Source organism: Berryella intestinalis, assembly GCF_000814825.1.
Taxonomy (GTDB): Bacteria; Actinomycetota; Coriobacteriia; order Coriobacteriales; family Eggerthellaceae; genus Berryella; species Berryella intestinalis.
Genome location: NZ_CP009302.1, coordinates 1897211 through 1954881, shown reverse-complemented (window position 1 = coordinate 1954881; position 57671 = coordinate 1897211). Strand labels below are relative to the sequence as shown.

Sequence of the window (57671 nt, the reverse complement as noted above, 5' to 3'; positions counted from 1 at the left end):
GCGGCCATGAACGGACGCTAGTCTATGTCGACGCCGCCGAAGCACGTTCGTGCTGCCCATATCAAGCGAAATACAGAGGGAACTTCCAACGAGATATCGTTCGACGTGCTGGACGCAGCGCGGCAGTCTCTGGATGGGAAGAAGCCCGGAGCGAAGCAGAAGCTCCTTCGCCTTTCGGGGGGAGTCCCGCAGATTTCGCTCTCCTTTGGCGGCCGAGGGGATGTTTCACGTGAAACATCCCGAACCAAGGCCGAGCAGAAATCGGAGCCCTTCGAGCCGGCCGGTCGAAACTCCGAGCCCGCCCGTTCCGCAAAGCCCTCCCGCAAGCTTCGGAAGGACCGCAGCACCCTTCGGGCGAAGCGCGTCGCGGCACCGTCGGAAACGAAGGCCCCTTCTCCTGCTGCAAGCGCGCAGGACTTCCAGGGTCAGGCGGTTCTGGAAGTGGAGCGCAGGAAACGTCGCCGCACCATGAAGCGTGCCGCTCGGGCTGCGTTGGCCGTTCTCGCCGTCGCGGCCATCGCTGCCGGCGGATACGTGGGGTACACCTATGTGAAAGAGGACAAAAGCAGCGAAGCGATGTTTTCGCAGGTATTGGAAAAGATAGGGGAGACCGACGCGACGCTTGCAGCCCTCGACCCGTTCACGGAAGATCCGGTGAAGGCGGTCGAGAAAGGAACGTGGTCTGCAGCGCAATCCGATATATCGGAGGCGAGAGAATCCCTCGACGAGGCCGCCGCGCTGCTTCGCCAGCTCTCTTCTCGGCGGCTGCCGAAAGAGGTGTCCGCTTCGATGGACGCCGCTCAGCGCAACGTCGATGCCCGCACGGGGATGATCGGCGCGGCAGAGCGGGTCATGGAGAAGGCCGCCGCCGCGCAGGATCCTTTGAAGCGCCTGCGCTCTGCCTGGTCGAACCTGCAGGAAGGAGACACCCTCGCGCGCGAGGCGGCTGCCCTGTCCTCGAAAGCCGCGTCGGTCGACGAGATAAAGGACGTGCGCGAGAGGGGAGAGCGCGCAACGGAGCGCTTCAACGACGCGCTCGACGGTTTTTCCTCGGTCGCCGCCGCCGTTCCCGGGATCAAGCTCGATCCCTATATCGATTACGTCAAAGCCCGTTTGGAGGCCCTGGGCTATGCCGACGCCGCCGACGCCGCCCTCATCGAGCGGAACAAGGATGAAGCCGTCGAGCAGAACGATCTGTACACCGAGGCCGACGAGAAGGCATCGCGCCTCGCAAAGAATCTGCCTTCGTCAGTTGACCAGGTGATTCTTGATTTCGTGAAAACCCAGTCCCTCAGCGAGATCGAAGGCTACCAAGCCGCTCGTGCAGAAGCTACGCAATCGGACGCAGACCTTCGCGATTATTTGGGCGCGCAATCCAAATAGTTTATACTTTCATGCGAGTATGCGCGTCGAACAGCGCATATGAGATGAAAGGCATACTGATGGCTCAACTTTTGGATAACGTGCAGTACCTCTCTCAGGAGGTTGGACCTCGACCGGCGGGTACTGAGGAAGAGCAGCAGGCCGCTCTCTACATTGCCGATCAGATGCAGAAGGAGTCGGGTTTCGCCGCAGTGATCGACGATTTCTCGACTTCCATCGAATCGAGTTTCGTTCGCGGCGTGTGCGCCGCCCTCATCATCGTGGCGACCATCCTGGGCATCGCCCTGCCCGCGCTGTCTATCGGCGTGCTGATCGTCACGATCATCGCGGCCGCGGTGTTCGCGCTGGAGAGCCTTGATCGTCCGTACCTGTCCAGTCAGCTGGGCAAAGGGGTATCGCAGAACGTCGTGGCCAAGTATGCTCCCGACCAGCAGGAGGGGCTGCCGCGCCGCAGTCGCAAGATCATCCTGGTCGCGCACTACGATTCGGGGCGCGTCCGTCCGGCCTACCTGCGCTTCGTCGAGAACATCCCCGCTCCGATGCCGCAGATCTGCTCTGGTGCCGTCGTCGCCGTCCCGGTTCTGACGCTGCTGCGCCAGCTTATCGCCCCCCAGGGGCCGGGCGCCGTGTTCTTCAACCTCCTTCTCGTCGTGGCCCTCGTCGGCTGCGTCGTTCTCGTCGCGCGAACGGTGATCGCCCGCATGGCGCCTTTCAGCGAAGGTGCGAACGACAACGCCAGTGGTGTCGCGGCCCTGCTCGAAGTCGCCCGCCGCGTGGGCGGAGGCGGCTCCAACGGTTCGGATGCCCGCATCCAGGGGTACGACGCCGCTCGCGAGCAGGGTCTGATCGACGATGAGACCGAAGTCGTCTACGAAGCCCCCGTTTCCGATTCGGCACAGGTCGCGGGTGTTGCAGACGAGCCCGCACGCCGATCCGCACCTTCCGCTTCCGTTTCGGCAGGCGCTTCCGACGACAGTCCCTTGAGCGCCGCGAAGGCCGCCCTCGCCGCTTTCACGGGCGCCCCCGGCGCGGTGTGGACCCCGCAGGACGAGCGCGCCGCCTCGAGCGCTCCGTCTCCGGAACCTTCCGCCGAAGCCGCTCCGGTCGCGATCACCGATGAGTGCGCCTCGGTCGAGGAGCCGTCAGTGTCGGAGGTCGCTCCCGTCGATGGGGAAGCGGCCGTTGTCGCTGCAGAGCCCCCGGTCGTTTCCGCAGAACCCGCGACCGATGCGTCGGTCCCCGCCTGGTTCGTCGCGGCGCAACAGAAAGCCCGCAAGTCCGATTCCGAGGTGGACGAGTCCCTCCGCTCTCGCTATGCGGATGCCGGGGAGGAGGCTTTGGCCCAACGGGAGGCCCAGGCCGCGCTTGACGCTTCAGCCGCATCCGAGGGTGCCGCCTCCGAAGGATCCGCCCTCGAGGCGAGCTCCACCGAAAGCGCTTGGCACACCATCGAAGCCGACGAGGTGGCCGGCGACGAGCCCGGTTCCGATGCGCAGCCTGCTGAATCGGTCATGATGGCGCAAGGGGAGCAGCCCGCATCTGTCGAAGAGGCCCGATCCGTCTCCGATTCCGCCGAGGCTCTGGACGCGCTGTACTCGTCTGGGGAAGCCGCGGCTCCGGAGGGCGGAAACGCAGTGGTAGAGGATGTTCCGGCCGAGGTCATCAGCACCGAGAGCTATTTCTCGCCCAAGCTGCTGGGCGAGGAGGCCCCCGTCGATCGCGAGGCCCTGTCCGCGGAGTTCGCCAGCCTCATCGAGCAGAAGAAGGCGTCGGAACCCATCCTTCCTCCCGACGAGAACCTCACCGAAGGAGCCTTCGAAAGCAACGTCCCCGAACCGGGGTTCATGAAGAACTGGCCCGAAGGCAGCGCCGAGCTTACCGGCAGGATCGATGTGACCGATCTGGATATCCCCGCATCCGAGTCGCTTGTGGACGCGAAGCCGGTTATCACGCCTGTTTCGCCCGCTATCGAGCTTCCCCAGGTAGCGACGCCGGCCGCCGATGCGGTCGAGCCCAGCAAGCAGCCCGCCCCCCTCGCCGACCAGCCTCCCGCCTCGGCGGTCGCGCGCGGTCTGGACCGAGTGCCCGTGATCGACCCCGCCGCCATCGCAGCGGAGCATCCCTCCAAATCGGGTGTGATTCGCGGGATGCGCACGGTTCTCCCGTCCGTCTCCGGCACCATCACGCGCGTGAACACCGATGAAGCCTCGCCGGTTTCCACGGTCGGGTCGTTCGTCGCGGGCGCGACGGGATCCATCACGCCGGTAGGGGAAGAGCTGCTCGAGGGCGCGTCCCCGGAGGAGATCTACGTTGACGACGCCGACGACTCGGGCATCGAGGAGAACTTCACCGATTCGGGAGCTCCCGCCGGACCGGGTTACGTCGAGATGCCCAAGAGCCGCTTCCAGCGCTTTATGGATCGCCTGGGCTTCTCGAGCAAGAAAGAGGATCTGAAGGAGACTCCCCAGGAATGGCTCGACGTCGAAGAGGATTTCGATGCCCGCGAGACCGGCCGTGCGCGCGGAGGATGGGAGAGCTTCCGCAACGAGTCGGAAGGCTACGATTCGAAGCCTCGTGCCCGCAAGGCCGACGCCGACGATCCTTCGGTTCCTGCCGCTAAGAAGCCTACCCAGGTCAGCAATGGAGTGGCGTCTGCACCCGAGGCGTACACCGAGGATGGCGGCTATCTGCTCGTGGACGATTCCGCGCTCGAGCCCGACGCCCCTTACAGCGAGATCGAACCGAATAGGTCCTGGAATACGAGGAAGTGGAACGGCGGCGCGTTCTCGCGCGTGCAGCTTGGCCGGGTCGATACGAAATCCAAGGTCGAGGATGCAGCGGAGGACGAGGCCGTCAAAGAGCCGGTGTCGGCGCCGCTTCCCGAGGTGGCTGCCGAGCTGAACGAAGAGATCAGCCAGATCTACCACTTCAACAACCCTGATTTCACGACCGAGATCTGGTTCGTCGCCTTGGGCTCCGAGATCGGGCGGCGCGACGGTATGCGCGCGTTTCTAGACAAGTACGCTTCGGAGCTGCGCGGGTCCATCATCATCGACATCGACTCGATCGCGGCGGGCAAGCTGGCGCTCGTCCAGGAAGAGGGGACCATCCGCAAGGTGAAGCCCTCTTCGCGCATGAAGCGCTACATCCAGAAGGCTTCGCGGGTCACGGGCAAGAAGATAGACTCGGTTTCGCTGCCTTGGAACGAGTCGGCGGTAACCGTGGCCTCCCGCCGAGGCCTGCAGGGAATGCACCTGGTGGGCGTCGAGGCGGAGGAAGTCGCGCTGTCGGCTACCAGCGAAGACGTGATCGAGAACGTGTCTGAGGACGTGTTGTCGGAGAACACCGACTTCATCGTGGAGCTGGTCAAGAGCATCTAGCCCTCTTCCGCGAACGTAACCGCCGTGTTCCGATCGTTCGCGGCGAGATGACGAGAAGCACACCGAAGGGTCCGGTTCCGTTGGAATCGGACCCTTCTTATTGTGTGGGCGGAGTTATTTCCCCAAGGATTGCAGCTCCTCGACGATGCCGCGGCCGAGCGGGCCTTTCAGAAAGTCGGGCACGGCTGGAACGAACCTATCGTACGGCACGCTGCCAAGCACGGCCGTCACGCCCGATGCTACGAATCGCAGTGCTATGAGGTCGTTCTCGGCGAGCTCGAGCCGCCCTCCTTCGGTATCAGCTGCTTCAAAGTATGTATTGGATGAAGATCTTCATGACAACAGGACAAGTCTTATAATTATCGGGACATGTCCCGATAATGTCCTATATTGGGACATTACCATCCTCTCATCGGAGGGCGTTTATGGCCGGCCTGCGCGAAATTCCCCAAAAAGAAGACCTCAGCTGCGAATTCAAGAGCGATCTGAGGAGATTGCCGGACGGCGAGCTCATTGACGCCGTGGTCGCTCTTAGCAACACCGACGGAGGCGTCGTGTACCTCGGCGTCGAGGACGACGGCACGCCTACCGGAATCCATGAAACACATGCTGATGCCACGGGGCTTTCGGCCCTCATATCAAACAAGACGATGCCTCCCGTCCCCGCGCGGGTCACCATGCTACGGCTTTCCGAGGATGGATCGCCGAACGAGGAGGGTGTGCAGGTCATGGCCCTCGAGGTGCCGAAGTCCACGGCAATCGTTGCCTCGAAGGACGGGAAGATTCTACGGAGGCTAATCAAAGCAGACGGGTCCCCGGAAAGCGTCCCGATGTACCCGTACGAGATAATCACGCGCCTTTCGACCATCGGGCAGCTCGATTACTCGTCGCTTCCCTTACCGGACGCGGACATGGATGACTTTAGCAGAGAGGAACTGGCTCGTTTGAGGGACATTCTCTCGCGAAGCCGGAACAACGGAGACCAGGCTCTCCTCGAACTGCCTGATGACGAGATGCTGAGCGCGCTTCGCATGGTGACGATGGTGGACGGCAGGAAGGTCCCTACGGTCACCGGAATCCTTCTCGCGGGGAAGTGCGAGGCCATTGCCCGCTGCGTGCCCACCTCGGGAGCTGCGTTCCAGGTTCTCGAGGGGACGGAGGTGCGGGTCAATCAGGACTTCGACCAGCCTCTGCTCTACACGATCGAAAAGATGAGAGCAATGCTTGAGCCGTGGAATCCCGAGCGGGAATACGAGGAGGGTCTGTTCAGGCAACCTGTGCCCGAATTCGACCACAGGGCGTTCAGAGAGGCTCTTGTGAACGCCTTCGGCCACAGGGATTATGCCTCCTTGGGTAGGGTGCGCGTCCTTGTTGACGACGAGGGGCTCACGATATCGAACCCTGGAGGATTTGTGGAGGGCGTCACCATCGACAACCTGCTGACCGTCGAACCTCATGGACGGAACGAGTGCCTGATGGGAGCCTTGAAGAGGATCGGACTCGCGGAGAAAACGGGGCGTGGCGTTGACAGGATTTACGAAGGATCGCTCTATTGCGGGCGGCCGCTTCCGGATTATTCCGCTTCGACATCTGCCAACGTCACGGTGTTCATCGCAAGAAGCGCCCCCGATAAGCTGTTCATGCGGATGATCAACGAAGAGCGTGAGAGAACGGGGAGGCCGCTTTCCCTTAGATCGCTCCTTGTCCTGGATGCCCTGAAACGGCAGAGGAGGCTAATGCTCACCGATCTGTGCTCCCAAATCCATGCAACCGACTCCGTGACGCGCTCCACTGTCGAGAACCTTGTCGAGGCGGGTCTCGTCGAAGGAGTAGGGAACGCCAGCGGTCGCGCCTATATGCTCAGCGGCAGGGTATACTCGCGGTCCGGCAAGGACGCCGACTTCGTGCGCCAATCCGACATCGACAAAATCAGATACCCGGAACTCATAATGAAGCTTGCGCACCAGCAGGGCGGGACAATCAAGAGGCGCGATGTCGAGCAGCTTTTGCATCTGCATACGAAACAGGCGTACCGCGAGCTTTCGAAGCTCGTCGATGCCGGAGAGCTCGTATCTGTCGGGCGTGGCCCCGGAGCTCATTACGAGGTCGCCTGGTAGATCAATTTCCGCGACACTATCAGGACATATCCTGATAGTGTCGCGATTTATCCCTTCTAGTCGACAATGCGGTGGATTCGGAATGCCCGCTTTGAAGCCGCAATACCGACAGACCCATCTCGAAAGCGATGCAGCCAAGGATGGCCTTAGGGAGGATTTTCGGTGACAAGGCTGTGCGATGCGCTATACTGTCACTCGCTTAGTTGCGGGCGTGATTCAATGGTAGAATTTCAGCTTCCCAAGCTGACCACGCGGGTTCGATTCCCGTCGCCCGCTCCACGAATTCTAGCCGATCCTCCCAGGGTCGGCTTTTTCATTACGGGCAAGGAGCCGCTTCATGGAGCGCAGCAATCTTAAGGGGTTCGTCTTCGATCTGGATGGAACGCTGCTCGATACGCTTCCCGACCTGGTCGTCCTTACCAACGAAACGCTTTCCCGACACGGGTATCCCACGCACAGCACCGAAGCTATCTGCGGTTTCGTGGGGAAGGGCGCTGCCATGCTCATACGCCGCGCCCTTCCGGCCGAATGTTCCGATGCCGAGGTCGATGCGGTGGTTGCCACCTGGAGGGAGCTGTTTCCCTCTTTGGGGCATGCGAACACCAAGCCGTACGAGGGCGTACCCGAGCTCCTGCGCGAGTTGAAGGGCCGCGGGTGCCGCCTCGCGGTGCTGTCGAACAAGTTCGACGCAGGCACGCGGGAGGTCATAGCCGCGCATTTCCCCGGCGTGTTCGACGAGGTGCACGGCGAATGCACGGACTATCCGCGCAAACCCGATCCGACCGGGCTGGAGAAAACCATCGTCCAGCTGGGTTGCGATCCGTCAGAGGTGGGATATGTGGGCGACTCGGGAACCGACATGGAGGTGGCGGTGCGCGCGCATGCGGCGCCGCTCGGCGTATCATGGGGTTATCAGTCGCGTGCGACCTTGATCGAAGGCGGCGCCCGGGTGATCGTCGATCATCCGCGCGACCTGCTTGTTTGGGCTCAGAACTAGGAGGGCTGACATGCCGGATTATCGCGAGAAGCTTGATTTGTGGATCGACCGCGTCGAGGATGCGGCCCTTGCGGCCGAGCTGCGCTCTATGAGGGACGCCGGCGACGATGCCGCCATCGCCGACGCGTTCTTCAAGGATCTCGAGTTCGGAACCGCGGGCCTGCGGGGCGTGATCGGTGCGGGCACGAACCGCATGAACCTCTACACGGTGGGTCGCGCCACGCAGGGTTTGGCCGACTACCTCAATGCCCATTTCGAGCAGCCTTCGGTGGCCATCGCCCGCGACAGCCGCAACAAAGGCGAGCTGTTCGTGCGCCACGCGGCCGCGGTTCTGGCGGCAAACGGCGTGACGGCGCATGTGTACCCCCGCATCGAGCCCACCCCGGCCCTTTCGTTCGCGGTGCGCGACCTGGGCTGTTCGGGCGGAATCTGCATGACGGCTTCGCACAATCCCGCGCCGTATAACGGCTACAAGGTGTACGGCCCCGACGGTTGCCAGATCACCAGCGAAGCCGCTTCCGACATCTCCTCCGTTATCGCGAAGGTCGATCCCTTCTCCGGGGTGAAGACCGTCTCGTTCGACGAAGGGGTGGAAGCCGGCCTTATCCGATGGATCGGCGAGGACACGCTCGATCGGTACATCGATGCCGTGGCCGCCGCGGGCATCGACCCCGGATCGGAGGCCGACCTCAAGGTGGTGTACACGCCGCTGTGCGGATGCGGCCGCGAGTGCGTCGAGCGCATCCTCGACCGCATCGGCGTGACCGACGTGGTCGTCGTACCCGAACAGGGCGAGCCGAACGGCAACTTCCCCACGTGCGAGTACCCGAACCCCGAAGAGCGCGCCGCTCTGCAAAAAGGCATCGACCTGTGCGAGCAGGTGCGGCCCGACTTGCTGCTGGCAACCGACCCCGACGCCGACCGCGTGGGCGTGGCGGTGAAGGATGAGGGCGAATACGTCCTGCTCACCGGCAACGAGATGGGCGTGCTGCTTCTCGACTACCTGGCCCGCCGCGCGGTGGAGGAGGGCGGCGCCCTCGATGGGAGAATCGCCGTGACCACGATCGTGTCGTCCACCATGGTGGACGCGCTTGCGGGGAAGTACGGGTTTTCGGTTCGGCGCGTGCTGACCGGGTTCAAGTACATCGGCGAGATCATCGGCGAACTCGAGGCCTGCGGCGAAGAGGGGCGCTTCCTCTTCGGATTCGAGGAGAGCTACGGGTACCTGAACGGCACGTACGTGCGCGACAAAGACGCCGTGGACGCCTCGATGCTGATCTGCCAGATGGCGCGGTACTACAAAGCGCGGGGGATGAACCTCGCGCAAGCCATGTGCGCGCTCTACGAAGAGCACGGGTATTTCCGCAACAAGACGCTGTCGTTCTCGTTCCCGGGCGCGGACGGGGCGGCCAGCATGGCCGACCTCATGGCCTGCCTGCGAAACGATCCCCCTACCTGCCTTGCGGGCCGCATCGTGGCCGAGAGGGTCGATTACCAGCCCGGAGAAAAGGGCCTGCCGCCCGCGAACGTGGTGGAATTCATCGTGGAGGGCGGGCACAAGGTGGTGTTCAGGCCCAGCGGAACCGAGCCGAAGGTGAAGGCATATCTGTTCGCGAGCGGGCCAAGCGCCTCGGCTGCCGATGCGGTGGTTTCCGAGCTGGGCGACGATGTGCGCGGCTTCGTCGACAGGTTCTGCTAGAGGCTGAGGGCCAGGAGGTCTTCGGGAGTTACCGAAAGCGCATCGGCGAGGCGGATGACGAGGGAAAGCCTCGGATCCGCCTCGCCGCTTTCTATCTTGTCGAGGAAGGGCCTGCCGATGCCCACCATCATTGCGAACGTCTGCTTGGTGAGGTGCTGTTCTGTCCGCAGGCGCCTGACGTTGTATCCCAAAGCGGCGCCGAGTTCCCCAGCAGGGGGTTCGGGCGTGTGAGCGAAGGGCGTGTCGATGCGGTAATCCATGAGGCTAGCGTAACTTCGCCGTTACACATCGATGTAATCCAGCGATTACACTGTGTTCCCCTTGTCGCTCCGGGATGCCCGTTCTATGGCGAAAGGGTCGGGGTGGTAAGATAAACGGGTTCGATCATCGACCGCGTATCCGGGCGTCCGACGGCTTCACACTGAACGCCGAGCCGATTGCCTTGCGGGTTTTGAATGCACAGAGCGGGCTTTCGCCCGCGCTTGAAGGAGATTACATGGCAGGAAAGCACGCTCGGAAAAAGAACGAGAAACCGAGCCCGAAGACCCACTCCGTCGCCGACGGCGCAGAGCAGGGTTCCTTCAAAGCCGCCTTCGACTACGATTCCTCGTCGACCCCGCGTGCCGCAGCGCAAGCGTATGCGCGCGATGCCGCTCAGTACTCGACGCGCCGCAAGAAGAAGATGAGCCGCGGCAAGCGGATCGCCCTGGGCGTGTTCATCGCCCTCGTCGTGGTGTTGGCGGGCGTCGGAACGGCGGTTGCCCTCTACGTGAACTCGATCAACGCGACGTTGGCGGGCAACAAGACGGATCAGGAGATCGCCGAGATCAACGAAGCGCTCGCGCCCGTGAAATCGAACCTGACCGAGCCGTTCTACGTCATGCTGGTGGGCTCGGACGAGCGCGAGGACAACGACGAGATCGGACGCCGTTCCGATACGAACATCGTGGTGAGGGTCGATCCGAAGACCAACACGGTGTCGATGGTGTCCATCCCGCGCGACACCGCGATCAATCTCAGCGAATACGGAACGGTGAAGTTCAACGCTGCGTACACCTTCGGAGACACGGCCGGTTCGATCAAGCAGGCGTCCGAGATGCTCGGGGTGGATATCTCGTATTATGCCGAGATCAACTTCACGGGTCTGATCGGTCTCGTCGATGCCGTCGGCGGCGTCGACGTGGATGTCGACGAGCGAATCGACGACCCCGATGCCGGCCCGGTGGTGATCGAAGCGGGCCGCCAGCACCTCGATGGCGAAGCGGCGCTCGTGTTCGCCCGCAGCCGCGCCTACGCCGACGGAGACTACACGCGCGTTTCCAACCAGCGCAAGCTCATCCAGGCGATCGTCACCAAGATCGAGGGGCTTCCCGTAACCGAGATGCCCGGCATGATCCAGGCCGCGGCCAAGTGCGTTACCACGAACCTGAAGGTCACCGACATCATCGGGCTGGCCCAGGCGATCAAGGACAACGGGGATATGACCATCTATTCCGCGACGGTTCCCTCGCTGCCCGCCCAGTACAACGGCGCATCGTACGTGTTCGCCGACTACGATGCGATCAAGAAGATGATGGCCGCGGTCGACGCGGGGCTCGACCCCAGCACGGTCACCACCGAGAAGACCCCCGAAATGCTGATGGCGGAGTACCAGCAGCGGGTGGCCGGCACTTCGACGCGCTCCGGAACCACCGTGTCGCCGTCGTCGGGGTATTCGTCGAACGCGTATTCGAACACGTACTCGAACTCGAGTCAGTATTCGGGGCAGACGTACGGCAATGGAACGGGCAACGGCGGGTATGCGAACACCGGCTCGAACGGGAACGGGTCCTACGGCACTTCGTCGTAGGACCCGTTTCGGCGGGCGGGAAGAAGACCGTTGCCCTTCCCGATTGAATGAATGAGCGGTTCGTCCTGCGGCGAAGCGCCGCGGAGGCCGGATTAGCGCGTGCTGTAGCCGTCGGGGTTGTTTGACTGCCAGCGCCAGCTGTCGGCGCACATGCGGGCCAGGTCGAACCGGGCTTCCCATCCCAACTCGTCGCGGGCCTTGTCGCAGGCAGCGTAGTTGACGGCGATGTCTCCGGCGCGGCGGGGCTTGATCTGGTAGGGGATCTCCTTCCCGCATGCCTGCGAGAACGCGTGCACTACATCGAGAACGCTCGATCCCGTGCCCGTGCCCAGGTTGAATATCCCCACGCCCGAGCGCGTCCCGTTCTCCTGCGGCGTACCTTCGATGGATCCCAGCCCGATGGCCTTTCCGGTTCCCACCTTGCCGCCCATCCAGCGCAGCGCGGCCACATGCCCGCGCGCCAGGTCGACCACATGGATGTAGTCGCGCACACCGGTTCCGTCCGGGGTGTCGTAGTCGTCTCCGAACACGCCGACGCTTTCCAGCTTGCCCACCGCCACCTGCGCAACGTAGGGCAGCAGGTTGTTGGGGATGCCCTTGGGGTCTTCGCCGATCAGGCCGCTTTCGTGGGCGCCGATGGGATTGAAGTAGCGCAGCAGCACGACGTTCCACTCGTTGTCTCCCACGTAGAGGTCGGTGAGGATCTGCTCGAGCATCGACTTCGTCTGCCCGTAGGGGTTCGTCGCATTGTGCTTGGGGCAGGCTTCGGTTATGGGGATGAACTCGGGCTCGCCGTACACGGTGGCGCTGCTGGAGAACACGATGTTCTTCACGCCGTGCGTCCGCGCGACGTCGCAGAGGACGAGCGTCCCCGCGATGTTGTTCCAGTAGTATTCCAGGGGTTTCTGCACGCTTTCGCCCACGGCCTTGAACCCTGCGAAGTGGATGATGGCGTCGATCTCGTTTTCGGAGAAGATGCGCTCCAAAGCCGCGCGATCGAGGATGTCGTTCTCGTAGAACCGGAGGCGGTCGTCTTCGACGCCGGTGATGGCGCGTACGCGATCGAGCGCTGCGGCGCTGGAGTTGCTGAGGTCGTCCACCACGACGACCCGGTACCCTTCGTCCAGAAGCTCGACGCAGGTGTGGCTTCCGATGAAGCCCGCACCTCCGGTGACCAGCACCGTGATCTCGTTTTGGTTTTGGGCGAGGTTTTTGTTGGCCATGACGTTTCCTCCCGAGGTCGGAATCGGTTGTCATTCAACGATTAATTAGGGCGCATACTATGGTATCAGGGGCGCGCGGGCTGTGAAGAGTGTAACCTTGGTTCCAACATAAACACTGCCACACTGTCGAAAGGAGCGCTATGAACGATTTCGCCTTCTACTCTCCGACCGAGTTCCACTTCGGCCGCACGGCGACCGACGACATGGGGAGCGCCCTGAGCGCAGCGGGCTTCAAGCGCTCGCTGGTCGTGTACGGTCAGGGCTCGGTGAAGCGCTCGGGAGTGCTCGACCAGGTGAAGGGATCCCTGACCGGGGCCGGCATCGATCTGGTCGAACTGGGCGGCGTGCGCCCGAACCCCGACGTGTCGTTCGTGCGCGAGGGAATCGGGCTCGTACGCGAACGGGAGCTCGACAGCGTGGTAGCCGTGGGCGGCGGCAGCGTCATCGACGCCGCCAAGGCCATCGCCTTCGGCGTGTACTACGAAGGCGACGTGTGGGATATCTTCGCGAAGGGGCTTCCCATCACCCGCGCCCTTCCCATCGCAACCCTCGTCACCATCCCGGCGGCGGGCTCGGAGGCATCCGCTTCGTGCGTTATCAGCAACGATGAGGAAGGCCGCAAGGTGGGCGTGGGCGGCGACGCCTTCCGTCCGCGCTTCGCCTTCATGAACCCCGAGCATACGTTCAGCCTCCCTCCGTACCAGACCGCAGCAGGCGTGACCGACATGTTCGCCCATATCTGCGAGCGCTATTTCAGCGGCCTGGGAACCGTGACGGTTACCGACGGCATCGCCACTTCGCTTATGCGCACCCTGATCGAGCACGGTCCGCGCGTCATCGAAGACCCCGAGGACTACGAGGCTCGGGCGAACATCATGTGGGTGGGCATGCTGGCCCACAACGACATCGCCGGGTGCGGCCGGGGCCTTAAGCCCGGGGGACGTGCGGGCGGATGGGAAAGCCACGGCCTAGAGCATGAGGTGTCGGCGCATTTCGTCGAGGTGACGCATGGCGCGGGTCTGGCGGTCATCATGCCGAACTGGATGCGCTACGTGTGGCCCGCCGACCCCGACAGGTTCCTGTCGTATGCGCGCGACGTGTTCGGCATCGAGCCCATCGACGACACGCCCGATGCGATCCGCGACGCGATCGAGATCGCGATAGACGAGACCCAGGAGTTCTTCATGTCTTTGGGCATGCCCTCGTCGCTGAGCGAGTTCGGAATCGGCGAAGGGGACATCGAGACCCTCATCGGAACGCTGGAGAAGACCAAGGGCGCGCGGTTCGGCGCGTTCAGGCCCCTGGATATGGACGATTCCCGCGAGATCTACCGCATGTCGCTTATGCCCCACGAGCCGAACGTGTGGGAGACTGAGGAAGAGCACGAGGCGTAAGCGGGACTACGCCGCCGCGCGCATCCCTTGGGCTTGCGGCGCTTACTGGGTGTATTCTTCCAGGTAGTCGATAAGCTCCTGACGCGAATGAAGGTCCGTTTTCGCGTAGATCCGCTTGATATGCGCGTGAGCCGTGCCCTGGCTGATGAACAGGGTTTCGGCCACGCGCTTTTGCGTATAGCCCTGGGCATAGAGCGCAAGCACCTCTACCTCGCGTTCGGACAGCAGGAACTGCTGCCCCATCTGCTGGGCGCTCTGCCTCATCAGCTCCTCGCGGGTCTGGGCCGATTCCGAGTCGTTGTCCAGGCCCATCAGCTTGGTGAGCGCCGAGGGGCTCAACTCGCGCTGGCACGAGCGGCAGTCGCCCTCGCACGAAGGGGCGTCCTCGGTCTGCGCCTGCCTTTCCACGTGAAGGAACTGAATGAACACGATCTGGGCCGAAACCAGCAGGATCGCGCTCATGACGGAGAGCAGCAGCCCATTGTCCAGCGCGAGGGGCGCAAGTGCCAAGATGGACAGGCGCATGACGGCGCGGCACCCGATCCACACGATCCAGCCCGCACAGGTGTAATAGTACGGGTCGCGCCAGCCCGCGCTCATGAACGCGAGGGATACGTACCAGGTGAAGCCCACCATAAGGGCGTTGAGCGCCGTGGTGGGGACGGCGCCGATCCGCAGGGCGTCGGGAAATACCGAGTACAGCACCAGCGCGATCGCGGCCAGCAGCTGCATGGTGACGAACATGCCGACGGTGGTGGTGCGCTCCGATCCGCGCAGCGTGGCCACGACGACGAGCGCGCAGCAGGCGATGACCACCAGCGGGTAGGCGATGCGCGTCGCGGGGTCGAACACGATGGAGGTTCCATCGGGGTAGCCGCGCAGAAAGCCTATGACGATCGACAGGGCGCCGATGCCCACGGCGGTGGCCATGAGGAACTGGCGCCTTTGGATCTCGGTTTTCGAGAAGGTGAAGTAGTCGGACTCGAATTTCCGTCCCTCGATGTGCTTGGGGATCGTGCGGGTGCGCGCCGCGAGCCTCAGCGGGTACTGGAGCAGCACGATCGAGGCGGACAGCGCCATCTCGAGGAAGTCGGGCAGGATGGACAGCGCGTACAGGAGCACTTCGCTGAGCGCGAGCGAGGTGAACACGTAGACCACCGCCACAACGGTGTTCGTTTCGCGCGCGCGGCGCAGCCAGTAGAAGATGCACAGCGATGCCGAAAGGCTCACCAGCGCCCCGATGGCCAGGCGCATTCCGGGGAAGGGCTCGCCCAGGGCGTACATGAGGGCCATGGCGAACCCCGAGAACGACTCGACGGCGATCGTCGCCAGCATGAGCCGGTTCACGAAGCGCTTCTTCAGCGGGGTCTTCCGCCGGGTTATGGCGGCGAGGAAGATGCCCAGGACAGCCAGCGCGATGAGCATGCTGCTGTCGGTGAGCGTGCCGTCGTCGGTGCGCGCGTAGCCCCCGTACGATGCGGTGAGCAGCCCGACGCGCGCAATGACCAGTCCCGCCACCAGCGGGATCAGGGCCGAGAATCGCTCCGTCAGGCCTTTGAGATCGCCCGGGCCCTCAAGGTACGACCCTGCGGCACCCGGGGCCGTCGCTCCCTCGGTGCTTCTTCCGTCTCGCGACATGCATCCTCCCCCGAGCCGTCTTGCGGCTCATGCACGTTTGTTGGCGGTTATCCTCAAAGAGGGTAGGCATTCCATAGCCGTTGAACGAGTATACAATGCGGGCTGGTTCATCTGAGCCGTCCGCCGGTACGTTATTCTAGCGCGTATTCGGTGAAAGCGAGAGGTTTATATCGAGGGGGACGTATGCCGTCTACTGACGAGCGAGCCGAGAAGTTCGACGAAATCGAAGATCCGGTGCGCGATGTGTTCAACGAGCCGCAGGAGCGCGCCGTGATCCGCACGCAGGATGTTTACCAGATGGAAACCGAGGTGGGCACGATCGGGTACTCCGACGCCCTGCTTTCGGTCATAGCGAGCTACACCAACAGCGGGCGCCCCGAGGGCTACAACGCCCAGTGCATGGTGGGCAAGTCGAAGAAGGGCGAAACCGCGCTGCGCCTGTTCGCCGTGATCGACCCGGAAACCGAGACGTTCGTTCGCGCGGGGTTCCAGTCCCGGGGCTGCCTGGCCGTGACGGCTTGCGCGAGCATGGTGTGCACCATGATCGAGGGCAAGACGTTTGACGAGGCCCTCTCCATCAAGCCGGACGACATCGCCGCCGCGCTGGGCGGCGTTCCCAGCGACAAAACGTACACCCCGCACTTCGCGACCGAGGGTGTGCGGGCCCTGGTGGGGGACTTCTGGTTCAGGCAGGGCATGTCGCTTGCCGAGTTCAACGCCCGAAAGCTGTGCGACGACGGCTCCATCTCGTGCATCCTGTGCGAGAACTGCTCGCTTCGCTCGTTTCGGGTGGAGAAGCTGGTCGACGGGCTCTCTTCCGCCGCACCCGCCGATCGCGGGGTCGAAGGCGGTCCGCGCGTTCCGATCGCTGCGGCTGTATTCGGGGACGCCGGCGACGGATCGGCCGCACTCGATGGGGCTTCTCCGGCTTCCGCAGACGTTGCTGCAGGCGCCGCGCCGGAGGCGACCGGTAGCGCGGCGGCTCTCGCCGAGCCGGCCGACGAGCCGTGTGAAGACCCCGAGAAGCGTGCGATCCTCGAGAGCAACGCGCTTGCCCGCGCTTTCGACCATGTGCGCAAGCAGTCGGCCGAGGGCCGTCTGGTGTGCGCCGCGCACTGGACCGACCTGGGCATCGTGCCGGCGCATATGACCGAAGACGAATTCGAGATGGCGGTGTACCACTACGTGTCCGAGCACGGCTGCGAGGAGGAGAAGCCCGAGCAGGCCGCAGCGGAGAAGAACCCGCATATCGAAAGCCGGTTCAGGACGGCCACGCGCCCGGTGGGCGTGCCGCGGTTCTTCGATCGGTCGCGCAAGGAGCGCACCGACGCCGACGAGGCCGCCGAATTCGATGCGGCGCCCCTGGCTGACGGGGAGGGCCGCAAGCCTTCGGCCGAACCCCTCCGCCCGATCGAGACGCATAACGATACCGTGCACGACCAGGTGTTCGGCTCGCTGAAGCTTCCCGAGGGCTACAAGCTGGTCCAGCGGGACGGCGAGTGCGTTATGGTGCCCCTCGAAGACGAGGACCGGTTCGTCCCCTTGACCGTCGAATGCTCGACTATCGCCGTGCTGGAGGGGGCCTACGAGTACTACCTGTACGATACGCGCTCGATGACCTCGTCGTTCGCCCACTGGGCGTTTCTCGCGGCGGAGGATAACGACGAGGTCACGTTCGTGGACTGCGTGCGCGAGGAGTCGCGCATGTACCCGCGCCCCATGGCCGCGAGCGGTTTTTCCAACCGCCCCTTCAACAAGACCCTCGAAGAGGTCGAGCAGATGTGGAAGGCGGTAAGCGAATCGGGCCGCTATCCCGACATCCAGCGCACGGTCGCTTCCAATGGCGACATGTTCTTCTTCTCCACGAAGCACCTCGCTCCCGACTATGCCGCCTCGCTTGCCGAATGGGCGGCGGTGGGCCGCTCGATGAGCGTGTAGGGCCCTCCCGATCGAAACCCGCCGCGGCCTCACGAGCCGCGGCGGGTGCGCCTTCAGCGCGATCTCCCCCATCGCATCGTTCTCCCGGCCGAACCCCGTCGTTCGGCCGGGTTTTTTTCGCCCTGAAACGCAATCGCCCCGCCTTCAACGGAAGACGGGGCGACCTTGTTAGAGCGACCGGAGCGGCCGTTCTACAAGCTAGGGAAGGAGGCCGAGCTTATCGAGGTCGGCCTTGACGTCGGCCATGCCGTACTCGTCCAGGCATTCGCGCGTCGGGCAGCCGAGCTTCTCGTCCCAGCCGAACTTCGCATAGACCATGGTGAGGGCCTTCTGGAAGTCGTCGCGGTCCATCTTGTCGGTGCCTTCGGTGAACGCTTTTTTATCGGCGTCTTTGGTGAACACCCACTCGGTGATCTTGTCGTGATCGTCGCGCAGGTTGTTGTTGCCCAGGGCACCGTCGGACTTGGCCATGCCGCGCACGGTAGCTGCGCGCTGGAGGGTCATGATCTTGGCTCCGGCCTTGTACAGGTCGTCGGTGGTGGTGTCGATGCCGGTCACCGCCGTGAAGAACTTGGCCTCCAGATCGAGGTCGCCGCGGTAGTCGCGGGTCTTGGAGGGGCTCATGGTCATCGGCCACACCCAGTTGCACAGGGTGAGCGAGTCGTGCAGGACGTCGGTCACGATGCTCCACCAGGCGAAGTTCGCCTTGTAGTCGTTCATGGGCGTGTAGTTCTTATCCTTGTCGATGGCCTCTTCGCTGCCCCAGACTTCCTTGGCGATCTGCTGCTTCAGCTCGAAGGGCAGGCCGCATCCCTGGAAATTGACGGCGGAGTGGATCATGTCGTCGCGGTTGAACATCATGTTGTACACCGCGCCGACCTGGCCGAAGCACTCGATGGAGTGGTGGACCGGCCAACCGCGGTAGTTGATGAGCTGGGAAGCGACGGTGTCGAACCACTTCATGTCGTCCCAGCGCTTGCACCACACGATGGGGCCGTGGCCGATGTAGGACATCTCGTTGTCGTTCTGCGCGATGTGCTTCAGCACGTCGACCATGAGGCTGGGATCGTTGGTCTTGAACTTCTCCCAGTCGAACATCTCGTACTCTTCCTTGGGAAGGACGCGCTCGAACACGCCGCTTGCGTAGCAGTGGGCGATATCGCGGTAGAGCTGCGCGTAGTTGCACCACAGGCCCAGGTCGTCAACGGTGGAGCCCATGGCCTGGTTCCAGATGACGAAGTCGTCGGTGTCCTTGGCGACGGTGGTTTTGTCCTTCAGGATCCCCTGCATGTACAGGAAGGGGAAGTTCGGGACGCAGGAGTTGCCGGTGGTCTCGAACCCGCCCGCCTTGGCGCTTTGGGGAACGCGCAGGTCGGCGTAGCAGTGGACGGGGCAGCCGTGGCAGCCGTCCATCTTCACCGTGTACTTCTCGGCCTCGGGGCCGTCGTCTTTGGTGGACTTCATGCAACGGTAGCCCATGGTGTTGAGCTCACCGGGCTTGGGCTCGCCGGTGTCGATGGCGCCGCCCTCGGCCAGGGCCCAGGTGAGGCCCTTGCGCGCGGTCCAACGAGAGCCCTTGTCGTAGTACTCGGCCCATTCCTGCTGGGTCGAGGGGACGACGTGGTTGTTGTTCGAGCCGATGATCTCGCTGATCATGTAGTCGGACAAGTCGGCCACGGCCTTGGGGTCCTTCACGTAGACCGATCCGTTGCCCTGGACGACCAGGCCCTTGAGCTTTTTGGAGCCCATGACCGCGCCCAGGCCGGCGCCTGCGGAGTGGCTGCGGGAGTTCAGCATGCAGGCGTAGGGCAGCAGGTTCTCGCCCGCAGGGCCGATGGTCGCCACGCAGCAGTCGACGCCCTCGAGGCGGTTCAGCGCCTCGGTGGTGGCGTGGATGCCGGTGCCCCACACGAACGAAGCGTCCTTGATCTGGACGTCGTCGTCTTTGATGCACAGGTACACCGGAGTGGACGACTTGCCCTCGACGATGATGGCGTCCCATCCGGCCAGCTTGATCTTGGCGCCCAGCATGCCGCCCGTGTGGGCGTCGACCACGAGGTGGTCGGTGGTGAAGGTGGACAAGAAGCTGATGGAGGTACGGCCGGCCAGGGGCACGCCGGATGCGGTCAGGGGACCGACGGCGTACACGATCTTGGCGTCTTCGGACAGCGGGTCGGTTCCGACGGGCACCTCGTCGTAGATGATCTTGTTGGCGATGCCCATGCCGCCGACGTATTCCTTGTAAGGATCGGTGGATTCGACGGTGACCTTCTTGGTGCTGAGGTTCACGCGCAGGATCTTGCCGGTCCATCCATATGACTTCGCGTCAGTCATGTTGGTTTCTCCAAATCTCTCTCTTTACGTGTGTTGCGTGGCACGCAAGCAATGCGATTTGGAGCGCGGATTGACTGTTACGTCGCCGTACATCCTCCCAAACAAGGGGGCGCCGCCGTACCCTCTTTGGGGGTAATCAAAGGGAAAAACCTCGTCAGAGGGGGAATACCCGCAAAGAGGGTACGCGCGTTTATATAGTAGGCGCATAGTGGCTTGTGTTGCGTGGCGAAAGCATGCGGGGGCATGCGTCTGCGGTCCGCAAGGCGAGAGGGATTGCTTGCCGACCGTGGCGCCCATTAAGACAAATCGATACTTGTTGTGAGGGGGATCACAGGATGCCGGATACTAATCTGAGCGCAAGCGCTGCCGAGGAACAGACGACGTCGGCCGACGCTGCAGCCACCACGGCGGAATCTGGATCTACGGATAAGAAGACGATCACGCGTCGCAACGTCCTGGCTTTGGCGGGGACCGGTGTGGCGGGCCTGGTCGCAGGCGGTGTGCTTGCGACGTGGGGCGTGACCCAGGAGCGCCTTGCGAGCGGCGAGCTCGATCTGCGCACCACTCCCACGAAGATGATCGTGACCGATCGAGCCCGCTGCTCGGGCTGCCAGCGCTGCGAGATGATGTGCACGCTGAAGAACGACGGCCGCGTCTGCCAGCACATCGCCCGCGTGCGCGTGTGGGACAACTACTACTTCGGGAAGAGCGTCGACACGGGCGAGGGCATGTTCACCGGTAACTGCCAGTTCACCGTCGAGCACTGCAAGCAGTGCGCCGATCCCATGTGCGCCAAGTACTGCCCCGTGCACGCCATCCACGCCGACAAGGAGACCGGCGCGCGCGTCGTGAACGCCGACGCCTGCATCGGCTGCGGCATGTGCGGCCAGGCCTGCCCCTGGAACATGCCGCGCGTCGACAGCGACACCGGCGTATCCACCAAGTGCGTCTCGTGCGGCCGCTGCGCCCAGCAGTGCCCCAACGGCGCGATCCAGTTCGTCGACTGGCAGGATATCGCCCAGGCCGTTATCGACAAGGGCGTCGTTCGGACGGCCACGCTCGTCTAGCGGCCCGCTCGTTCGGACAAGAGGGAAGACGTCGCAGGCAAAGGGGGTGTGCAGATGAAGGATAGCGAGGTGTTCGCCGTGCTGTCCCAGTGCTTCGTCGATATCGACGAGGGCGAGTGGGACCGGTTCGTCGCCGAGCAATGGGAGCCGTTCTGCGGAGCCGTTGCGCGCATCGAATCGTTCGGGTTCGGCGCCGACGACGCGTCGCCCGAAAGCCGCCTGTCTGTTCTGCCCGCGCCGCCGACCGGCGCCGAGAAGGGCTCGTATGCGCGCCGCCGCTACACCGGAGGGCTCCCGTCCTCGGCGATGCCGGTCGAGTCGCTGTACGCAGCGCCTGCCCAGACCGGATCCAGCGCTGCGCTGTACCGCTCGCCCTGCGCCGACTACATGGCCGACATCGCGTCGCGCATGGGGCTTTCCATCCCCGAAGAATTCGCGGCGTGCCCCGACCATCTGTCCCTCGAACTGGACTTGGTTTCGGTGCTCCTCAGGGCCGGCGCCTTAGACGCCGCCCGCACCGTCGTCCTCGAGCGCCTCGCGTGGCTTCCCGACTACCGCGCCGACCTCGAGCGGTTCGAGGATGCGGGGTTCTATCGGGCTTTGCTCGACTGCCTGGGGGCTATGCGCCGGCGTCTGTCCGATGCAGGGGAATCCGAACGAGCCGACCATGACGAGAATCTCTGACAAGGAAATTACAGGAAGGATGACAGCAATGTCTGAAAATGCTTTGACCAGGCGAAGCTTCCTGGCCGGCACTGCGGGGGTCGCGAGCCTCGCCGCAGTGGGCGGCTTTGCGGGCTTCAACGCTTGGGAAAACGCGCAGGCTGTCGAAGGCGCCGAGAAGGATCTGCGCCTCGTCCATTCGCTGTGCAACGGCTGTTCGAGCAAGTGCGGGTTCACGGCCTACACCAGCAAGGGCAAGCTCCTCAAGCAGATCGGCGACCTGGCGCACAACGACGCCCAGGGCAAGCTCTGCGCCCGCGGATACGGGTTCGCGAACATCGCCTTTTCCAAGGATCGCCTCACCGACCCGCTGAAGCGCAACGACAAGGGGCAGTTCGAGAAGATCTCGTGGGATCAGGCGTATGCCGAAATCGCCGACAAGCTGAAGGAGATCATTGACGGCTCCGGGGTCGAGTCGGTGGCGCTCGTGCACGATCCGCGCCCCTCGGGCAGCTACTACGGCCCGCGCTTCATGAACGCGCTCGGCTCGGCCAACATCTACACGCACGGCGCGGCCTGCTATGCCTCCCGCAAGGGCGGGTTCAAGCAGGTTCTAGGCTACGGCGACTGGACGAGCGACGTCGAGAACTCGAAGATGACCATGTTCATCGGCCGCAGCTACGCCGACGGCATCAAGCCCTCCCAGCTGATGAGCCTCCAGCGCGCACACGAGAACGGCTCTAAGATCGTTCTGGTCGACCCGCGCTGCAACAACACGCGACCCTTCGCGACCGAGTGGGTGCCCATCAAGCCCGGCACCGACATGGCGCTCGTTTTGGCCATGTCGTGCGAGCTCGTGCGCACGGGCAACTACGACAAGGACTACGTCGAGGCCAACGTCGAGGGCTTCGACCAGTGGTGGGACTACACCCGCACCTGCACGCCCGAGTGGGCCGAGGAGATCACCGGCGTCCCCGCCGATACGATCTGCCGTCTGGCGGCCGATTTCGCCGAGGCTGCTCCGGCCGCATCCATCGAGGCCAGCTGGCGCGCCGCGTTCGGATGCATGTACACCAACTCCGGGGAGACGGCCCGCACCGTGGCCATCTTCAACACGCTTCTTGGTTGCTGGAACCAGAAGGGCGGCGCGATCTTCACGCCGAAGCCCAAGTGGGGTGACCTCGACAAGAGCAAGTTCAAGTCCGTTCCCAAGGTCGAGGCGAAGCCCTACGGCAACTCCGAGCTGAAGCTGGGGACCGAGTCGAACTGCCTCATGGCGGCCGAGGGCGCGCGCAAGGGCGACCTCAAGGCCATGTTCTTCTACAACTCGAACATGGTGGCCGGCTACCAGAATCCGAAGTACCTGGGCGAATGCCTGGACAACCTCGATCTGTGCGTCGTCATCGACGTCCAGATGAGCGAGACCGCCCAGCATGCCCACTACATCCTGCCCGAGTGCAGCTACCTCGAGCGCGCCGAGGCGCCGCAGCTCAACGGCGGCATGATCCCGTCCATCTCGCTGCGCGACCAGGTGCTCGACGTGATCCACCCGAACACGCGCTCGTGCGACAAGATCTACACCGAGCTGGCCGAGGCGTGCGGCGTGGGCGAGTACTTCCAGTTCACGCTCGAAGAGCTGTCCGATGCCCAGCTGAAGAGCATCGGCCGCAGCCTGGACGAGCTGCGCCGCGTGGGGACCATCAACCTGCACGATCAGGCGTTCAAGTACGGCACGAAGCCCAAGTTCTCCACCGACTCCGGCAAGATCAAGTTCTGCAACGACGCGGTGCTCGAGTACGGCTATAGCGCCGCCCCCCACTGGGCAGAGCCCAGCGTTGCGCCGAACACCGACGAGTATCGCCTGATCGCAGGAAAGCAGTCGGTTCAGAGCCACAACCAGACGGTCAACGTCGGCACGCTGATGGATATCTCCAAGGAATACGGCCTCGAACGTTTGTGGATCAACCCCGCGGTGGCGGAGAAGATCGGCGTCAAGGACGGCGACACGGTGGAGATGTCCAACGCGCTTCACACCGGCAAGATCAAGGTGAAGGTGACCGAGCGCATGAGCCCCTGGGCCGTCTACATGCCCAGCCACTACGGCTGCTCGGTGAAGGAGCAGACCAATGCCTACAACTTCGGTCTGCGCGCGATGGATTTCACCGAGTTCCGCATCGAACCCGGTTACGGCGGATCGTGCAACCACGAGAACTCCGTCAAGCTTAAGAAGGTGAATGCATAATGGCCCGCTACGGAATGCTTATCGATACAAGCAAATGCGTCGGGTGCTTCACCTGCCGCACCGCTTGCCAGCGCCAGAACGGCTTGCTGGATGACGAGGCGTTCATCCGCTTCGAGACCCGCGAGGTGGGGACGTTCCCGAACGTGACGTTCGAGACGGTGCCCCTGCAGTGCATGCACTGCGACGACGCGCCCTGCGCGGCGGTGTGCCCGACGGGTGCGGCCCGCATGGGCACCGACGGCATCGTCCAGGTTGATCAGGGACGATGCATCGGCTGCCTGTACTGCATGGCGGCGTGCCCCTATCAGGTGCGCGTGCGCAACAGCGAGACGGGTTCGGTCGACAAGTGCCGTTTCTGCACGGTTTCCGCCGCTGTGGACGGCACCGCGATGTGCACGTGCGTGGAGGCCTGCCCCACCGGCGTGCGCGTCTTCGGCGATTTGGACGATCCCGATTCCGAGATCTCCAAGCTGCTGGTCGAAACCAAGGCTCAGCCCATCGCTGAGGGCCTGTCCGAGCCCAAAGTCTATTACGTGAGGTGATGAGCATGGAATTCGAACCTATTTGGGAGCTTCCCATTGCGCTGTACCTGTTCCTGGCCGGTTTGGGCGGCGGCGCGTTCATCACGTCGGCGTTCGTGAACTGGAAGAACCCCGACACCAAGAAGATCCAGCGCTTCGCCCACCTGGCCGCGCTCGTGTTCGTGGGCATCGGCCTGGTGTTGCTGATGACCGACGCCAAGGCCGGCCTGTTCCATCCGTGGCGCTTCATCCTGCTGCTGGTGAACTTCGGCTCCGTCATGACGTGGGGCGTGGTGTTCCTGGCGGGCTTCATGGTGGTCGACTTCGCCGTGGTGGTCCTCGAGTGGACCCGCCGCGCGGTACCGCGCTGGCTCGAGGTCGTCGGCTGCCTGTTCGCGGTGTGCGTGGGCATCTACACCGGCGCGCTTCTGGGCGTCGCCCACACGTTCCCGCTGTGGAACAGCGCGCTGCTCCCGCCTTTGTTCCTGGTGTCTGCCGTCTCGACGGGCGCCGCGGCGGTTCTGCTGTACGGCGTGCTGGCCGCCCCCGAGGAGTTCGAGCGCACCGGCTGGGTGAAGAAGGCCCACTACTTCCTGCCGATCATCGAGGTCGTGCTGGTTGCGGCCTTGCTGTTCATCACCTTCTACAACGGCGAGGCGGGCCGCAACTCGGTCATGTCGCTTCTGTGCGGCGAGTTCGCGGTGATGTTCTGGTTGGGATTCGCGATCATCGGCCTTCTGGGCCCGATCGCGATCGAGACGGTGATGCTGTTCGTCGCCAAGCCGGAGTTCGAAGAGACCCCGACGGGCCGCTACCTGCTGGCAGGTGGCAGCGCGGGCGTCCTCATCGGCGGCTTCCTGCTGCGCTACCTGGTGGTTGTGGCAGCGCTTCCGGTGACGTTGGTGGTTCCGTTCCTGTAGGATCGGCCGTTTCGTTTGTCGCGCCGGCGACTCGCGCTTGCTGCGGTCGCCGGCGTCTGATGGAAACCGCGCAGCGCGAGGAAGCGCTGCGCGGTTTTTTTGCACGCGCTTCATCGGCGGCTGCATGCGCCTGGCGGTGATCGCCCCGTCTTTCCAGGCGGAAGGCGGCGCGCGGAACGGTTTCACCGAAGGGATGCCTCTGGCTTCGCGGCGTTTGCTACAATGAGCGCTTCGGGGGGAGGCTGAATGGTCGAAGTGAAAAGCCCGGCCGTCGCGTTCGTCGGTCGACATAATTCAGGGAAAACGACCCTGATCGTCAAGCTCATAGAGGAGCTTGTCGCCCGTGGCGTCGATGTGGGAAGCGTCAAGCACCACAGCCATGTGGGCTTCGAGATCGATATTCCCGGCAAGGATTCGTACCGCCATCGCCATGCGGGAGCCTCGGAGACGGTGATCGCCGCTCCCGGCCAGATGGCGTGCATCAAGACGGTCGAAGGCGACGTCGAGTGCGCCGACATCGTGGCCGGCATGCCGGGTCACGACATCGTCATCGTGGAGGGCTACCGCAAAAGCGGGCTGCCCACCATCGAGATCATGCGGGAGGGGAATCCGGCCGATATGAAGGCGGCCTCGGCCTTCGCCCAGGGAGCGCGCGAAGGTTGGCCGCTCGACTCCGACTTCACCCAGATCGGCCGTCGGGTATCGGACGACGAGCCCCGACAGATCGATTACCTGGATGTTTCCGAAAAGCTCCCCGGGGCGGCTACCGTGGCCGTCGTAGCCGATATCCCCTGCGCGATCGAGGCGGCCCGGGCATACGGGATACCGTCGTTCGGCCTGGACGCCGTGTCCGAGCTTGCGGATTTCCTCGAAGAACGCCACGTAAGGCCGAAGGTCACGGTAGTGATCCAGGCGGGCGGGGAAAGCCGCCGCATGGGAAGGAGCAAGGCCACGGTTCCCTTCGGTGGGAGGCCTTTGATCTGCCGTTTGGTCGATAGGGTGTCCCCGGTCGCCGACGAGCTGGTGGTCACTACCAACGAGCCCGACAACCTCGCGTTTCTGCTCGAAGAGTACCCGGGGCTGGACATCCGCCTCGAGCGCGACGTGTGCGACGCGCGCGGTGCGCTTCCCGGGCTCTACACCGCCATCGAGGTTGCGTCCCATCCGTATGTGGCCGTGGTCGCCTGCGACATGATATTCGCATCCCCGCGTCTCATCGCGGCCGAGGCCGAGGCGCTTACCAGCTCGGGCGCCGATGCGGTGGTCCCCGTGAACAAGCACGGCTACGAGCCGTTCCATGCGCTGTATCGGAAAAGCGCCTGCTTGCCGGTGGTGAAGGCGGGGGTCGAAGCGGGAGAGCGCGCGGCCCAGTACGTCGTGCGGCACGTGAACGTGCGCAAGTTCCCGCAAAGCGAGGTGTTGGCGGCCGAGCCGATGGGGGGATGCTTCGTGAACGCGAACACCCCCGAGGAGCTGGCGTCGTTCGAGCGCTGGTATCTGGACGCCTAGCAACGGTTCGGTGAGGCCGTTGCGCCGCCTGCGTGCTCGCGCGGTACAATGACCGCGCTTAAACCGATTATCTGCCGTTACGAGAGGGGGTGGCTATGCCCAGCATCGACGACTTGGTCACGGTTGCCGAAGCGTTCGAGAAAAGCCCGGTCTATATAGACCGCGACCGTTGCGTCGCCGTGCGCAACCGCAATGCGTCGTGCCGTCGATGCGTGGACAGCTGCCCCTGCGATGCGATCGAGGTCATGAACAACGAGATCAACCTCGACGTTCGGGCGTGCAGCGCCTGCGGGGCGTGCACCACGGTCTGCCCCACGGGCGCGCTGGTGCCGCTTCGTCCCTCCGACGACGATCTGTTCGACGCGTGCATGCGGGCCATGGAGGCATCCGCCGGGCGCGCGGTCATCGCCTGCGCGCGCATCGCATCGCGGCGCGAGGCCGACCCGTCCCTGTACGCGGAGGTCCCCTGCATGGCCCGCGTCGACGAGAGCATCCTCATGAAGCTGGCGTCCGAAGGCGCCCGCGAGATCGTGCTGGTCGATGGGGACTGCGCGACGTGCCGCTACCGGGCCACCGACGAGGGAACCAACATCACGTGCGGGGCGTTCCAGCAACTCGTGCAGGCGCAAGGGGCCGACGTGCCGATAGCCCGCGCAAGCACCTTTCCGGAAGATATGCTGATCGAGGACGCGACGGGCCTGTTCGGAACGACGCGCCGCGATTTCTTCTCCGAAACCGCCCGATCGGCGCGCGAGATGGTGAGCACGGCTGCGAAGGCCACGCTGGAACACGAGCTGGGAGGCAAGAAGGAGATCTCCATCGGCGCGCGCCTTCGCGCGGGCGAGAACGGGGCTCTGCCCACGTTCGAGATCCGCCGGCACGCCGACATCATCAACGCGATGGACGCGCTGGGGCACTCCGTCGTCGACGAGGTGGTGGCGCGCGTTTTCGCGACGGTCGATATCGATGTGGGCAAATGCAACGGATGCGGCATGTGCGCCGTGTTCTGTCCGACGGGTGCCATCAAGCGCGACGAGCGCAAGAAGCCCTACACGAACCCCGAGTACCTGGAGTTCTGGGCGTCGGAGTGCATCCAGTGCAACCTGTGCCAGGACGTGTGCTGGAAGAAATGCCTGAAGGTCAGCCCCGTCGTTCCCACCGAGCAGCTGTTCAGCTTCGACCCGGTGGTATTCGACCTGCGCAGCGCAAAAAGCGCCCCCAAGCCGTTCAGCCTGGGCCCGAGCTAGGTTCGGGCTCTCGCGCTCCGGCGGCTTCGCGGTGACGGACGGGTCGTATATAATCGAACGAGTTGGATAGGCGAAAGGGTCCTCATGACCGACGATACCCGCAAACACATCACGGTGACCCCGGACGACGAGGACGACTTCGTCATTCGGGCCGGAGTCTCTTCGATCCAGCCCGCCGCGCCGGACGGAGCAGACGACGGGCTCGCCGACGGCGCAAAGGTAGGCGGGGTTTCTGCCGAAAGCGGTGCGCAGGCCGCGTCTGAGGGCGCCGACCTTTCCGCTTCGCCGGGCGCTCAGCAGGTGGAAAAACCCGCCTCGTCGGGCGCGACCGACCGGGACGGGTACCGCGAAACGACCCTTGCAGACATCGAGTCGGCCGACGGGATGTCGAAGATGCAGGGCGTCATCATCGGGCTGGCGGTGGTCGCCATCCTTGCGTTCATCCTGTATTACAACGTGGCTATGCGCTAGGCGCCGCCGTTACGAGAAGGGCATATCATGAGCGAGAACGAGGAGACGAATCCCCGGCGATCCGAGAAGGACCCCGCTCCGTTCGGCGGCGACCAGGCCGGTTCGTATGACGACCCCATCGGTCTGACAAGCGCGTTCGCGCCCATCGGAACCCCGGACGACCCTGACGGCGGAGAGTTCTCCCAAAGCGAGGGTCGCCGCCGCCGTGCGCGCCATGCCCGCCGCGCGTCCTCTTCCGACGAAGGTGCGGTCGAGGGAGAGCGCGAGCGGGCCGACAGCGCGGAAAGCGCCGAGCAGGAGTTTGCCTACGAGGGGGACGTTCAGGAGGATTTCCGCGACCCGGTCGAGGTGCTGGAGCCGGTTGCGGCGGCCCCTTTGCTGGTGGGGGATGACGGCCTTGCCGGAAAGTTCGCCGAAGAGGACCGAAAAGGCGGCCGGAAGGGCAAGTCGGCCGATCTTCCGGCTCCCGCTAGGAGAAGCCGCCGCATACGCCGGCGCCTCATCGTGATCATCGTGCTTCTGATCGCGCTTCTGGGTGGGTTGGCCTACCTGGGGTTCACCCTGTTCAAAGACACTCAGAACAGCGCTGCCGAGTTCTCCGCCCTCCGCGCGAGCGTAACGGTCGCGACAACCGGCGAAGATGTCTCGAAGCCCTCTGTTCAGAAGACGACGGAGGTGCCGGGGCTGTCTGCGGTTATCGGCCTCGAGAAATCCGAGGCCATCGAGAAGATCGGCCACGGCGCGACCGAGGTGAAATCCAGCGACACCGACGACGAGGACAGCGTCATCAAAACCAACGTGACCTGCAGCCTTACGTCCGAACCCGCCGATCCCAAGACGGGTACGCCGTCGGTGTACCTGGGCCTTGACGAGGACGGGAAGGTGGTCCAGGCAGGTTATTCCGCGTCGCCTACTGCGCTGGGGTTCGGCGATCTGGGCTTCTCCGATCTGGTGGTGAACGGGCACGTGATCGAGACGGCCCTGAGGGAAGCGGGCTTCAAAGTCCAGGACGGAGATGCGCTGCTTCCGGCCGATGCCTCCGAATACACCACGTACGCGGCCAACGGCACCACGGTGCAAAAGCAGCAGTACGCGTTCGAGGGCAAGGTCGATTCGTACGCATGGTCGGCCGTTCTCAGCTACGACTACAGCGCGGCCAACCTGACGGGCGGCAACGTAAGCGACACCGTCCGCGTGCTGTATCTCTACATCGAGAAGGCGTAAACAGGCGCGAGCGGGCATCGACCCCTTTCGCCTGCGGGCGCCTGCGCGCCTGCGCCGGACCGTTATCGGGCGTTTGCGCAGAATTCTTGCAGAGGCGAGGCAATATGGTATGATCTGCCAGGTACGTTACTGAAGAGAGGTTCACTCCTCCACCTAGTTCGGCTGCGAGCTGATGGGTTGCTTGAATAGAGGTCGTTTCGACAGCTTTCATTCGCCCGTTGCCCTTCGCAGCGGGTTTTGTTTTTTGCGGCGCGCAAGCGCAGGAAGTCAGGAGGTGAGCGCCATAGCAGCTCAGGAGCCACGGCTCAACAGAGAGATCACCACGCGTGAATGCCGTCTGATCGGCTACGACGGATCTCAGATGGGTATCTACGCCACGGTTCAGGCCCTTCGCATCGCCGAATCGGAAGGCTACGACCTGGTGGAGATCGCTCCGAACGCAGAACCTCCCGTATGCCGCATCATGGACTACGGAAAGTTCAAGTACGACCAGGCCATCAAGGCGAAGCAGGCTCGCAAGAACCAGAGCAGGATCGAAACCAAGGAGATGAAGTTCCGCCCGAAGATCGACGTGGGCGACTACACCACCAAGAAGAAGCACGTCCTGCGTTTTCTTGACGCCGGCGACAAGGTGAAGATCACGATCATGTTCCGCGGCCGCGAGATGGCCCATCCTGAGCAGGGGCTCTCCATCCTCGAGCGCCTTGCCGAGGATCTGAAGGACGTGGCCGTCATCGAATCTGCGCCGAAGATGGAAGGCCGCAACATGCACATGCTCATCGCTCCTCTGCCTTCCGCCGTGAAGAAGAAAAAGGAAGCGAAAGCGGGTAAGAACGACAAGGTCGCCGAAAGCGATAGCACTGAAGGAAAGGACGAATAATGCCTAAGATGAAGACCCACCGGGGCACTGCGAAGCGCTTCCGCGTGACCGGTTCCGGCAAGATCATGCGCGCCAAGGCTTTCAAGAGCCACATCCTCACCAAGAAGAGCCCCAAGCGCAAGCGCAACTTCCGTCAAGAAACCGAGCTGGCCGCTGCCGACAACCGCGTTGTCGCCCGCAACCTCGGCCTTCGCTAATCGATAAAGGAGAACCACTATGCCTCGTGTAAAGCGTGCAGTCAACGCCCACAAGAAGCGCCGCACTATCCTCGGTCGTGCGAAGGGTTACTACGGCGCCAAGTCGCGTTCGTATAAGAACGCGAAACAGCAGGTCCAGCATTCGCTCCAGTACCAGTACCGCGATCGCCGCAACAAGAAGCGCGAGATCCGCCGCCTGTGGATCACCCGCATCAACGCGGGCACCCGTGCCAACGGCATCGTGTACTCCCAGTTCATGAACGGCTTGAAGAAGGCCGGTATCGAGCTGGACCGCAAGGTTCTCTCCGACATGGCCATCAACGACGCCGCGGCGTTCTCCCAGCTGTGCGAGATCGCCAAGAAGGCTCTGTAGCCTCGGTATCGCTTTATGTGCAAGACCCTCGAAGCCGCACAGGTTCCGAGGGTCTTTTCACACCTGCGGCTTTCGATTCCCATTTGGGAAATGCATAATTAGAGAATTTTCATCATGTAGAAGGAAAGCGTATATACTCGTCAGGCAATCAAAACGAGAAGAACCAGAGGTAGGTAATGAAAAAACGAGCAACGTCAGTCATTCTTTCGGTGGCCCTGTGCTCCACGCTGGCTCCCGCCACGGCGCTGGGCGCCACCGACGGCGCAACCGCCGCGGAAGCGCCCCAGCCCTCCAACGCTGTAGCGCCCGAGGCTTCCAGCGCACAGGCGGCCGCTGAGGTGCCCGCAGCCGCCGCGCCGGTTGCCGAAGCGCCCGCAGCCGCCGCACCGGCTGCCGAGCAGCCCGCCAACCAGCTGGGCGCCCAGGACGCCGCTCCTGCGGACAACTACATTCCAACGGGCGACATCGCCGTGGCCAAGTCCGGGGAGTCGGCTTTCGACACCGAGAACACCGAGGTGTACAAGGCCGCCCGTACCGATAAGCTGGACTTCGGCTTCGCATTTGGCACTTCGGCCATCAAGAACAACATGTCCGATATCGAGAAGGCCTACTTCCCCAACGGCCCCGTGCCGGGTTCGGCGATCGCTCTGAGCAACGTCAAATCCAACTTCAATGTTACGATCACCTTCCCCAAGGGCGTTGTCGCGCCGACCGACGCCGCTTCGTATGCGTTCAAGAGCCTGCAGGGCTCCAACTATGCCGGCGGCCCGGAAAGCGGTATGTTCACGTTCTCGGACGTCCTCGAGATCACGCAGCTTCCCGATGGAAGCACCGAGGTCGGGATCGGCTTCATGCTGAAGGACCCCGCGGCGTACTCCACGTACGATAAGCTGCACACGGCCGTGTTCGCCGAGCCCAACTACCTCACGCTTCTGGCCAAGGGCGTCGGACTCGATGGGACCGAGGCGGGCAAGCAGTACACCGTCTACGGCAAGGTGTCGGGCGAGATGGAAGCGACTGCCAAGTTCGGCGGCATGGAGATCCCCTTCAACTTCGTATGGGGCCCCGCGCTGCAGGACAAGGGCGTCGGAACGACGCTTGGATCTGACGGCACCGACTTCACCCGCAAGTCGCTGGAAGGCCCCGAGAAGGATGCCATCTCGCTGACCTTCAAGGTGATCGAGAGCATTCCGTGGACGGACCTCACTCCGGCCACCCCGATCGAGCCCGAGAAGACCCCCGATGAGCCGAAGCTCGTCGACCCCCAGCCTGTGGATCCCAAACCCGTCGACCCCAAGCCGACCGATCCCAAGGTGACTCCGGAATCTCCCAAGGCGGAGACCTCTGCTGTCACCGAGGTTGCGGAGAAGCCCGCAGCCGAGAAGACCGTCGCTGCGTCCGACGCTGCCCCCGTCCAGAAGACGGTCAAGGCTTCGGCCGCCCTTCCCCAGACCGGGGACGCCGCCCTGCCCGTGGCGGGAATCCTTGCTACCCTGGTCGGTGCGGCTGGCGTCGCCCTTGCGCGCCTGCGTCGCCTGAGCAAGTAGCAGCAGCTTCCTCGCAGTTTGGCTTCATCTTGAAAGCCGTCGGCACAAGCTGGCGGCTTTCTTTTTTATGGCTTTAGCCTGGCGAGTGTGCCTCGCGAAGCGCGGCGCAAAAAACCGCCCGCTGTGCGGATGGGGCTCGCTTGCGCTCGCCCGGCCGAATCGCCCTGCGCCGTGCATTACGGTGTTATCGAAGGGCGCTAGTCTCGCAAAAGGGGAAAGCCTTCTCGCTGATCGCGAAGAAATCTTCGGTGTAGCGTATTTTGCAACATAATTCGGCGAGTTTTTGTGATGTGGCAAGCTATTATATTGCGTACCACCAGTAGGTGTGGTTTCGTATGCGCTTCGGTAAGAATGAGGAAGGCCCGACTACGGAGAAAGGGACGAGAATGAAACGATATTTTGAAAGTGCGGGGGGGGGGTTGCGCATTGTCTTAGCGTTCGCTCTGGCTTTCTCGCTGATGCTCGTGTTTCCGAGCACGGCGTTGGCCAAAAACGACGCTAACGCCGATCTGACGCTCACAAGCACAACCCCGTCGGTTAAATCCGGCACGACGGGCGTCTTACAGCTGGACGTGAAGGTGGCCGGCTCCCAGGAAAGCATCCAGGAGAGCTACGGTTCGGCTGCGACGCTGGTCGTCCAGCTGCCGAAGGACACGGCCGCCTACTACGATCTGCAGACGCCTCTGGCCGATCTGGCAATCAACGGAGTGCAGCCTACCTACGATCAGCAGGCACGCACGCTTACGTACAAGCTTCCCAATCTGCAGACCGGGCTTTCTGCCCGCCTCCACATCGGGCTACTGACCAAGAACGGCATCACGCCGAACGACACGTCGCTTGTCGCCACGGCAACGCTGAAGAGCGAGAGCGGCGCGGTGCTGGCAGAATCGGCCGAAGCCAAGATCGCGATCACCTCCGCTTTCCAGCCGACGATCACCAAGGCGTTCTCGAAGGTCGTTTCCAGCGATCCCTCGCAGACCGTGGCGAAGCCGGGCGAGGAGGTCGTGTGGTCCATCAAAGGTTCGGTGACCCTTGCCGATACCGCCGGCCAGTACATCAAGCCGGGCAGCATCATCACCATCACCGATAAGCTCGATTCCCGCCTGACGTTTTCCGACGCCACGGTGTCGGGAGCCGATCTGGTCGATCGCACGGTGAACGGCGACACCGTCACGTGGACGTTCAAGGCTCCTTCCCTCGAAGCCCAGAAAGCGGCGGGCACCACCCTGTTCGCTTGCGAGATCCTGTTGACGACGGGTACCGATGCGTCGATCAGCGCATACACCAAGGTGCCGAACAACGTTACCATCTCGGCGGTTTCCATCGAGGATCAGACCAAGACGGCTGCGGGTAAGGCGGAAGCCCTGATCGCGCCCGGCGGCAACGATGTGCCTCTTCCCGAGGGCGATATTGTTGTGCCTTATACGGTCGGTCCCGTTAACGGGAACGGGAACGTGAGCAACGGAAACAACGAGAATCACCCCAATCCCAACCCCGTCGTGGCTGATGATGCCATGGTCCGCTTCCAGGACACCTACTTCACGGGGATTTCTGGAGACGAGAAGCTGTTCGACTCCACCGGGAACCCCGTGGATCGCTCGCTCTGGAACCAGAACAACTCGATTCTCAAAGACGGGTACAAGAAGCTCGTGAACGAGTACACCTACGATGATGCGCTGCAGTTCAGGGCCGTTACCATTTACACGCCCCACATATACTACGAATACAATTTGGGCCGTCTTCCCCTTCCGGTTCTTCCCAAGACGACCCTGACCGTCACCCTGAAAGACGGCTCGACCCGCTCCCACGTGGTGGATTGGAACAAGACCGCCAACAAGGTGACGGGCAACGTGCAGGTGACCATCTACGATATGGGTCTGACCGATGCCGATGAGATCACCAGCTACTCCATTACGTACGAGATGGAGGACGGGTCCAAGCTCAACGGCCGCCTTGGCCTTCAGAACGAGCCCCTCTTCGATATCAAGGACGGCGCCCGCGGCACGTTCAAGTGGGGCGTCACCTTCGTTCCCACCCTGGCGGACGGCACCACCTATCGCCGCACTTCCACCGAAGTGACCGATCTGGTCGGCCCGCGTCAGGTTACCGTGGGCGAGAAGCCCGTCTCCAACCCGATCGTTCTGGCCACCGTCGAGTTCATGAAGAAGGACGGCAACGTCGTTGCGGTGGGCGACAACCAGGTCCATGTCCGCATGTTCAACAACACGAACAGCAACGACAACCTGGACAAGCAGATCAGCTCGACGGTCCTTCTGCCCTACGGCGTGAAGGTCAAGTCCGACCCGAACGCCTCCTACAAGATCGACAGCCTGCGCTTCGGCCGCCAGCAGTATGCGACGCCCGGCCACTTCTCGATTCTGGACGAGAACTACAACGGCACCGGCCAGCAGCTGGTGCACATCGACTGGGATCAGACCACGCTGCTTCCGTGGCAGCGCGCCGATGCGTACTTCGACGTCGAGATCACCAAGAATTCACCCGATCAGCTGCCCCTGACCATGTGGGGAACCAGCTCCACCGACGATGTGCTCACCGCTGCGAATTCGTCGAACAAGGTGGAGACCGACGCCGATGATATCGATCACGACGGCGCCACGGACCAGGATCGCATCAAGGTCGAGAAGAGCTACGTGAAGTACTCGGACAACGACCTGCGCATCAAGAAGTACGTGAAAGGCGCGCTCGACGACGAGTTCTCGCTGTTCGGCCGCACGCTTCCCGGTGGCGGGATCGACTACAAGATCTACATGACGAACACCACGGGCAACGATATCTTCCGCATGGGATTCATCGACGTCCTGCCCTCTGTGGGCGATAAGGGCATCGTGGACAACTCCGATCGCGGAAGCGCCTTCACCCCGGTGATGACCGGCGCCATCACCCTGCCGGCCGATTGGGCGGACAAGGTGGACGTCTACTACAGCGCCTCCAAGAACCCCAAGCGCGACGATCTGTACAGCACGGTGAACTACAGCACCGGGGCCTACCAGCACGAGAACCCCGCCGACGCCGCGGATCCGGAGTGGAAGCTTGCTTCCGAGGTGACGGACTGGTCGGCCATCCACAGCTTCAAGCTGCAGCTGAAGGACGGCGTTACGTGGCTGAAGGGTCAGGACATCGAGTTCACCTTCCATATGAAGGCTCCCGAACTCGGCGAGCTCGATGACGCTTCGGTGGTGTTCTCCGAGCTGCCCGATACCCGTACCGAGGAAAACGAGCTGAAGGCGGCATGGAACTCGTTCGCGATGACCACCAACGGCCTTCTGCCTACGGAACCCGAGCGCGTGGGCGTCGTTATCGCAGATCCCAAGATCGACGTTTCCGGCAAGAAGACCTGGAACGATAACGAGAACAGCGACGGCATCCGCCCCGGCTCCATCACCGTCAACCTGATGAGGGACGGCGTCAAGGTGAGTTCGCAGGAGGTCAAGCCCGCCGCTGACGGATCCTGGACGTATAAGTTCGCCGATCTGCCCAAATACGATGCTGCCGACGGCCACGCGTACGTCTACAGCGTGACGGAGGAAGCGGTTGAGGGCTACGAGTCTTCGGTCGAGGGTTACGACATCGTCAACACCCACAAGCCCAAGACGCCCGATCCGGGCGATCCCACCCCGCCCGCGCCTCCGGTTCCGGATGATCCCACTCCGCCTGCGCCGTCGGTTCCGGACGAGCCGCAGCCCGTTCCGCCCGCGCCTGCTGGCGAGAAGCCGTTGGCGAAGGTGACGGTCATGCCCAAGACGGGCGAGACCGTGGCATGGGCCGTCGGGGCTATCGCCCTGGTTGCCGGTGCCGGCTTGCTGGGAGCGTTTGCGCTCCGCAGGAAGAAAGGCGACCGCGCGCTCTAGCCGATCGCCCAGCGACCCCGTCCGTGCAAGCGGATAGGGCTTGAAACGAAAAAGCGCTCCGCGATGCAGTGCGGGGCGCTTTTTGTATTTTATCGACGAAGTGCGTAAGGTTTTCATTGGCCGTCCTCTTGAAAGCGGGGGATATGTCAAGAGGGTTGCGTTGCGGGTTTCTCCGTCCGCTGTGAAACATTGAGGGGCTCGTACATACTGTTTTTATGAAAGTCAAGGTTGAAAAATGTATCAAAAATGAATAAGAAGTGTAATAATATGTGCATATTTAGGGATATCTAAATAAATATCCGCTTTAACATAAATAAAATTGGAAAGTATAAGTTATATATGATCCTGAATCCAATATTGCAAAAAAGTTCAAAATAATAAACGCAGGTAGATTCGATATATAGCGGAACACTTTACTAAAATAAAGCGAATTTTTGAATAAAAACGCCTGAAATTGAATAGCTCTGAACACCAAAAAACCTATTCTCGAAATGAGAATTTAATATAATGTCCCTAGTTACTTATCGGTAGGTGTCACGTATTGAACGATAAGTGGCAGGGGCTTCTTGCACCAGAAGCCCGAGCCGACACCCATCTAGTTGCATTTTATGCAAGAAAAGGAGGGCATCTGATGGTTGGAGTTAACGTCAAAAGCGAAGTTGGTGCGCTGAAGAAGGTCATTCTTCATCGCCCGGGAGACGAGCTTTTGAACCTCACTCCCGACACCCTGGAGCGTCTGCTGTTCGACGACATCCCGTTCTTGGAAGTCGCTCAGCAGGAGCACGATGCGTTCGCGCAGACCCTGCGCGATGAAGGCGTCGAGGTCGTGTACCTCGAGGACCTTATGGCCGATGTGGTCGCTTCCAGCCCCGAGCTTCGCGACCAGTTCCTCGACCAGTGGATCAAGGAGGCCGGCATCCACACCGAGAAGTGGCGCCGCATCATCTCCGAGTACCTGAACTCCGAGTTCTCCGATCCCAAGGCTCTGGTCGAGAAGACCATGACCGGCATCAACCTGGCCGAACTCGACGTGGAGCGTTCCAACAGCCTCATCGACCTGGTGAGCAGCCCCACCAAGATGGTCATCGACCCCATGCCCAACCTGTACTTCACCCGCGACCCGTTCGCGATGGTCGGCGGCGGCGTTACCATCCACCGCATGTACTCGGTCACGCGTAACCGCGAGACGCTGTACGGCCAGTACATCTTCGACAACCACCCCGACTTCAAGGGCACCCCGCAGTACTATCGCCGCGACTACGCTTTCCACATCGAGGGCGGCGACGTGCTGAACATCAACGACCACGTGCTCGCCGTGGGTATCTCCCAGCGCACCGAGCCCGACGCCATCGACACGCTGGCGGCCGGCATCTTCGCCGACGAGACCTCCACGATCGACACCGTTTTGGCCTTCGACATCCCGAACAGCCGCGCGTTCATGCACCTGGACACCGTGTTCACGCAGATCGACCGCGACAAGTTCACCATCCACCCGGGCATCCTCGGTCCTCTGACCGTGTTCGAGCTCACCCCGGGCGCCGACGGCAAGGTGAACGTCAAGCGCCTCGACAGCGACCTCGAGAGCATCCTCGAGAAGTACGTTGGATGCCCCGTGAAGCTGCTGCAGTGCGGCGCGGGCGACCGCATCGCCGCCGAGCGCGAGCAGTGGAACGACGGCAGCAACACGCTGTGCATCCGCCCCGGCACCATCGTGGTGTACCAGCGCAACAACGTCACCAACGACTTCCTGTATCGCGAGGGTCTGGACCTGAAGGTCGTTCCCTCCGCCGAGCTGTCCCGCGGCCGTGGGGGCCCGCGCTGCATGAGCATGCCTGCATGGCGCGAGGATCTGTAAGGCTTCTCCCGCACGTCAGTTTGCTTGTTGCGTAACGAGTTCCTCTCCGAAACGACACGCGCCTACCCTCTGCGCGCACAGGGGGTAGGAGGCGTGCAGCCCGAGCTGTCTGCGCGACGTCGATATCGCTTGCAGATTGCGTGACGCAGTTAGAACGGGCTCTCGGAGGTTCTCACATACATACCAGCCTAAATATTGGGGGTTCTCTCATGGGAGAAAAGATTAAAGGCGTTGGCTTTTTTGGCCTCGTCGGCATGGTCGTCAGTTCGTGTATCGGTTCTGGCGTGTTTGCCATCTCCGGTCAGATCGGCCAGGTTGCGTCGCCTGGTGCGGCTCTGATAGCCTGGCTCGTTTGCGGCCTGGGCTTCCTCTGCTTGGCACTGTCTCTGGCGAATCTGGGCGCGAAGTGCCCCGATTCTGACGGTGCCATCGCTTACGCCGAAGACGGCTTCGGCAAGTTCGCCGGATTCATCTCCGGTTGGGGTTACTGGCTTTCCGCATGGTTGGGCAACGTCGCGTTCGCAACCATGATCGCCAACACGCTCGGAACGAACGAGTGCCTCGGCACCCTGCTCCCGGGCGTTTTCTCGGCTGACGGCAATCCCGCCGTCGGCGGCGTCATCGTCATCTCGGTTCTGCTGTGGCTGATCACCTTCCTGGTCATCAACGGCGTCGAGAGCGCTGCCGGCCTGAACGCCGTCGTCATGGTGGTCAAGGTCGTTTCCATCGCCGCGCTCATCATGTTCTGCATTATCGCCTTCCAGGCCGCGACGTTCACCGACGACTTCTGGGGTAACGCCACGCGCAACATGGCGGTAATGGCCGAAGGCATCTCGGAAGAAGGCCTGGGCAGCATCGGCAACCAGGTCACGAACTGCATCCTTATCATGATGTGGGTCTTCATCGGTATCGAGGGCGCATCGGTTATGTCCAAGCGCGCCGCCAAGAAGTCCGAGGTCGGCTCCGCTACCGTTCTGGGCCTGATCGTCCTTCTGGTTCTCTACATCGGCGCCTCCATCCTCCCGTACGGCGCCGTTCCCTACGAGACGCTGATCACGGCCGACAACCCGGCTACCGTTACCATCTTCGAGACCATCGCTCCCGGCTGGGGCGGCGCGTTCATCTCGTGGGCCATCATCATCTCCGTCGTGGGTTCGTGGCTCTCGTTCACGATGCTTCCCGCCGAGACCACGTCCATGATGGCCGATCACGGCATCCTGCCCAAGGTGTGGGACAAGCGCAACGACAAGAACGCCCCCAAGGTCTCGCTGCTCATCGTGGGCGCCTGCACCGAGGTGTTCATCATCGTGGCCACCTTCTCGTCCAGCGCGTACGACTTCGCGTTCTCGATGTGCACCGTCGCTATCGTCATCACCTGGGCTCTGGCTGCCGCCTACCAGGTTAAGTACAGCGCTCAGCACAAAGAGATGGGCCAGTTGCTTCTGGGCGTCATCGCTTTGACCTTCCAGGTCGTGGGCGTTCTGTTCAACGGCTACGGGTTCTTGCTGCTCACCTGCCTCGGCTACGTCCCCGGCTTCTTCTTCTACAAGAAGGCGCGCGAGGAGAACGGCGCGACCGTTACGAAGAACGAGTACATCTTCGCGCTCATCATCGGGTGCCTGGGTGTTCTGGGTGTGGTTCTGAACCTGATGGGAGTTATCTCGGTGTTCTAGTTCCGGGTGCTTCGGTTCGACGGGTTCACCCAACAATTCGATCTGAAGGAAGGAGGCGGCTTGCGCGAGCCGCCTCCTTTCGCTTTTTTCGAAGGAGGAAGCATGGACATAAGGACGATCGGCGTCGAGGACTTCCTGAACGTGTGGGAGCACGAAGCTACATGGGATATAGCCCAATCGACCATCGACAGCCTGACCATGGAGGAGATCCTCGCGCTGAGCGGCGATGCGGGTGCGCGTTTCTACGAGGCGCTTGACGGCAAGAAGATGAACTACGGCTGGATCGACGGCTCGGCCGAGTTCCGCGAGGAGGTGGCGGCGCTGTATCGCAGCGTCGATCCGGCCAACGTGTTGCAGACGAACGGGGGAACGGGGGCCAACCTCAACGCCATCATGGCCCTGGTCAGCCCCGGCGATCATGTGGTGGCCGAGTACCCTACGTATCAGCCGCTGTACGATCTGCCCGCGGCGTTGGGCGCCGAAGTGGACCGGTGGGTTATTCACGAAGAGGACGGCTGGCAGCCCCGCATCGACGAGCTGAAGGCGCTAGTGCGCAAAGATACGAAGCTGATCTGCATAAACAATGCCAGTAATCCCTTGGGGACCTGTATCTCCAAAGACCTTCTGCAAGAGATCGTCGAAGTCGCCCGGTCGGTGGACGCCTGGCTTCTGTGCGACGAGGTGTTCTTCCCCATCGAGGATGTGGACGACTACGTCAGCGTGGTGGATGTCTACGACAAGGGCGTGGCGACCAACTCCATCTCCAAGCGCTTCTCGGTGCCCGCCGCACGCGTGGGGTGGACGGTGTCGAACAAAGAGCTGGCTGATCGGATGCGCGTGCTGCGCGACTACACGATGATCTGCGCCGGCGTGTTCAACGACGCCCTGGCTACGCTGGTGCTGCGCAACCGAGATGCTATTCTCGATCGCAACCTGGGCATTATCCGGAAGAATCGCGCCATCGTCCAGGAATGGATCGACAAGGAGCCGCGCGTATCGTGGGTTCCTCCGAAGGGAGTTTCGGTTAGCTACATCCGGCTGGACATTCCGGAAGACGATGAGAAGTTCTGCCTCGATCTGCTGCGCGACGAGGGTGTGCTGCTGGTTCCCGGAAGCCGCTTCGAGCTTCCGCGCGGCGCTCGACTGGGATTCTGCGCGTCAGAGCCCGTGTTGCGGACCGGTTTGGATATCCTGTCCTCGTACCTCAAGTGCAAGTTCGACTGACGATCGACAAGATCGATGTAATTGAGAAATTACATAATCGATCTATACGTTGTCATATCGGATTAATGCGTAAATAAGGTATTTGATCTGCGGATATTAGGTTCTTATCAGAGGTGTCGTGGTAATCTGACAAGCAAATAGGGGAGGTTGAACCACGATCGGAGAGACCGGCGGCCAAGCAAGTGCCTCCCCTGGCCTCCGCTCGGGCCCGCACTTAGATGCGGGCTTCGCCCTCGCTTTCGGCCGGGGTTTCCGACAGCAGCTGGATGAGCTGCTCTTTCGAGCCGATCCCGATCTTGCGGTATATGTTGCGTGCGTGGGTGTAGACGGTGTTTTCGGAAATGACCAGGGTTTTCGCGATGTACACCGACGAATGGCCCCGCCCCATGTACGCCATGATCTCGCGTTCTCTGGGGGAGAGGCGGAACCTCTCGGAGGTTTCCCGGCAGCGTTCCCGATACGCATCGGCGGGGGGCTTTTTCGAGGCGAGGGGCCCTCTTCGCGTTCCGCCTCGGATTTGTCGGTCAAGTCGCGCCGCGTGTGCTGAACGATGGGGGATACTGCCAGGTAGGTGCAGTAAAGCGACACCACGAACAGCGAGACGGCGTTGGTGAGGAACGCGCTGGCGTGGACGGATCCGACCAGCAGTCCGCCGAGACTCGACAGGGAGAAGGCGAAGATGAGGCCCGCATATACCAGCCTATCGGGAAACTCCCGCGCGTTTGCGCTGGCCACTCCGAGGGCCAGGGAGAGCAGGGCGGTTATTCCGAAGAACACGTACACCGCGATGTAGAGGATCTCCCGTCCGCCTATCAGGCCGTACGGCAGAGCCTGCAGCAGCATGATCGCGACGGCGGCCACCGGCAGCACCGTTTCGTACAGGAAATGCAGCGGGGGCTGCTTGAACCGGACGAAGCACAGGGGCGCGAGCAGAAGCGCGGCGACGAGGTTTCCCGCCACCTCGACGTTGGCTATGCCGTATACCTTCAGCGGCGCGACCCCCATGAAGAACGCGAAGAGGGCAAGCCCCAGGAACGCGGGGAAAAGAACCGAGACGAAGCGCTTCGAGATGCAGGTGAACGCCGCGAACGGCGAGATCCCATCCTGTTCGGGCACAGCCTCCGAGCGGTTCGGGGACGCCTGGGAGGAAGGCTCTTCGCAGCCCGCTCCCGCGATCCGCTCGGCCTGTCGGTCGGTTGGCTCTTCTGTTCGGGAGCCCGCCTCGCTGACGACGGATGCGGGCCTGCCAAGCGCCCTGCAAACCACGGGGGCGGTTCCGAGAACGAGCAGGAGGCACGAGAGCGCGAGCAGGGGCACCGCGGGAAGGTAGCTGGCAAGCCAGTTGATGGCCGCGCTGGACCCGACTACGATGCAGGCCCCGAGCAGCGCGCGCCTCACCCCGTAGCCGCTGAAGCTGTCCTTCCAGGCAATCAGGACGAATACCAGCGAAATTCCGGATACGGCTCCCGCGATCGAGGCCGCGAGGGGGTCGAACCCGATCAGCCCCTCGGCCATGCAGTAAAACGAGCCGGTCGAGACGACGTAGAGCGGCGAGAAGACGAGCGCAGCCCATCTCAGGGGCTTCGATTCCGGGAAGCAGGCGGAGACCGCCTCGCGTCGCTCCACGGCGCGGCGCACCATCGACAGGTGGCTCGAGATGAACAGCGCTCCCGATACCGCGATGCAGGCCGCCATCATGGGCAGGACGAAGCTGCCGACGTTCACCAGATCGCCTGCCAGGAGGCTGAAGGACATGACGTTCGGGGAGTAGAGGGGCATGCTTGCGAACAGGGCGATCGCGAACAGCACGTCCAGATCGATGCGCAGCAGCTCGTTTTTCGGGTTGTCGGTATCCATGTTGCGATTGTACTTCAAGCTTGTCGCAACCGACTCTCATCAATTTCCTTGATGCGCTGTGACCAGGGATTCCCAAGTTCCCCAATTTCCGCGATAGGCATTTCGGCCGCCGTTTCCTACAGTTCTCGCCATCGAGCCCGACGCGCGGCGCCGGGGTTGCGACATCGCATCGAGGGGATAACGAAGGGAAGGATTGGAAATGGCCGTTGAATTTTCCCGTAGGAGCTTTCTGAGGGGCATGGGCGTTATGGGCGCGGGAGCCGCGGCATCCGCGGCGCTTGCCGGCTGTTCGCCCAAGGGGTCTGCCGACAAGGGCGCGTCGAAGGCCGCTGCCGAGCCGACCACCTGGCGCACCGCCCCCGCCGAGATCGCATCGTTTGACGAAGAGGTTTCGTGCGACGTGGTGGTGGCCGGCCACGGCTACGCCGGCCTGACCGCTTGCCGGGAGCTGGCGGAAAGCGGCGCGCGCGTCGTGCTGATCGAGCGCCAGGCCGAAGATACGTATGCGCCGGTGGGCAACGAGGGGGCGGCGCTCAACGCCACCATCCTCCAGCAGCGCGGCGTTCCCGCCATCGATCCGGTCGAGTTCTTCCAGAACTACATGCGCATCACGGGCAACTACCCCAACCAAGAGCTGGTGATGAAGTTCGCCCAGAACTCCGGAGCCAACATGGACTGGTACCTCTCCGGGCTCACCGAGGCCGATCTGGCCACCATGACCACGGCGTTCTTTCCGAAAACCGAGCACCAGCTCGACGAGCTGAGCGGCATTAAGTTCTGGCCCTCCGTTTGCAGCTTCTACGGCGAGTGCAACCAGACCAAGATCCATGCGGTGAACCGCGAGCAAGCGAAGAAGGCCGGGGCCGAGTTCCGCTTCTCGACCGAGGCCCAGTACGTGATCATGGAGGGCGGCAAGGTCGCGGGCCTGGCCGCTACCAGCGATAAGAAGAACATCAAGTTCAACTGCAAGGCGGTGGTCATCGCCACGGGAGGCTTCGGGGCGAATGCCGAAATGATGGCCGATCTCATGCCCGATATGAAAAACGCCCTGGTGGAAGGCGAAGAGCTTACCTCCATGGCGGCCAACAACACGGGTCGCGGCGTCCAGATGGCCTACTGGGCCGGGGCGCATCTGGAGACCTGCCCGATCCCCGGCATGAACATGAAGGGCCTGTCGGTTCCCGGCAAGATGAACTGCCTGCCGCAGGCCGTGTGGATCGACGAGAACGGCAAGCGCTTCTGCAACGAGTACTATCCCACGGCAGAGCAGCGAGGTTTCGCCACCGTATACAAGACGCGCAAGACCAAGTTCGCGGTCGTCGACTCCAACTTCCCCACGTATCGCCAGTACACCATCCCGCAGCACGCCGGGTTCAGTGCCAACGAGGAGAACCTGGCCGCCCTGCAGAAGTCCCTCGACAAGGCGTACGCCAAATTCAAGGGAACCTATCAGGAAGAGGAGAAGAAAGACGAGGGCGCCCAGCACGGACCCGTGGTCGAGGTCGAGTACATCGCCGACGACACGCTTCAGGGTCTGGCTTCCCAGCTGGGATTCGAGGGAGACGCGCTCGCCGCTTTCCTGAAGACCATCGAGGACTACAACTCCTATTGCGCGGCGGGGGCCGATCAGGAGTTCGGGCGCGATGCGAGGGTGCTGTTTCCCGTCGAGGAAGGGCCCTTCTACGCCTGCAAGTTCGACCCCGTTCTGGGCGAGACCATGGTTACGTGCGGGGGCATCCTCACCGATGGCGAGCAGAACGCAGTCGATGCGAACTACGAGCCGATCGCCGGCCTGTACGTCTCCGGGAACGACTGCGGCCGCCGCTTCGGCTACGAGTACATCACCCCCATCCCCGGCATGTCGCTTGGCATGGCGATCTGCCTGGGACGCGAATGCGGCAAGTCGGTCGCGCGCTTCCTCGGGAAGGCCTAGGTTTCCCCCTTCGCCCCTTGGCTGCTGACGGGGGGCGGGCGGTCTTGGGGCTGCCCTGCCTCCCTCCTTTTCCGATGGCGCCCCGAAAGCCGGGCGCCTACGTTTCGACTCCTTTTCGCCCATGCGGTGAAAACGTGCGCTTTGGCGATACCTTCCCGTCGCCAAAGCGCACGGGAGTAGAATTATCGGGATTGATAGGCGCTTTTCTGAAAGGGCGCCGGGAGGCGGCGGCGCCCGTCGGGCGCTCTCGATGAAGGGACGGTACCATGGCCGATATCCAAGAAGTCCAGTACATCTGGAAAAACGGTGAGATCATCCCCTGGGCGGAGGCCACGACGCACGTCCTCAGCCACTCGCTGCATTACGGTTCGGGCGTGTTCGAGGGCATCCGCTGCTACGAGAACCCCGAGACGCATAAAAGCTACGTGTTCCGTCTCCAGGACCATATGGAGCGCCTGGTCCGCAGCTGCAAAATCGCTATGATCGACCTTCCCTACACCGCAGACGAGCTGGTTCGGGCGACGGTCGACATCATCAAGGCCAACGGCCTGAAGAAGTGCTACATCCGTCCCCTCGTGTACCGCGGCTACGGCGTGATGGGGGTCGATCCCACCGGCGCTCCCACCGACGTTATCATCGCCGTGTGGCCGTGGGATGCCTATCTGGGGGCCGAGGCCCTGGCCAAGGGCATCAAGGTGGGCGTTTCTTCGTGGCGCCAGCGCTCCAACAACGCCATCCCCCCTGCGGTGAAGGCCACGGCGTCCTATATGAACTCGCTGCTTGCGAAGCTCGAGGCGAAGGCGCACGGCTACGGCGAGGCCATCATGTTGAACGAGGCCGGCCTGGTGTGCGAGGGCACGGGCGAGAACCTGTTCGTCGTGCGCAACGGCGTGATCTCGACGCCGCCTCTGTCCGACGGCCTGCTCGAGGGAATCACGCGCGACTCGGTGCTGCAGATCGCGACCGACATGTTCGAGGACGGCGAGATCGACGCCTGCCCGCTTGAAGAGAGCCTGACCCGCACGGACCTGTACGTCGCCGACGAGGTGTTCATGACGGGCTCGGCCGCCGAGCTCACGCCCGTTGCCAGCGTGGACGAGCGCCAGGTCGGATCCGGCTCGCGCGGTCCTGTGACCGAGGCTTTGCAGGCCCGCTTCTTCGACGCGGTGTACGGCAACGCCGAGCGCTATGCCGACTGGCTGACCGAGGTGGAGTAGCGCAGATGGACGATCTGCGCAGCGAAGACGTCGAGAACCTGCTTGAGGTTCTCGTCGCCATCGACGACAAGGACCGGATGTTCGCCCTGCTCGAAGATCTGTTCACCATCAGGGAGATCCGCGAATCGTCCCAGCGCTTGGCGGTCGCTCGCATGCTGGACTCGGGCATGTCGTACGTGGCCATCGAGAAGGAGACGGGCATGTCGGCCACGACCATCGCGCGCGTTTCCAAGTGCCTGGGATACGGCGCGGGCGGGTACCGCCATGCCATCGACCTTCTGGATGACGAAGGGCGTTCGAGCTTAAGGTAAGGTTCCTTTCGCCAGCTCCCGCAATTCTGCTCGCTTGTCCCGGGCCCAACGTAGGTTTTCAGCGGATGTCCGGCGCGATTCTATTATTTTGCGTACAGCCAGACGGTGCGATTCTAGCTGCAGACGGCCGTTTTCCTCTAAAAACGGCCGAGCTGCCTGCTCGAACTTGTCGAAGGCGGTCGCAAAATACCAACCTGCGGCCATGCACACGTAGTAATCCGGGTGCCGCACTGCCGCCACCCATTCCAGCTGCTCGGGCGCAAAATGGCCTTTTAGCAGGGCTTGCAACAGCACCAGCACTCCGGTGCGAACCGTATAGGCATCTCCGCTAGCACCGCCGTTTCCCGCGCTCAAGTCGCCCAGCCAGCTCCGTCCGGTCGCGATCACCTCCGCCGCGCCCTCGGTACCGAGGGCGCGTTTCCCGCGGAGCAATGCCGGATCGAAGGAATCGGTCACCATCCAGTTATCGATATACGGAAGGAAATGCTCGCAGGCTGTCCTCCACTGGCCGGCATCCCGCAAGGCGTTCAGGGTGTGAACGTGCACTATATCCAGCTCCACGTAAGGGTGGGGCACGCTGGCGCGAAATTCTGAGGGACTGACCGGCAGCTCCCCTGCCAACAGGCTCTTCGAGGCTGCTTTCATATCGGCGCTTTTAACCCCGAGGAAGCGCTCCGGCGCTACGGTCGGCACCAACTTCGCGCTGAATGCCGCGGTCTTCGCACTAGCTTTGCCTCGCAGCGCTTCAACCAAGATCCGATTCGCATCCATGTTCTCAGCCTCCGTTCCGCTCCAAAGGTGATCGCCGTGTCCAACAAGACCCTAGAGCGGATAAGCTCGAGGTCTTGTTTTCTTCCGAGCCGTATTCTATCGATCCCGGCAGGCTTGAGCCAAAACCGCGCTCCGTGCGTCGCGACGGGCTCCTTGCCCTTCCGATATGTAAGTCTATCGCTTAGCGTAGGGCGATTACGCGGATCAGCCCCAAGATGCACACGAGGGCGAAGGCCAGCACCGCGTACGAAGCTATCCACTTCCACCAATTGAGTTTGCGCAACGCAGGGAAACGCACGGCGATCCTGCGTTTGTCGGCTATCAGCAGGGCGGTTGACGCGAAAAGCACGGGCATGACCACCAAAAACCCGATTGCGTTGTGCCAGATGGGCATTGCCTGGTTCTGGGGCGTCGGATTGACGAAGGATGAGAAGCAGCCCAGAAGCAGCACGAACAGCGATGCGACCAGCAGCCCGTTCCAGATCTTTCCCAGGATGGAGAACCTTTCCGGTTCGGCCGGCTTGGGGGCGAAGCGCCTGCCGAGTGCCCGACGCGCGTTTCGCCGCGTGCCGGACGGCGCCGCTGCGAGGGGCCGATTGCCGGGAGAGGGCGCCGCGACGTCGGCCGCTGGCGCACTCAACCCGGGCGCTTTTCGGGGGATAGGATGCGCGGGGCAAGCGCTTAGGAAGGCGTTTTTCAGGGCTCGGGCGCTCGCGAATCGCTTTTCGGGATCGAACTCGGTCGCGCACATCAGCACGGCGCGCATCGGCTCGGGGATATCGGCGCCGGGGAAGCGGTCGTCATGGGTCGAGGCCGAGGGGATGGTTCCCGTCAGGCAGAAGTACAGCAGCATCCCCAGGGCGTACACGTCGCTTCGCACCGTGGTCTGCTTGTATCCGAACTGCTCGGGCGGCGAGAACGATCTCGTCCCGAACAGCAGGGTGTCCGTTTCGGCACCTTCTTTGAAATCGCGGGCGATGCCCAGGTCGATGAGGACGGCGCGCGCATCCTGGACGATCACGTTGCTGGGCTTGAGGTCGCGGTGGATGAGCGGCGGGTCGAACCGCTCGTGGATGGATGCGACCGCATCGCAGATGGGAGGGAGCAGCCTGCACGCGAGGTCGCTTCCCGCGCCCAGCCGCGAGACGGCGCGATCGAGGGTTTCGCCCGACAGGTACTCCATGACCACGATCAGGTGCTCGTCGGTTTCATAGCATTCGTACACGTGGGGGACGGATTCCAGCGGATCGGCCTCGCTGTGCTGTTGGTCGAATATGCGCTGGTAGGCGCTGCCGAGGTGCGAGGCGCTCTCGATGTACTTCCTCACGTACAGATGCTGGAACCCCCGCTTCATCCGCAGGGGGGCGTCCGCCTCCAGAACGGAGTCGGGAAGGTACACCAGTTCGGTGCGTTCGGCATCGGTGCTTTTCAGGGTGTCGACAACGCGGTACCGGTCCTCGCGCTCGAGGCTTGCCAGGTATCGCTTGAGGTCGTTCGTGTCGATGGAGGGCATGCTGTCAGTTCTCGATGATCGTCTGTTCCCCGAAACCGTAAAGTTCGCCCTCCGCCTGCAGCAGCGTTGCGCCTTTTTGGAGGGAGTAGATGATTATAGCGTCGCGGCGGTTCTTCGGGTACAGCCGGCTGATGCCCCCGGCCTGCAAAAGCCGCTGGGTCTCCTGCACGGTGAGCCGCATGCCGAACGCGATCTGCAACAGCTTGTTGCGGGTCGGGTTCCTGCGTCCGGCGAATATGTACCAGGCGTAGGTTTCGTCGAGGTCGGCCGCCCGAGCGACCTCCTTGTACTTCATGCCCCGGTCTTGCAGCAGGCGGTTCAGGTATTCGGTGAGGGTGGGCGCATCGAACGTGCGGCTTTCGACGAAGGCCTTCGGATCGGGCGAATTGACCAGTTCGGAGAGGAGATGTTCGGTGAGGGGCTCGTTCACGGGCGATGCCTTTTGCTGGAAAGCGGACGAAAACTGCAGCCGCTTGCGCACGCGGGGCCTTATAAACGCCCAGCGCCGTACCTCGGTACGGCGCTCCAATGCTCGAAGCAGGCGAGGGAGGCGAACGCCCCCTCGCCGCATTGTACTATTCAACGCTGAAGTTCTTCGTGACGAGGATGTCCTTGTCTCCGTTCAAGCTGATCAGCGGAGAGACCTCGACGGTCACCTCGCTTGCATCGGTCAGCTCGTAGGCCTGCTTGACGGTGATCTCGGCGCCGGGCTTCACCTGGCTCAGCGACTTGCTGCTATCCAGGTCGCGCACCATCGCGCTGTCGAGCTGGACGCCGTTTTGGAAGGCCCGGGCGGTTACGTTGGCAAGGAACGACGTGCTGTCGTCGGTCATATTCTTCCAGGTGTACGTGACGACGATCGCGTTTTTGCCGGAGTAGTCCTGGATCAGCTCGGAGCCGTCGATGGTTACCTGGTACTTGGTTTTGTTCGAGCTATCGGCCTTTTCCGCAGATTCGCCGCCCGCGGTCGAGCCGGACGGGGTCGAGGCCTGCTCGGAGACGTTTTCGACCTGGGTGCTTTCCATGGCCTTATCGATTGCGGCGGAGTACAGGCTCTGGGTGGCGATGACGATCACGACGGCCAAGACATTGACGATGGCGGCCGCGACGGCAAGGCCTTTGCCGGTCTTCTTCCCCTTGTTGATGCCCACCAGCCCGACTATCGCGAGGATGATTCCCACGATGGCGAAGATGAACGACAGGTTGTTCACGATGGGGATGAACGAGCTGGCCAAAGCGAGTACGCCGAGAACCAGCGCGGCGATGGCCGATCCCGACGTTCCCGTCGGCTCAGGCCTTTGATCGGGGGCAAAACCAAGTTGTTCCATGATTCCCTCTTCCTTCCAGGTTAGATGACGGTGCCCATGTTAGGGAAAGGGAGGATGCGATTCATTAGCTGCCAGTTAATGATCGGGCGGTTTTTTTTCAGCGGGTCATTCGGTTAGGGAGAATCGGCAGGTGATGGACAGGGCGTCTTTCAGGCTTTGGTAGAGGGTTGCCCGCGCGAGCGCCCCGTCGATCACCGTGCGAGCTTGCGGCTCGTCCATGAATGTGAACAGGTAGGCTTCGACGCGCACCGACGCGATGCGCGCAGTGCCTTCGACGCCGCGCACGCCGAGGGCTGCCAACGGGTTCTCTACGGTTACATGCGCCCTTGCTTCGACGTCCATCAGGTCTTCTCCTCGGCGGTGAAACTCATCGCCGAGGAGAAGCAGGATCTCGGACAGGATGGCGCAGGCGCATTCGTCGAGTGCGCTGAATTCTTCGTCTGCGGGGTCGAAGCTGAGGACGCGGGAGACGGACCTCATGCCGGCGCCGTTGTAGACCTTTACGGCCTCGTCGGTGCGTATCGCGCGATAGGACGCGGTGAAGCGCTGCGACTCCGGAACAGCGGGCTCGGCTTGTCGTTGCGCGTCGTGCGCTTTCGGGGAGTGGGTTCGATCAGGCATGGAATTCGGCTCTCAGTCTGCGCGATGCCTCGACCATGCGCTTCGTTTTCTGCTCGATAAGGTCATAGGTGCTTACCGGGCGGTTGGAAAACGTCGCGAAACCGCAGTCGGGGTTGAGCGCCACGTTGTCGGCGCCTAATGCGCGTGCCGCTTTCCGCCCGCGTTCCATCATAGATTCGACGGGCTCGGTCCGGTCGAGGCGGGGGTTGAGCACGCCCAGCCCCAATGCGAACCTTCCCCGTATGCGCGGGTCGTTCAGGAACGCATCCAGTTCGCCTGCGCGCGGCGTAGAGAACTCGAGTGCCAGCATGCGGGGCGCAGCCTGGGAGAACAGGTCGATCAGCGGGGTGTATGGTCCGGTGAGCAGTATCGATTCGTCGCGGCTCCAGTTTCCGCGGCATACATGCAAGCTTGAGACGGAACGCGACTCATCGACGAAGCCCACGACCCGCTTGATGAGGCTTGCGGCGAATTCGAGCTCTTCGGCCGGGTCTTTGCGCTGGGACAGTGCGGCGCACATGAAGGTGCGCGTCTTGCCCTCGGTGAACACCACTTCGGTGAGGACGGGTTCGTCGAATTGTATGATATCGACGCCCTCATCCTGCAAAGCGCTGATCTCCCGACGGTAGATCTCGAGCACGGCCTCGCCCAAGCGTTCCTTGTCGGGATATCCCTGCGTGCTGAGCGCAGGGAGCCACATGCTTCGGGTGACCAGGTACGGCCCGGGAAGCGTGATCTTCACCGGTTTGTCGGTGAGGCTTTTCAGCAGTCGCAGTTCCTCCAGCACGATGTCGCCCCGATACTCGAGGGTCCCGGTGCAGATGGCGTTTCTGATCGAGGCCGCGGGAACATCCAGCGTATCCAGGATCTCGTCGAAGGCTCGCTTGTCTTCGACGTAGTCCATCATATCGGCCATGCTCATCGGCGTGACGCCGCCGATCTTCTCGGATATGAACGACACGTAGTTATCGCGCGCGATCTCTCCGGAAACGATGACGTCGAGCCCCAGGCGCTCTTGCAGCTTGACGACGCGCTCGGTCTCCTTGCGCACGAGAAGGTCGTACTCCGTCTGCTCGAGGCGACCTGCCGCCAGCAGGCGCCGAGCCCGCATGAGCTCGGCGCTGCGCGGCATGGAGCCCATCAGAGAGGTGAAGAATCGCTCCATGCTATTCTCTCTTCCCTTTCGGTTGCGAATCGGGGGACCTACGGGCGTGCGTTGAACTCGTCGAGGAATCCCATCAGGTCGTTTGCCCGAGTCACCGGACCATAACCCGATGTGCGGCCGGGCACCCACGCGGTGAGACCCTCCATGTCCATGATCTCTTTCTGTTCGGGATCGGAGTAGTCCATGGAAAGCAGGGCGTCGGTGAATGCGGCCAGCGCGTCCTCGTCTACGTCGGGACGGGCGGTGAACAGGCAGTGATCGAATGCGGGCGTGTGGGCGATGACGGTTACCGTGTTTTCGTCGACGGTGCCGTCGGCTATCCAACCTTGGAAGTTCGCTTCGAGTGCGAAGGTGGCGTCCACCTCGCCTGCAACCAGGGCGAACATAGCGTCCTTTTCCCCGCCGACGTGGTCGCCGTGAAGCCCGATCCCGATGTCGAACCGCCGTTCTTCGTAGTCTTTCCCGAAGGCGAGCCCTTCATCGTGGAGAAACGCGATGGGGATCAGGCGAGCCTGAGGGCTGTCTATGGCTCCGAAGCCCACGGTCTTTCCCTTCAGGTCATCGATAGCCTCGATGCCCGAATCGGCTCGTACCGCCAGCACGGTGCGCAGGTCCTGGTCGGTGTTGCGCATACAGCCGTGCTTTTCGGCCCCGGCGAATCGAAGATGCGCATCGAGATGGGCAAGGGGCGAATTCCAGGCGATGTCGATCTCGCCCGATTCCAGCCCGTCGACCTGCAGTTTGTAATCTCGGTAGAACACCGGTTGGATGGGGGCTCCGGCCTTGTCGCAGTATCCTTTGATCAAATCCCAGATGACGGTTACCTTCGGGTCGTATATAACGGCTCCTACCTTCAACGCAGACATAGGCGCTCCTTTCGTCTTTCGCTCGAGATTCGGAGGGACGGCGTGCACCGTCCCTCCGAACGGTTCTTACAGCAGGGGAAGGCCTGCGAGGGCCTTTCCCAGCCACACATGGAGGACGTCGACGCTGGGAGCCATGATCTGGCCGGCGTAGGCGTCGCGCGTCAGGCGTTCGACAGCCGTCGCCCCGTTGTAGGCTTTGCCGCCTCCGACGCGCATGGCGATGCGCGACGCTTCGATGGCGTTTTCGGAGGCGTTGATGCGCGCTGCGATCACCTTGGCCAGAGCGTCGGGCTCTTGCGCTTCCATCGCGCGAGCTGCTTCGACGGTGAGCATCTTCGAGCTTTGGGCCTTGATGTACAGGTCGGACAGGTGGAGCTGGACGGTTTCGATCTGGGTGAGGCTGGTTCCATCGGGATAGGCCCTGCGCTTCGCATGGTCGAGCGCGATCTGGCACTGCTGTTCGGCAAGCCCGGTGTACACTGCGGCCAATCCCAGGATGAAGGGAGGCGCCACCTGCTCGAACACTTGGCTTTCGCCCTCCCCTTCGGCTCCGATGCGCCAAAAGTCCCCAAGTTCGACGTCGTCGAGCTCCATGGGGCACGAGACGTTTCCGCGCATGCCCATGCCGTGCCACGATTCGCTTTTGAATGACAGGCCGGGGGTTTCCAGGGGAACGACCCAGTTGCTGATGCCCTCGGTTCCGTCGGAGGTGTTCGACAGCACCAGGTAGAAGCTTGCGTATTCGGCCGACGTCACCATGGATTTGAGGCCCTTGAGCCGGACGGACCCGTCCGTGCGGGTCGCGGTGGTCTGGGGAAGGTAGAAGTGCGTGCCGGTTCCGAACTCGGAGTAGGCAAGCGCCAGGCATTTGCGGTTTTCGACCACCTCTTCGACGATGCGGGCCTTCAGATCGTCGCCGGCCCTGCACAGGATGGTGAAAAGGGCGACGTTGTGCATCATGTAGCACAGGCCCACGGTCGGGCAGCTTTCGGCGAAGGCGAGGCAAACCTCCTGATGCTCCTTGAGGCCCATGCCCCATCCACCCTGGTTCTTGGGAATGAGCAGGGCGAAGAACCCGGCTTCACCGATTTGGTCGAACAGCTCGGCGGGGAAAGCGCTTTCGCTGTCGATCTTTCCCGCCAAAGGCGCGATATGCTGTTCGGCGAAATCCTTCGCTTTTTGATAACAGTCAGACATCGATCTCTCCCATCGATCGCGTTCATGAAAGGCTTTTTGTCGGGGGATGCCGTCAACCGCGAAGCCGCAAGGCAGAAGAGAAGGCACGCGAAAGGCGGAATCGATTGCTTCCGAGCGCGGGTGCGCTTGGAGTGCGCATACGATGATATGCAGAAGTATGCATAAGAAAGGCGAATGCTATAGCAGAAGTCGCATCCGGACCCTGCTTATATTATTCTCGGTCGACTTGCTGTCAAGCGGTTCGGGCGAGAGAAGTTACCAAACGTTTCCATTGTGTCGGCCCGTGCGAGCGAACGGCTTGAAAAGGAAGGGGGACGGTATCTAGGGCTTCCCCTGGTGGTCGGCGTTTTCTCGCTTGCCGTCAAACCATTGAATTCGGCTTCGGGCGGGACTATACTGGCCGCTCTACCGCGAAACGAAACGACGGTACGGTTCGAAGAAAAGAGGACGCGGCGCCATGAAGCGTTTGCTGGTCGTGGTCGACTTTCAAAAGGATTTCGTCGGGGGGTTCTGCACGCCTGAGAGAGCCGACGAAGTTGACGGGTGCATTGCGGACAAGATCCGCGCGTATCGCGACAACGGGGACAAGATCATCTTCATCTTGGACACGCGCGAAACCGCGTATCTGAACATGCAGGACAGCCACGTGCGCCCGATGCCCCATACCCTGGATGGGATCGGCAACGGACTGTACGGCCAGGTGGCCGAGCTGCGCACCGATATCGACGAGGTGTACTTCAAGGCCTCGTTCGGATCGTCCGACCTGTTCGTCCGTTTGATGAAGGCGCAGAAAGTGGCGGCGTCCATGGGGGTCCTGCCGTTTGTGAGCATCGAAGTGGCGGGGTTGTCCGCAACGAGGTGCCTGCTGTCGAACGTGGTGATAGCCCGCACCGCCTGCCCCGAGGTTCCGGTGATCGTGGATGCGCGCTGCACGGTGGCCCGCGACGAGGATTCGATGCGCAAGGCGCTCGACATCCTTGCCGAGCTGCGCGTTGACGTCCTGAACGCGGATTAGGGCGCGGGCGCCCATCGAAGGAGGCATATGGCCGTCGTCGGCATCCTTTCGGACACGCACGGATTCCTCCCCGATCGGGCCTATATGGCGCTGGGAGGGTGCGACTACATCATCCATGCGGGAGACATCTGCGATCGGACGGTGCTGAGGGATCTGCGCAGCATCCCGGGCGTGCGCGAGGTGTTCGCCGTTCTGGGCAACAACGATCGGGAGGGCGAGTACGGCCCCGAAGTCGGCCGGTTCTCGAAGCCCGTGATCGAAGGAGTGCGGTTCCTTGTAGCGCATTACCCTGACGACGTGCGCATACGTCCCGCAGGTTCGAGCGCCGTGCCTCCGGGAGAACCCGTGCCCGACATCTGCATCCACGGCCACACGCACGTCCCAAGCCTGTTGATGGGCCGCGAGGCCGCTCCGGCGAAGTACGTGCTGTGCCCCGGCTCTGTGAAGCGCCCGCGCGGCGGTTCGTCGGCCTCGGTGGCCTTCGTCGAGGTCGAAGCGGGCCGCATCGTCGATGTGCGCATCCGGCCCCTGTCGGGCGCACGGGGCTGACGAGGACCGCTTCGAGCCGGCGGGAAAGTCCGGCGCGGGACCGTTTCCTCCTGCGTGCCGAACCAAGCGGGGAAACGAAGCGGGGCCCTGCACGGCGATGCGCGCAGGGCCCCGCTGAAGGCGGTTTCGATCCGGGTCGGGCCCGAAGAACTAGTACGCCTTGAAAGCGCTCTTGGGGGCGCCGCAGATGGGGCAGATCTCGAAGTTCTCGCCCTTGTGGATGTAGCCGCAGCCGGGGCACAGGTAGTACGCGTCGTCATCAGCCGCGTCGATATTGTTGTAGGCCTCCAGGTACACCTCGGCGTGGACGGACTCGGCCAGCTTGGCGCGGGTGAACACGGACACGGCCTTCTCGTCGCCCTCTTCGATGGCCTTCTGGATGAAGGCGGGGTACATGTCGGAGGTCTCGTACATCTCGCCGGCGGCCGAGTCGATGAGGTTCAGGTCGGTGGTGACGGGGGCCTTGGCCTCGACGACCGGGCGCTCGTAGTCGGGCTCGGCGGCCTTCACCAGGGCGGCCTCGAGGCGGATGTGGATCTGCTCGGCGTCGGAGGTGGCGCGGAACAGGCGGGCGATCTGGGAATAACCGGCGGCGTCGGCGGCCTCGGCGAACGCGGCGTACTTGGCGGAAGCGCCGGTCTCGCCCATGACGGCGGCCTTCAGGTTCTCAAGCGTGGTGCCCACGGTGGTCTGGGAACCAACGGCGATGTTGAAGTTGGTGGAGTTGCTGGGGGTAGGGAGCTGCTCGCGCACGTTCATCGGCATGAGGCGACCTCGTCTTTCTTTCGATTTGCATTACCGGCGACCCTTTGCCCCTCGCAAAGCGGATCGCCCTGCCCCGATGATACGACCCTTGGGCGGTTAAATGGCGCACAATGTAAATTCACGTAATGTAGTGCAGGATTTGTAACAAATTAGCCAAAGTGTACTCAGAACGCGGATCTTCGGGTTCCGGCGGCCCTCGCTTCCGGTCCGCCGCCTTCTCTTCGAGCTCTCGGCGGATCGCGAGAGCCCCTCCAGCGACCCGGATAGCAAGCCGCTCGGTCCGTTATTATTTCAGTCTGGAAAACGTTGCGCGTATTCTCCTTTAGAATCGACAGATTCGCAGATAATACCGTGCACTGTTGCGATGGAAGGATTCCGATGGATACCGAATCGGCTTGGAAGAGCTACACCGACGAAGACCTCGCCGCGCTCGAGAAGCTTGCGGGCGACTACATAGACTACATCTCCGAGAACAAGATCGAGCGCGAGTTCGCGCGCGCGGCCATACGCGACGCCGAAGCCGCCGGGTACGAGAGCTTGGCCTCGGTGTATCGCGAGGGTCGCGGCCTTAAGGCAGGGGACAAGGTATACGCCCAGATCCACGGCAAGGCGGCCATCCTCGCCCATATCGGCCGCCGACCGCTCGAGCAGGGCATGAACATCCTGGGCGCCCATATCGACTCGCCGCGCCTCGACCTGAAGCAGAACCCCCTGTTCGAGGCGAACGGCCAGGCGCGCCTGGACACGCATTACTACGGCGGCATCAAGAAGTACCAGTGGGTGACGGTGCCGCTGGCCCTGCACGGCGTCGTGGCGAAAAAGGACGGCACGGTGGTCGACGTGGTCATCGGGGAGGACGAGTCCGATCCGGTGTTCTGCGTGACCGATCTGCTGATTCACCTGGCCTCTGCGCAGATGGGCAAGAACGGCAGCGAGGTCGTCGAAGGCGAGGACCTCGACGTGCTGGCGGGCAACCGCCCCTTGGTGATCGAGGCCGCCCAGGGTGACGGTGCCGACGGCACCGACGCGTCGAAGGAGGCCGCCAAGGCCGAGAAAGAGCCGGTGAAGGCCTTCGCGCTTCGGCTCCTCGGCGAGAAATACGGCATCGAGGAGGCCGATTTCCTCTCGG

Annotated in this window: 46 protein-coding genes and 1 tRNA gene (2 of these 47 running past the window's edge); 33 read left to right on the top strand and 14 right to left on the bottom strand. The window is 62.7% G+C overall.

The features are described 5' to 3' along the window. From JI75_RS08570 to JI75_RS08530, 7 genes are all read left to right on the top strand, one after another. A protein-coding gene (locus tag JI75_RS08570) for a helicase C-terminal domain-containing protein (RefSeq protein ID WP_039690161.1) crosses the window boundary here: on the top strand, positions 1-21 show its end. The gene continues 3048 nt to the left of window position 1, outside the view; only the last 21 of its 3069 coding nucleotides appear in the window; the start codon falls outside the window, past its left edge; it ends in the stop codon at positions 19-21. A gap of 447 nt (positions 22-468) precedes the next feature. After that, the gene (locus JI75_RS08560; RefSeq protein ID WP_039690159.1) at positions 469-1383 is read left to right on the top strand and encodes a hypothetical protein; all 915 of its coding nucleotides are present in this window, start codon (positions 469-471) and stop codon (positions 1381-1383) included. A gap of 59 nt (positions 1384-1442) precedes the next feature. Continuing rightward, positions 1443-4763: a hypothetical protein gene (locus JI75_RS08555; RefSeq protein ID WP_144299301.1), complete on the top strand. Its 3321-nt coding sequence runs from the start codon at positions 1443-1445 to the stop codon at positions 4761-4763. Between the two features lie 425 nt (positions 4764-5188). Next, positions 5189-6880, top strand: coding sequence for an ATP-binding protein (locus JI75_RS08545; RefSeq protein ID WP_205911726.1), 1692 nt, complete (start codon positions 5189-5191; stop codon positions 6878-6880). A gap of 205 nt (positions 6881-7085) precedes the next feature. Beyond that, positions 7086-7159 (top strand) — tRNA-Gly (locus JI75_RS08540). Between the two features lie 58 nt (positions 7160-7217). After that, a complete protein-coding gene (locus JI75_RS08535; RefSeq protein WP_039690156.1) occupies positions 7218-7877 on the top strand; it encodes an HAD family hydrolase in 660 nt (219 codons plus the stop codon). 10 nt (positions 7878-7887) lie between these two features. Further along, the gene (locus JI75_RS08530; protein WP_039690155.1) at positions 7888-9576 is read left to right on the top strand and encodes a phospho-sugar mutase; all 1689 of its coding nucleotides are present in this window, start codon (positions 7888-7890) and stop codon (positions 9574-9576) included. Here JI75_RS08530 and JI75_RS08525 read toward each other — a convergent pair. Further along, positions 9573-9836, bottom strand: a complete 264-nt coding sequence (locus JI75_RS08525; protein WP_082019847.1) for a helix-turn-helix domain-containing protein — start codon at positions 9834-9836, stop codon at positions 9573-9575. The genes JI75_RS08530 and JI75_RS08525 overlap by 4 nt on opposite strands. 236 nt (positions 9837-10072) lie before the next feature. Between JI75_RS08525 and JI75_RS08520 the strand changes: the two genes are divergently transcribed. Continuing rightward, positions 10073-11425 carry an LCP family protein gene (locus JI75_RS08520; protein ID WP_240993175.1) on the top strand — a complete coding sequence of 451 codons (1353 nt, stop codon included), beginning with the start codon at positions 10073-10075 and terminating at the stop codon, positions 11423-11425. 92 nt (positions 11426-11517) lie between these two features. Here the strand turns inward: JI75_RS08520 and galE are convergent, their stop codons facing one another. Continuing rightward, the gene (gene galE, locus JI75_RS08515; RefSeq protein WP_082019846.1) at positions 11518-12648 is read right to left on the bottom strand and encodes a UDP-glucose 4-epimerase GalE; all 1131 of its coding nucleotides are present in this window, start codon (positions 12646-12648) and stop codon (positions 11518-11520) included. 140 nt (positions 12649-12788) lie between these two features. Between galE and JI75_RS08510 the strand changes: the two genes are divergently transcribed. Then, complete coding sequence (locus JI75_RS08510; protein ID WP_039690154.1) at positions 12789-14042, top strand: iron-containing alcohol dehydrogenase; 1254 nt, start codon at positions 12789-12791, stop codon at positions 14040-14042. 42 nt (positions 14043-14084) lie between these two features. Here the strand turns inward: JI75_RS08510 and JI75_RS08505 are convergent, their stop codons facing one another. After that, positions 14085-15680 carry a helix-turn-helix transcriptional regulator gene (locus JI75_RS08505; RefSeq protein WP_052241719.1) on the bottom strand — a complete coding sequence of 532 codons (1596 nt, stop codon included), beginning with the start codon at positions 15678-15680 and terminating at the stop codon, positions 14085-14087. A 183-nt stretch (positions 15681-15863) separates the two neighbouring features. Between JI75_RS08505 and JI75_RS09020 the strand changes: the two genes are divergently transcribed. Further along, positions 15864-17618, top strand: a complete 1755-nt coding sequence (locus tag JI75_RS09020) for an iron-sulfur cluster assembly scaffold protein (RefSeq protein WP_240993174.1) — start codon at positions 15864-15866, stop codon at positions 17616-17618. A 198-nt stretch (positions 17619-17816) separates the two neighbouring features. Here the strand turns inward: JI75_RS09020 and JI75_RS08490 are convergent, their stop codons facing one another. Beyond that, positions 17817-19952: an aldehyde ferredoxin oxidoreductase gene (locus JI75_RS08490; RefSeq protein ID WP_039690153.1), complete on the bottom strand. Its 2136-nt coding sequence runs from the start codon at positions 19950-19952 to the stop codon at positions 17817-17819. A 335-nt stretch (positions 19953-20287) separates the two neighbouring features. Here JI75_RS08490 and JI75_RS08485 point away from each other — a divergent pair, with 335 nt between their 5' ends. The 17 genes from JI75_RS08485 (at position 20288) to JI75_RS08405 (ending at position 41434) form a co-directional block, all read left to right on the top strand. Beyond that, complete coding sequence (locus tag JI75_RS08485) at positions 20288-21019, top strand: 4Fe-4S binding protein (protein WP_039690152.1); 732 nt, start codon at positions 20288-20290, stop codon at positions 21017-21019. 54 nt (positions 21020-21073) lie between these two features. Next, on the top strand, positions 21074-21703 hold the full coding sequence (locus JI75_RS08480) for a molecular chaperone TorD family protein (protein ID WP_039690151.1): 630 nt from the start codon (positions 21074-21076) through the stop codon (positions 21701-21703). Positions 21704-21731: 28 nt separating this feature from the next. Then, positions 21732-23924, top strand: a complete 2193-nt coding sequence (locus JI75_RS08475; protein WP_039690150.1) for a molybdopterin-dependent oxidoreductase — start codon at positions 21732-21734, stop codon at positions 23922-23924. Next, positions 23924-24466 (top strand): 4Fe-4S dicluster domain-containing protein, encoded by a 543-nt coding sequence (locus JI75_RS08470; protein WP_039690149.1) that lies wholly within the window; start codon positions 23924-23926, stop codon positions 24464-24466. The genes JI75_RS08475 and JI75_RS08470 overlap by 1 nt, the downstream gene beginning before the upstream one ends. Positions 24467-24471: 5 nt before the next feature. Then, positions 24472-25365: an NrfD/PsrC family molybdoenzyme membrane anchor subunit gene (gene nrfD / locus JI75_RS08465; RefSeq protein WP_039690148.1), complete on the top strand. Its 894-nt coding sequence runs from the start codon at positions 24472-24474 to the stop codon at positions 25363-25365. A gap of 246 nt (positions 25366-25611) precedes the next feature. After that, positions 25612-26874, top strand: coding sequence for a molybdopterin-guanine dinucleotide biosynthesis protein B (gene mobB, locus JI75_RS08460; RefSeq protein WP_039690147.1), 1263 nt, complete (start codon positions 25612-25614; stop codon positions 26872-26874). Between the two features lie 95 nt (positions 26875-26969). Then, a complete protein-coding gene (locus tag JI75_RS08455; RefSeq protein ID WP_039690146.1) occupies positions 26970-28121 on the top strand; it encodes a 4Fe-4S binding protein in 1152 nt (383 codons plus the stop codon). 84 nt (positions 28122-28205) lie between these two features. Continuing rightward, a complete protein-coding gene (locus JI75_RS08450; protein ID WP_039690145.1) occupies positions 28206-28592 on the top strand; it encodes a hypothetical protein in 387 nt (128 codons plus the stop codon). A 27-nt stretch (positions 28593-28619) separates the two neighbouring features. Next, positions 28620-29816 (top strand): hypothetical protein, encoded by a 1197-nt coding sequence (locus JI75_RS08445; RefSeq protein ID WP_052241718.1) that lies wholly within the window; start codon positions 28620-28622, stop codon positions 29814-29816. A 274-nt stretch (positions 29817-30090) separates the two neighbouring features. Next, positions 30091-30696, top strand: a complete 606-nt coding sequence (gene infC / locus JI75_RS08440) for a translation initiation factor IF-3 (protein ID WP_039690144.1) — start codon at positions 30091-30093, stop codon at positions 30694-30696. Further along, on the top strand, positions 30696-30893 hold the full coding sequence (gene rpmI, locus JI75_RS08435) for a 50S ribosomal protein L35 (protein ID WP_039690143.1): 198 nt from the start codon (positions 30696-30698) through the stop codon (positions 30891-30893). The genes infC and rpmI overlap by 1 nt, the downstream gene beginning before the upstream one ends. 19 nt (positions 30894-30912) lie before the next feature. Next, a complete protein-coding gene (gene rplT, locus JI75_RS08430) occupies positions 30913-31266 on the top strand; it encodes a 50S ribosomal protein L20 (protein ID WP_039690142.1) in 354 nt (117 codons plus the stop codon). 176 nt (positions 31267-31442) lie between these two features. Beyond that, positions 31443-32813 carry an LPXTG cell wall anchor domain-containing protein gene (locus JI75_RS09110; protein ID WP_158407641.1) on the top strand — a complete coding sequence of 457 codons (1371 nt, stop codon included), beginning with the start codon at positions 31443-31445 and terminating at the stop codon, positions 32811-32813. A 458-nt stretch (positions 32814-33271) separates the two neighbouring features. Beyond that, positions 33272-36682, top strand: coding sequence for a Cna B-type domain-containing protein (locus tag JI75_RS08420; protein ID WP_158407640.1), 3411 nt, complete (start codon positions 33272-33274; stop codon positions 36680-36682). 631 nt (positions 36683-37313) lie between these two features. Further along, complete coding sequence (locus JI75_RS08415; protein ID WP_039690139.1) at positions 37314-38537, top strand: arginine deiminase; 1224 nt, start codon at positions 37314-37316, stop codon at positions 38535-38537. A gap of 209 nt (positions 38538-38746) precedes the next feature. Further along, entirely contained in the window at positions 38747-40210 is a 1464-nt protein-coding gene (locus JI75_RS08410) for an amino acid permease (protein ID WP_039690138.1), read from the top strand. 102 nt (positions 40211-40312) lie between these two features. After that, on the top strand, positions 40313-41434 hold the full coding sequence (locus JI75_RS08405) for an aminotransferase (protein WP_039690877.1): 1122 nt from the start codon (positions 40313-40315) through the stop codon (positions 41432-41434). A 214-nt stretch (positions 41435-41648) separates the two neighbouring features. Here JI75_RS08405 and JI75_RS09450 read toward each other — a convergent pair whose 3' ends face one another. After that, a complete protein-coding gene (locus JI75_RS09450) occupies positions 41649-41822 on the bottom strand; it encodes a response regulator transcription factor (RefSeq protein WP_420804824.1) in 174 nt (57 codons plus the stop codon). 1668 nt (positions 41823-43490) lie between these two features. Between JI75_RS09450 and JI75_RS08395 the strand changes: the two genes are divergently transcribed. The 3 genes from JI75_RS08395 to JI75_RS08385 all read left to right on the top strand — a co-directional run bounded on the left by JI75_RS08395 (position 43491) and on the right by JI75_RS08385 (position 46752). Next, positions 43491-45224 carry an FAD-dependent oxidoreductase gene (locus JI75_RS08395; RefSeq protein ID WP_039690136.1) on the top strand — a complete coding sequence of 578 codons (1734 nt, stop codon included), beginning with the start codon at positions 43491-43493 and terminating at the stop codon, positions 45222-45224. Positions 45225-45490: 266 nt separating this feature from the next. Next, a complete protein-coding gene (locus tag JI75_RS08390; protein ID WP_039690135.1) occupies positions 45491-46441 on the top strand; it encodes a branched-chain amino acid transaminase in 951 nt (316 codons plus the stop codon). Between the two features lie 5 nt (positions 46442-46446). Next, positions 46447-46752, top strand: coding sequence for a YerC/YecD family TrpR-related protein (locus JI75_RS08385; protein ID WP_039690134.1), 306 nt, complete (start codon positions 46447-46449; stop codon positions 46750-46752). On the opposite strand, the gene JI75_RS08380 is transcribed toward JI75_RS08385, so the two are convergent. The 8 genes from JI75_RS08380 to JI75_RS08345 form a co-directional block, all read right to left on the bottom strand. Next, a complete protein-coding gene (locus JI75_RS08380; protein WP_039690133.1) occupies positions 46744-47523 on the bottom strand; it encodes a DNA alkylation repair protein in 780 nt (259 codons plus the stop codon). The two genes, JI75_RS08385 and JI75_RS08380, sit on opposite strands and share 9 nt — an antisense overlap. Positions 47524-47704: 181 nt before the next feature. Next, the gene (locus tag JI75_RS08375; protein ID WP_039690132.1) at positions 47705-49036 is read right to left on the bottom strand and encodes a serine/threonine protein kinase; all 1332 of its coding nucleotides are present in this window, start codon (positions 49034-49036) and stop codon (positions 47705-47707) included. Positions 49037-49040: 4 nt separating this feature from the next. Beyond that, positions 49041-49466, bottom strand: a complete 426-nt coding sequence (locus JI75_RS08370) for a helix-turn-helix domain-containing protein (RefSeq protein ID WP_039690875.1) — start codon at positions 49464-49466, stop codon at positions 49041-49043. A 145-nt stretch (positions 49467-49611) separates the two neighbouring features. Beyond that, positions 49612-50364, bottom strand: a complete 753-nt coding sequence (locus tag JI75_RS08365) for a DUF5067 domain-containing protein (RefSeq protein ID WP_039690131.1) — start codon at positions 50362-50364, stop codon at positions 49612-49614. Between the two features lie 105 nt (positions 50365-50469). Beyond that, positions 50470-50985: a hypothetical protein gene (locus tag JI75_RS08360; RefSeq protein ID WP_039690130.1), complete on the bottom strand. Its 516-nt coding sequence runs from the start codon at positions 50983-50985 to the stop codon at positions 50470-50472. Then, positions 50978-52150, bottom strand: a complete 1173-nt coding sequence (locus tag JI75_RS08355; protein ID WP_039690129.1) for a cobalamin-independent methionine synthase II family protein — start codon at positions 52148-52150, stop codon at positions 50978-50980. The genes JI75_RS08360 and JI75_RS08355 overlap by 8 nt, the downstream gene beginning before the upstream one ends. 38 nt (positions 52151-52188) lie before the next feature. Continuing rightward, entirely contained in the window at positions 52189-53016 is an 828-nt protein-coding gene (locus JI75_RS08350) for a phosphate/phosphite/phosphonate ABC transporter substrate-binding protein (RefSeq protein ID WP_039690128.1), read from the bottom strand. Positions 53017-53082: 66 nt separating this feature from the next. After that, positions 53083-54213, bottom strand: coding sequence for an acyl-CoA dehydrogenase family protein (locus tag JI75_RS08345; RefSeq protein ID WP_039690127.1), 1131 nt, complete (start codon positions 54211-54213; stop codon positions 53083-53085). A gap of 457 nt (positions 54214-54670) precedes the next feature. On the opposite strand from JI75_RS08345, the gene JI75_RS08340 reads away from it, so the two are divergent. Together JI75_RS08340 and JI75_RS08335 are read left to right on the top strand one after the other, a co-directional pair. After that, complete coding sequence (locus JI75_RS08340; protein ID WP_039690126.1) at positions 54671-55228, top strand: cysteine hydrolase family protein; 558 nt, start codon at positions 54671-54673, stop codon at positions 55226-55228. A gap of 27 nt (positions 55229-55255) precedes the next feature. After that, positions 55256-55777, top strand: coding sequence for a metallophosphoesterase family protein (locus tag JI75_RS08335; RefSeq protein ID WP_039690125.1), 522 nt, complete (start codon positions 55256-55258; stop codon positions 55775-55777). 150 nt (positions 55778-55927) lie between these two features. Here JI75_RS08335 and ngr read toward each other — a convergent pair whose 3' ends face one another. Further along, positions 55928-56542, bottom strand: coding sequence for a nigerythrin (gene ngr / locus JI75_RS08330; RefSeq protein WP_240993171.1), 615 nt, complete (start codon positions 56540-56542; stop codon positions 55928-55930). 378 nt (positions 56543-56920) lie between these two features. Here ngr and JI75_RS08325 point away from each other — a divergent pair, with 378 nt between their 5' ends. Then, on the top strand, positions 56921-57671 hold the 5' portion of the coding sequence (locus JI75_RS08325; RefSeq protein ID WP_039690124.1) for an aminopeptidase. The gene runs 689 nt beyond the window's last position; the window shows 751 of its 1440 coding nt (coding positions 1-751); the start codon lies at positions 56921-56923; its stop codon lies off the right edge, out of view.

Excerpts from the sequence above, each read along its gene's own strand:
- JI75_RS08560 (WP_039690159.1), top strand. The coding sequence starts at position 469 with ATGAAGCGTGCCGCTCGGGCTGCGTTGGCCGTTCTCGCCGTCGCGGCC.
- JI75_RS08555 (WP_144299301.1), top strand. The coding sequence starts at position 1,443 with ATGGCTCAACTTTTGGATAACGTGCAGTACCTCTCTCAGGAGGTTGGA.
- JI75_RS08545 (WP_205911726.1), top strand. The coding sequence starts at position 5,189 with ATGGCCGGCCTGCGCGAAATTCCCCAAAAAGAAGACCTCAGCTGCGAA.
- JI75_RS08535 (WP_039690156.1), top strand. The coding sequence starts at position 7,218 with ATGGAGCGCAGCAATCTTAAGGGGTTCGTCTTCGATCTGGATGGAACG.
- JI75_RS08530 (WP_039690155.1), top strand. The coding sequence starts at position 7,888 with ATGCCGGATTATCGCGAGAAGCTTGATTTGTGGATCGACCGCGTCGAG.
- JI75_RS08525 (WP_082019847.1), bottom strand. The coding sequence starts at position 9,836 with ATGGATTACCGCATCGACACGCCCTTCGCTCACACGCCCGAACCCCCT.
- JI75_RS08520 (WP_240993175.1), top strand. The coding sequence starts at position 10,073 with ATGGCAGGAAAGCACGCTCGGAAAAAGAACGAGAAACCGAGCCCGAAG.
- galE (WP_082019846.1), bottom strand. The coding sequence starts at position 12,648 with ATGGCCAACAAAAACCTCGCCCAAAACCAAAACGAGATCACGGTGCTG.
- JI75_RS08510 (WP_039690154.1), top strand. The coding sequence starts at position 12,789 with ATGAACGATTTCGCCTTCTACTCTCCGACCGAGTTCCACTTCGGCCGC.
- JI75_RS08505 (WP_052241719.1), bottom strand. The coding sequence starts at position 15,680 with ATGTCGCGAGACGGAAGAAGCACCGAGGGAGCGACGGCCCCGGGTGCC.
- JI75_RS09020 (WP_240993174.1), top strand. The coding sequence starts at position 15,864 with ATGCCGTCTACTGACGAGCGAGCCGAGAAGTTCGACGAAATCGAAGAT.
- JI75_RS08490 (WP_039690153.1), bottom strand. The coding sequence starts at position 19,952 with ATGACTGACGCGAAGTCATATGGATGGACCGGCAAGATCCTGCGCGTG.
- JI75_RS08485 (WP_039690152.1), top strand. The coding sequence starts at position 20,288 with ATGCCGGATACTAATCTGAGCGCAAGCGCTGCCGAGGAACAGACGACG.
- JI75_RS08480 (WP_039690151.1), top strand. The coding sequence starts at position 21,074 with ATGAAGGATAGCGAGGTGTTCGCCGTGCTGTCCCAGTGCTTCGTCGAT.
- JI75_RS08475 (WP_039690150.1), top strand. The coding sequence starts at position 21,732 with ATGTCTGAAAATGCTTTGACCAGGCGAAGCTTCCTGGCCGGCACTGCG.
- JI75_RS08470 (WP_039690149.1), top strand. The coding sequence starts at position 23,924 with ATGGCCCGCTACGGAATGCTTATCGATACAAGCAAATGCGTCGGGTGC.
- nrfD (WP_039690148.1), top strand. The coding sequence starts at position 24,472 with ATGGAATTCGAACCTATTTGGGAGCTTCCCATTGCGCTGTACCTGTTC.
- mobB (WP_039690147.1), top strand. The coding sequence starts at position 25,612 with ATGGTCGAAGTGAAAAGCCCGGCCGTCGCGTTCGTCGGTCGACATAAT.
- JI75_RS08455 (WP_039690146.1), top strand. The coding sequence starts at position 26,970 with ATGCCCAGCATCGACGACTTGGTCACGGTTGCCGAAGCGTTCGAGAAA.
- JI75_RS08450 (WP_039690145.1), top strand. The coding sequence starts at position 28,206 with ATGACCGACGATACCCGCAAACACATCACGGTGACCCCGGACGACGAG.
- JI75_RS08445 (WP_052241718.1), top strand. The coding sequence starts at position 28,620 with ATGAGCGAGAACGAGGAGACGAATCCCCGGCGATCCGAGAAGGACCCC.
- rpmI (WP_039690143.1), top strand. The coding sequence starts at position 30,696 with ATGCCTAAGATGAAGACCCACCGGGGCACTGCGAAGCGCTTCCGCGTG.
- rplT (WP_039690142.1), top strand. The coding sequence starts at position 30,913 with ATGCCTCGTGTAAAGCGTGCAGTCAACGCCCACAAGAAGCGCCGCACT.
- JI75_RS09110 (WP_158407641.1), top strand. The coding sequence starts at position 31,443 with ATGAAAAAACGAGCAACGTCAGTCATTCTTTCGGTGGCCCTGTGCTCC.
- JI75_RS08420 (WP_158407640.1), top strand. The coding sequence starts at position 33,272 with ATGCTCGTGTTTCCGAGCACGGCGTTGGCCAAAAACGACGCTAACGCC.
- JI75_RS08415 (WP_039690139.1), top strand. The coding sequence starts at position 37,314 with ATGGTTGGAGTTAACGTCAAAAGCGAAGTTGGTGCGCTGAAGAAGGTC.
- JI75_RS08410 (WP_039690138.1), top strand. The coding sequence starts at position 38,747 with ATGGGAGAAAAGATTAAAGGCGTTGGCTTTTTTGGCCTCGTCGGCATG.
- JI75_RS08405 (WP_039690877.1), top strand. The coding sequence starts at position 40,313 with ATGGACATAAGGACGATCGGCGTCGAGGACTTCCTGAACGTGTGGGAG.
- JI75_RS09450 (WP_420804824.1), bottom strand. The coding sequence starts at position 41,822 with ATGGGGCGGGGCCATTCGTCGGTGTACATCGCGAAAACCCTGGTCATT.
- JI75_RS08395 (WP_039690136.1), top strand. The coding sequence starts at position 43,491 with ATGGCCGTTGAATTTTCCCGTAGGAGCTTTCTGAGGGGCATGGGCGTT.
- JI75_RS08390 (WP_039690135.1), top strand. The coding sequence starts at position 45,491 with ATGGCCGATATCCAAGAAGTCCAGTACATCTGGAAAAACGGTGAGATC.
- JI75_RS08385 (WP_039690134.1), top strand. The coding sequence starts at position 46,447 with ATGGACGATCTGCGCAGCGAAGACGTCGAGAACCTGCTTGAGGTTCTC.
- JI75_RS08380 (WP_039690133.1), bottom strand. The coding sequence starts at position 47,523 with ATGGATGCGAATCGGATCTTGGTTGAAGCGCTGCGAGGCAAAGCTAGT.
- JI75_RS08375 (WP_039690132.1), bottom strand. The coding sequence starts at position 49,036 with ATGCCCTCCATCGACACGAACGACCTCAAGCGATACCTGGCAAGCCTC.
- JI75_RS08365 (WP_039690131.1), bottom strand. The coding sequence starts at position 50,364 with ATGGAACAACTTGGTTTTGCCCCCGATCAAAGGCCTGAGCCGACGGGA.
- JI75_RS08360 (WP_039690130.1), bottom strand. The coding sequence starts at position 50,985 with ATGCCTGATCGAACCCACTCCCCGAAAGCGCACGACGCGCAACGACAA.
- JI75_RS08355 (WP_039690129.1), bottom strand. The coding sequence starts at position 52,150 with ATGGAGCGATTCTTCACCTCTCTGATGGGCTCCATGCCGCGCAGCGCC.
- JI75_RS08350 (WP_039690128.1), bottom strand. The coding sequence starts at position 53,016 with ATGTCTGCGTTGAAGGTAGGAGCCGTTATATACGACCCGAAGGTAACC.
- JI75_RS08345 (WP_039690127.1), bottom strand. The coding sequence starts at position 54,213 with ATGTCTGACTGTTATCAAAAAGCGAAGGATTTCGCCGAACAGCATATC.
- JI75_RS08340 (WP_039690126.1), top strand. The coding sequence starts at position 54,671 with ATGAAGCGTTTGCTGGTCGTGGTCGACTTTCAAAAGGATTTCGTCGGG.
- JI75_RS08335 (WP_039690125.1), top strand. The coding sequence starts at position 55,256 with ATGGCCGTCGTCGGCATCCTTTCGGACACGCACGGATTCCTCCCCGAT.
- ngr (WP_240993171.1), bottom strand. The coding sequence starts at position 56,542 with ATGCCGATGAACGTGCGCGAGCAGCTCCCTACCCCCAGCAACTCCACC.